At 73.1% G+C, this 57,003-nt stretch carries 54 protein-coding genes and 2 pseudogenes (2 of these 56 cut by a window edge); 43 read left to right on the plus strand and 13 right to left on the minus strand.

The genetic code is table 11. From position 1 onward, the window contains the following. From groL to R2740_RS00650, 17 genes and pseudogenes are all read left to right on the plus strand, one after another. On the plus strand, window positions 1-102 hold the 3' portion of the coding sequence (gene groL / locus R2740_RS00570) for a chaperonin GroEL (protein ID WP_371300719.1). 1,524 nt of this gene lie to the left of the window's left edge; 102 of the gene's 1,626 nt are visible here — the last part of the coding sequence; the start codon falls outside the window, past its left edge; it ends in the stop codon at window positions 100-102. 145 nt (window positions 103-247) lie between these two features. After that, complete coding sequence (locus R2740_RS00575; protein WP_371300720.1) at window positions 248-805, plus strand: RNA polymerase sigma factor; 558 nt, start codon at window positions 248-250, stop codon at window positions 803-805. Beyond that, window positions 805-1,542, plus strand: a complete 738-nt coding sequence (locus tag R2740_RS00580; protein ID WP_371300721.1) for a hypothetical protein — start codon at window positions 805-807, stop codon at window positions 1,540-1,542. The genes R2740_RS00575 and R2740_RS00580 overlap by 1 nt, the downstream gene beginning before the upstream one ends. Window positions 1,543-1,551: 9 nt before the next feature. Continuing rightward, complete coding sequence (locus R2740_RS00585) at window positions 1,552-2,151, plus strand: NTP transferase domain-containing protein (RefSeq protein ID WP_371300722.1); 600 nt, start codon at window positions 1,552-1,554, stop codon at window positions 2,149-2,151. Window positions 2,152-2,210: 59 nt separating this feature from the next. Then, entirely contained in the window at window positions 2,211-3,137 is a 927-nt protein-coding gene (locus R2740_RS00590) for an AAA family ATPase (RefSeq protein ID WP_371300723.1), read from the plus strand. A 141-nt stretch (window positions 3,138-3,278) separates the two neighbouring features. Next, a complete protein-coding gene (locus R2740_RS00595) occupies window positions 3,279-4,328 on the plus strand; it encodes a VWA domain-containing protein (protein WP_371300725.1) in 1,050 nt (349 codons plus the stop codon). Window positions 4,329-4,344: 16 nt separating this feature from the next. Next, window positions 4,345-4,805: pseudogene (locus R2740_RS00600) on the plus strand (XdhC family protein); the annotation flags it as partial. Between the two features lie 87 nt (window positions 4,806-4,892). Next, window positions 4,893-5,453 carry an XdhC family protein gene (locus tag R2740_RS00605; protein ID WP_371301164.1) on the plus strand — a complete coding sequence of 187 codons (561 nt, stop codon included), beginning with the start codon at window positions 4,893-4,895 and terminating at the stop codon, window positions 5,451-5,453. 93 nt (window positions 5,454-5,546) lie between these two features. Continuing rightward, the gene (locus R2740_RS00610) at window positions 5,547-6,785 is read left to right on the plus strand and encodes a transcriptional regulator (protein WP_371300726.1); all 1,239 of its coding nucleotides are present in this window, start codon (window positions 5,547-5,549) and stop codon (window positions 6,783-6,785) included. 117 nt (window positions 6,786-6,902) lie between these two features. Next, window positions 6,903-7,118: a hypothetical protein gene (locus R2740_RS00615; protein ID WP_371300727.1), complete on the plus strand. Its 216-nt coding sequence runs from the start codon at window positions 6,903-6,905 to the stop codon at window positions 7,116-7,118. 293 nt (window positions 7,119-7,411) lie between these two features. After that, window positions 7,412-7,876: a (2Fe-2S)-binding protein gene (locus tag R2740_RS00620; RefSeq protein WP_371300728.1), complete on the plus strand. Its 465-nt coding sequence runs from the start codon at window positions 7,412-7,414 to the stop codon at window positions 7,874-7,876. Next, window positions 7,873-10,263 carry a xanthine dehydrogenase family protein molybdopterin-binding subunit gene (locus tag R2740_RS00625; protein WP_371300730.1) on the plus strand — a complete coding sequence of 797 codons (2,391 nt, stop codon included), beginning with the start codon at window positions 7,873-7,875 and terminating at the stop codon, window positions 10,261-10,263. The genes R2740_RS00620 and R2740_RS00625 overlap by 4 nt, the downstream gene beginning before the upstream one ends. Further along, entirely contained in the window at window positions 10,260-11,114 is an 855-nt protein-coding gene (locus R2740_RS00630) for a xanthine dehydrogenase family protein subunit M (RefSeq protein WP_371300731.1), read from the plus strand. Before R2740_RS00625 ends, R2740_RS00630 begins: the two co-directional genes overlap by 4 nt. A gap of 4 nt (window positions 11,115-11,118) precedes the next feature. Beyond that, entirely contained in the window at window positions 11,119-11,847 is a 729-nt protein-coding gene (locus tag R2740_RS00635) for an SRPBCC family protein (RefSeq protein ID WP_371300732.1), read from the plus strand. Between the two features lie 150 nt (window positions 11,848-11,997). After that, window positions 11,998-13,389 (plus strand): GH1 family beta-glucosidase, encoded by a 1,392-nt coding sequence (locus R2740_RS00640; protein WP_371300733.1) that lies wholly within the window; start codon window positions 11,998-12,000, stop codon window positions 13,387-13,389. 10 nt (window positions 13,390-13,399) lie between these two features. Beyond that, the gene (locus R2740_RS00645; protein WP_371300735.1) at window positions 13,400-15,145 is read left to right on the plus strand and encodes a DUF2207 domain-containing protein; all 1,746 of its coding nucleotides are present in this window, start codon (window positions 13,400-13,402) and stop codon (window positions 15,143-15,145) included. Window positions 15,146-15,222: 77 nt separating this feature from the next. Further along, window positions 15,223-15,786 carry a LemA family protein gene (locus R2740_RS00650; RefSeq protein ID WP_371300737.1) on the plus strand — a complete coding sequence of 188 codons (564 nt, stop codon included), beginning with the start codon at window positions 15,223-15,225 and terminating at the stop codon, window positions 15,784-15,786. Window positions 15,787-15,889: 103 nt separating this feature from the next. Here R2740_RS00650 and R2740_RS00655 read toward each other — a convergent pair whose 3' ends face one another. Next, window positions 15,890-16,513 (minus strand): alpha-ketoglutarate-dependent dioxygenase AlkB, encoded by a 624-nt coding sequence (locus tag R2740_RS00655; RefSeq protein ID WP_371300739.1) that lies wholly within the window; start codon window positions 16,511-16,513, stop codon window positions 15,890-15,892. A 247-nt stretch (window positions 16,514-16,760) separates the two neighbouring features. Here R2740_RS00655 and R2740_RS00660 point away from each other — a divergent pair, with 247 nt between their 5' ends. The 3 genes from R2740_RS00660 to R2740_RS00670 all read left to right on the plus strand — a co-directional run bounded on the left by R2740_RS00660 (window position 16,761) and on the right by R2740_RS00670 (window position 20,887). Continuing rightward, entirely contained in the window at window positions 16,761-17,552 is a 792-nt protein-coding gene (locus R2740_RS00660; protein WP_371300740.1) for an ABC transporter ATP-binding protein, read from the plus strand. Beyond that, window positions 17,552-20,083, plus strand: coding sequence for an ABC transporter permease (locus tag R2740_RS00665; RefSeq protein ID WP_371300741.1), 2,532 nt, complete (start codon window positions 17,552-17,554; stop codon window positions 20,081-20,083). The genes R2740_RS00660 and R2740_RS00665 overlap by 1 nt, the downstream gene beginning before the upstream one ends. Window positions 20,084-20,167: 84 nt before the next feature. Beyond that, a complete protein-coding gene (locus R2740_RS00670) occupies window positions 20,168-20,887 on the plus strand; it encodes a GntR family transcriptional regulator (RefSeq protein ID WP_371300743.1) in 720 nt (239 codons plus the stop codon). Window positions 20,888-20,924: 37 nt separating this feature from the next. Here the strand turns inward: R2740_RS00670 and R2740_RS00675 are convergent, their stop codons facing one another. Further along, the gene (locus tag R2740_RS00675) at window positions 20,925-21,272 is read right to left on the minus strand and encodes a hypothetical protein (RefSeq protein ID WP_371300744.1); all 348 of its coding nucleotides are present in this window, start codon (window positions 21,270-21,272) and stop codon (window positions 20,925-20,927) included. 62 nt (window positions 21,273-21,334) lie between these two features. On the opposite strand from R2740_RS00675, the gene R2740_RS00680 reads away from it, so the two are divergent. The 4 genes from R2740_RS00680 (at window position 21,335) to R2740_RS00695 (ending at window position 26,155) form a co-directional block, all read left to right on the plus strand. Next, window positions 21,335-22,051, plus strand: a complete 717-nt coding sequence (locus R2740_RS00680; RefSeq protein ID WP_371300746.1) for a copper homeostasis protein CutC — start codon at window positions 21,335-21,337, stop codon at window positions 22,049-22,051. Next, the gene (locus tag R2740_RS00685; RefSeq protein ID WP_371300747.1) at window positions 22,048-23,244 is read left to right on the plus strand and encodes a DUF4031 domain-containing protein; all 1,197 of its coding nucleotides are present in this window, start codon (window positions 22,048-22,050) and stop codon (window positions 23,242-23,244) included. Before R2740_RS00680 ends, R2740_RS00685 begins: the two co-directional genes overlap by 4 nt. A gap of 135 nt (window positions 23,245-23,379) precedes the next feature. Then, a complete protein-coding gene (locus R2740_RS00690) occupies window positions 23,380-24,831 on the plus strand; it encodes a DUF1800 domain-containing protein (RefSeq protein WP_371300749.1) in 1,452 nt (483 codons plus the stop codon). 10 nt (window positions 24,832-24,841) lie between these two features. After that, entirely contained in the window at window positions 24,842-26,155 is a 1,314-nt protein-coding gene (locus tag R2740_RS00695; protein WP_371300750.1) for a DUF1501 domain-containing protein, read from the plus strand. 12 nt (window positions 26,156-26,167) lie between these two features. Here R2740_RS00695 and R2740_RS00700 read toward each other — a convergent pair whose 3' ends face one another. Beyond that, window positions 26,168-26,788 carry a hypothetical protein gene (locus R2740_RS00700; RefSeq protein WP_371300751.1) on the minus strand — a complete coding sequence of 207 codons (621 nt, stop codon included), beginning with the start codon at window positions 26,786-26,788 and terminating at the stop codon, window positions 26,168-26,170. Window positions 26,789-26,873: 85 nt separating this feature from the next. Between R2740_RS00700 and R2740_RS00705 the strand changes: the two genes are divergently transcribed. Both R2740_RS00705 and R2740_RS00710 read left to right on the plus strand, forming a co-directional pair. Continuing rightward, complete coding sequence (locus R2740_RS00705) at window positions 26,874-27,728, plus strand: hypothetical protein (RefSeq protein ID WP_371300752.1); 855 nt, start codon at window positions 26,874-26,876, stop codon at window positions 27,726-27,728. A 73-nt stretch (window positions 27,729-27,801) separates the two neighbouring features. Further along, complete coding sequence (locus R2740_RS00710) at window positions 27,802-28,647, plus strand: family 16 glycosylhydrolase (protein WP_371300753.1); 846 nt, start codon at window positions 27,802-27,804, stop codon at window positions 28,645-28,647. A 112-nt stretch (window positions 28,648-28,759) separates the two neighbouring features. Here the strand turns inward: R2740_RS00710 and R2740_RS00715 are convergent, their stop codons facing one another. The 6 genes and pseudogenes from R2740_RS00715 to R2740_RS00740 form a co-directional block, all read right to left on the minus strand. After that, window positions 28,760-29,095, minus strand: coding sequence for an oxygenase MpaB family protein (locus R2740_RS00715; protein WP_371300754.1), 336 nt, complete (start codon window positions 29,093-29,095; stop codon window positions 28,760-28,762). A gap of 22 nt (window positions 29,096-29,117) precedes the next feature. Continuing rightward, window positions 29,118-29,483 (minus strand): annotated as a pseudogene (locus R2740_RS00720) (oxygenase MpaB family protein); the annotation flags it as partial. 181 nt (window positions 29,484-29,664) lie between these two features. After that, the gene (locus R2740_RS00725) at window positions 29,665-30,441 is read right to left on the minus strand and encodes a class I SAM-dependent methyltransferase (protein WP_371300756.1); all 777 of its coding nucleotides are present in this window, start codon (window positions 30,439-30,441) and stop codon (window positions 29,665-29,667) included. Continuing rightward, the gene (locus tag R2740_RS00730) at window positions 30,438-30,830 is read right to left on the minus strand and encodes a hypothetical protein (RefSeq protein WP_371300757.1); all 393 of its coding nucleotides are present in this window, start codon (window positions 30,828-30,830) and stop codon (window positions 30,438-30,440) included. The genes R2740_RS00725 and R2740_RS00730 overlap by 4 nt, the downstream gene beginning before the upstream one ends. A gap of 51 nt (window positions 30,831-30,881) precedes the next feature. Next, window positions 30,882-32,522, minus strand: a complete 1,641-nt coding sequence (locus R2740_RS00735) for a DNA repair helicase XPB (RefSeq protein WP_371300758.1) — start codon at window positions 32,520-32,522, stop codon at window positions 30,882-30,884. A 58-nt stretch (window positions 32,523-32,580) separates the two neighbouring features. After that, window positions 32,581-34,833 carry a helicase C-terminal domain-containing protein gene (locus R2740_RS00740; RefSeq protein WP_371300759.1) on the minus strand — a complete coding sequence of 751 codons (2,253 nt, stop codon included), beginning with the start codon at window positions 34,831-34,833 and terminating at the stop codon, window positions 32,581-32,583. Window positions 34,834-35,403: 570 nt separating this feature from the next. On the opposite strand from R2740_RS00740, the gene R2740_RS00745 reads away from it, so the two are divergent. From R2740_RS00745 to R2740_RS00810, 14 genes are all read left to right on the plus strand, one after another. Next, window positions 35,404-35,871: a PP2C family serine/threonine-protein phosphatase gene (locus R2740_RS00745; protein ID WP_371300760.1), complete on the plus strand. Its 468-nt coding sequence runs from the start codon at window positions 35,404-35,406 to the stop codon at window positions 35,869-35,871. 13 nt (window positions 35,872-35,884) lie between these two features. Beyond that, on the plus strand, window positions 35,885-38,014 hold the full coding sequence (locus R2740_RS00750; RefSeq protein ID WP_371300761.1) for an FHA domain-containing protein: 2,130 nt from the start codon (window positions 35,885-35,887) through the stop codon (window positions 38,012-38,014). Between the two features lie 31 nt (window positions 38,015-38,045). Next, window positions 38,046-38,972 carry an RDD family protein gene (locus R2740_RS00755; protein WP_371300762.1) on the plus strand — a complete coding sequence of 309 codons (927 nt, stop codon included), beginning with the start codon at window positions 38,046-38,048 and terminating at the stop codon, window positions 38,970-38,972. 2 nt (window positions 38,973-38,974) lie between these two features. Further along, on the plus strand, window positions 38,975-39,712 hold the full coding sequence (locus R2740_RS00760) for an IclR family transcriptional regulator (protein WP_371300764.1): 738 nt from the start codon (window positions 38,975-38,977) through the stop codon (window positions 39,710-39,712). Between the two features lie 130 nt (window positions 39,713-39,842). Beyond that, a complete protein-coding gene (locus tag R2740_RS00765; protein WP_371300765.1) occupies window positions 39,843-40,631 on the plus strand; it encodes a 2-keto-4-pentenoate hydratase in 789 nt (262 codons plus the stop codon). 1 nt (window position 40,632) lies between these two features. Beyond that, window positions 40,633-40,848 carry a 2-hydroxymuconate tautomerase gene (locus R2740_RS00770; RefSeq protein WP_371300767.1) on the plus strand — a complete coding sequence of 72 codons (216 nt, stop codon included), beginning with the start codon at window positions 40,633-40,635 and terminating at the stop codon, window positions 40,846-40,848. Then, window positions 40,845-42,302: an aldehyde dehydrogenase gene (locus R2740_RS00775; RefSeq protein WP_371300768.1), complete on the plus strand. Its 1,458-nt coding sequence runs from the start codon at window positions 40,845-40,847 to the stop codon at window positions 42,300-42,302. Before R2740_RS00770 ends, R2740_RS00775 begins: the two co-directional genes overlap by 4 nt. Window positions 42,303-42,304: 2 nt before the next feature. Beyond that, window positions 42,305-42,730, plus strand: a complete 426-nt coding sequence (locus tag R2740_RS00780; RefSeq protein WP_371300769.1) for a heme-binding protein — start codon at window positions 42,305-42,307, stop codon at window positions 42,728-42,730. 221 nt (window positions 42,731-42,951) lie between these two features. Next, a complete protein-coding gene (locus tag R2740_RS00785; protein WP_371300771.1) occupies window positions 42,952-44,106 on the plus strand; it encodes an ROK family protein in 1,155 nt (384 codons plus the stop codon). Between the two features lie 60 nt (window positions 44,107-44,166). Next, window positions 44,167-45,453 (plus strand): extracellular solute-binding protein, encoded by a 1,287-nt coding sequence (locus R2740_RS00790; RefSeq protein WP_371300773.1) that lies wholly within the window; start codon window positions 44,167-44,169, stop codon window positions 45,451-45,453. A gap of 116 nt (window positions 45,454-45,569) precedes the next feature. Beyond that, window positions 45,570-46,532, plus strand: a complete 963-nt coding sequence (locus R2740_RS00795; RefSeq protein ID WP_371300774.1) for a carbohydrate ABC transporter permease — start codon at window positions 45,570-45,572, stop codon at window positions 46,530-46,532. Beyond that, complete coding sequence (locus R2740_RS00800) at window positions 46,529-47,380, plus strand: carbohydrate ABC transporter permease (protein WP_371300776.1); 852 nt, start codon at window positions 46,529-46,531, stop codon at window positions 47,378-47,380. The genes R2740_RS00795 and R2740_RS00800 overlap by 4 nt, the downstream gene beginning before the upstream one ends. Continuing rightward, on the plus strand, window positions 47,377-48,789 hold the full coding sequence (locus tag R2740_RS00805; RefSeq protein ID WP_371300777.1) for a glycoside hydrolase family 3 N-terminal domain-containing protein: 1,413 nt from the start codon (window positions 47,377-47,379) through the stop codon (window positions 48,787-48,789). The genes R2740_RS00800 and R2740_RS00805 overlap by 4 nt, the downstream gene beginning before the upstream one ends. Beyond that, window positions 48,786-49,685, plus strand: a complete 900-nt coding sequence (locus R2740_RS00810; RefSeq protein ID WP_371300779.1) for an ROK family protein — start codon at window positions 48,786-48,788, stop codon at window positions 49,683-49,685. Before R2740_RS00805 ends, R2740_RS00810 begins: the two co-directional genes overlap by 4 nt. Window positions 49,686-49,754: 69 nt before the next feature. Here the strand turns inward: R2740_RS00810 and R2740_RS00815 are convergent, their stop codons facing one another. The 3 genes from R2740_RS00815 to R2740_RS00825 all read right to left on the minus strand — a co-directional run bounded on the left by R2740_RS00815 (window position 49,755) and on the right by R2740_RS00825 (window position 53,937). Then, window positions 49,755-50,726 carry a dihydroorotate dehydrogenase-like protein gene (locus tag R2740_RS00815; protein WP_371300780.1) on the minus strand — a complete coding sequence of 324 codons (972 nt, stop codon included), beginning with the start codon at window positions 50,724-50,726 and terminating at the stop codon, window positions 49,755-49,757. 80 nt (window positions 50,727-50,806) lie between these two features. Further along, on the minus strand, window positions 50,807-51,613 hold the full coding sequence (locus R2740_RS00820; RefSeq protein WP_371300781.1) for an inositol monophosphatase: 807 nt from the start codon (window positions 51,611-51,613) through the stop codon (window positions 50,807-50,809). A 68-nt stretch (window positions 51,614-51,681) separates the two neighbouring features. Continuing rightward, the gene (locus R2740_RS00825) at window positions 51,682-53,937 is read right to left on the minus strand and encodes a hypothetical protein (RefSeq protein ID WP_371300783.1); all 2,256 of its coding nucleotides are present in this window, start codon (window positions 53,935-53,937) and stop codon (window positions 51,682-51,684) included. A 206-nt stretch (window positions 53,938-54,143) separates the two neighbouring features. Here R2740_RS00825 and R2740_RS00830 point away from each other — a divergent pair, with 206 nt between their 5' ends. From R2740_RS00830 to R2740_RS00840, 3 genes are all read left to right on the plus strand, one after another. After that, complete coding sequence (locus R2740_RS00830; RefSeq protein ID WP_371300785.1) at window positions 54,144-55,760, plus strand: AMP-binding protein; 1,617 nt, start codon at window positions 54,144-54,146, stop codon at window positions 55,758-55,760. A 59-nt stretch (window positions 55,761-55,819) separates the two neighbouring features. Beyond that, on the plus strand, window positions 55,820-56,458 hold the full coding sequence (locus R2740_RS00835) for an HAD family hydrolase (protein WP_371300787.1): 639 nt from the start codon (window positions 55,820-55,822) through the stop codon (window positions 56,456-56,458). 116 nt (window positions 56,459-56,574) lie between these two features. Next, complete coding sequence (locus R2740_RS00840; protein WP_371300789.1) at window positions 56,575-56,970, plus strand: cold-shock protein; 396 nt, start codon at window positions 56,575-56,577, stop codon at window positions 56,968-56,970. A gap of 19 nt (window positions 56,971-56,989) precedes the next feature. On the opposite strand, the gene R2740_RS00845 is transcribed toward R2740_RS00840, so the two are convergent. Further along, window positions 56,990-57,003, minus strand: partial view of an MFS transporter gene (locus R2740_RS00845; RefSeq protein ID WP_371300791.1) — the 3' end only. It continues 1,429 nt past the right edge of the window; only the last 14 of its 1,443 coding nucleotides appear in the window; its start codon lies off the right edge, out of view; its stop codon occupies window positions 56,990-56,992.

Here is a 57,003-nt window from a genome sequence, read left to right on the forward strand (position 1 = left end):
GCCGCGCTGTTCCTCACCACCGAGGCCGTGGTGGCGGACAAGCCGGAGAAGGCGCCGGCCATGCCCGGCGGCGACGGCGGCATGGGTGGCATGGACTTCTGAGTCCGTCGCACCGACGCCGACCACAGCATCACCCAGCAGGGCCCCGCTTCGGCGGGGCCCTGCTGCGCTTCCCGGGCGACGTGCCGGGCGCCTCGCCGCCGGGGCCTCCCGGAGCCTCGTGGTTCCGGCCCGTACCCTGGTGCCGGTGAGCGAGCAGCACGACGACGAGCGCGCCGAGGTCGCGGCGCGGTTCGAGCTGTTGGCCCGGGACCTGATCGAGCCGCTGCGGCGCTACCTCGCCCGCCGTACCGACCCCGAGACGGCCGCCGACGTGCTGGCCGAGACGCTGCTCGTGTGCTGGCGGCGCTTCGACGACGTGCCGGCCGGCGACGGCGCACTGCCGTGGGCCTACGGCGTGACCAAGGGCTGTCTCGCCAATGCGCAGCGCAGCGCCCGGCGGCAGCGCCGGGTGGCCGGCAAGGTCGCGGCGCTGGACCCGCCCCGCGAGACGGCGCCGGTCCCCGAGGGCGACCCGGCGCTGCACGAGGCACTCGGCCGGTTGTCGGCCTCCGACGCCGAGCTGCTGCGGCTGTGGGCCTGGGAGCAGCTCAAGCCCGCCGAGATCGCCGTGGTGCTCGACCTGACCCCCAACGCCGTGAGCGCCCGGCTCACCCGGGCCAAGGCCGCGCTGCGCAAGGAGCTGGCCCGATCGCGTCAGGATTCCTCCGGCACCGGACATGAACCAGCAGAAGGGAGACAGTGATGGACGACGACCGCGACCTGCTCGCACGGCTGCGTGCCGTCGATCCCGCTGGCGACCTGGAGCCCGCCTCGACCGAGACGGTGAGCCGAATGCTGGAGGACGTCATGAAGCAGCCCACCGACGTGGCCGAGAAGACCGCTGACCCCCGGACCGCTGACCCCAAGACCGCCGCGACCAAGGGTGCGGCGGCGACGAAGGGGGCCGGCGCCGACGATGCGACCCCGAAGGCCCCCGAGACCAAGCCGGGTGCCACGCCGCTGTGGCGTCGGGTCCGCTGGGCCCCGGTGCTCGCGGGTGCCGCCGCGGCCGCGATGGTGGTGATCGCCGGCATCGGCGTGATGAACCAGCGCACCACCACCACCGAGCAGCCTCCCGCCGCGGCACCCGAGGTCACCTCGACCTCGATCGGCGCCCCGGCACAGGTGCCCGCCCGCTGCGTGCCGCCGTCACCCGAGGTGCTGGCGGGCGTCCAGCTCGCGGTCGACGCGACGGTCACCGACGTCAGCGGCACCGAGGTGACCCTCACCGTCAACGAGTGGTTCGCCGGCACGCCCACCGACGAGGTGGTGCTCACCGCGCCGGCGCCGTCGCTGGCCGAGCTCGTCGGCGCTCCCGACCTCCAGGTCGGCCAGCGCTACCTGCTGGCCGCCAACGACGGGCAGCTGGTCGTCTGCGGCTTCAGCGGACCGTTCGACAGCGATCGCTCCACCCTCTACACCGCCGCCTTCGGAGGTTGACCCGTCTCGATGACCCTCTCCAGCGACACGCGTGGCGGTTCCACGGTCGGGATCCTGTTGGCCGCTGGTGAGGGGCGACGGATGGGGCGCCCCAAGGCGCTGATGAGCGACCCCGACGGCACGTCGTGGCTGCTGCGGGCCTGCGCCGCCCTCGACGTCGGCGGGTGCGACGCCGTCACGGTCGTGCTGGGAGCGGCGGCGGCCGAGGCGCGCGAGCTGTTGGCAGACGTGCCGGTCGATGTCATCGTGGCCCCCGACTGGAGGTCGGGCATGTCCGCGTCGCTGCGGGCGGGCCTCGGGTTCCTGGTCGAGGGCGACGCCGCCCTGCTCCACCTGGTCGACCTCCCCGACGTCGGGTCCGAGGTCGTCGCGCGGGTGCTCACGGCCACGCCGGCCGGCGACCCGCGGGCGGCCCTCGCGCGGGCGGCGTACGCCGGGGTGCCGGGGCACCCGGTGCTCCTCGGCCGGCACCACTGGCCCGGGGTGCTGAGCAGCGCCGCGGGCGACCAGGGAGCTCGTCGCTATCTCGCCGAGCACCCGCCCGAGCTGGTCGAGTGCGGCGATCTCGCCACCGGCGTCGACGTCGACCACCTCCCGGCCTCCTCGTAGCCGCGGCTGCCGTGCCGCGGCCAACCATCGGGCAACCCCGGTCGTCGTACCCTGAGCGCATGTCGGCCGACGAGAGCCCGAGCGCGCCCGAGGACGGGCGGCCCGCGCTGCCCAGCAGCCCCGCCGGGGTGGCCGACCTGCTCGGCTCGACCGGCTACCTCGCGGACCCGGCGCTGTCGACGATCGCCTACCTGGCGCTGGCGATGCAGCGTCCGCTGCTGCTCGAGGGCGAGCCCGGCACCGGCAAGACCTCGCTCGCCGAGGCGCTGGCAGTCGGGCTCGGGTGCCCGCTGATCCGGCTGCAGTGCTACGAGGGCATCGACGCGACGCAGGCGCTCTACGACTGGGACTTCCCGCGGCAGATCCTGCACCTGCGCACGCTGGAGGCCCTCGGCGGGGCGGCAGGCGGCGACGTCGAGGAGACCGAGAAGAGCCTCTACGACGAGCGGTTCCTGCTGGCCCGGCCGGTGCTGCGGGCGCTGCGCGAGGCCCCGGCCGTGCTGCTGATCGACGAGGTCGACCGGGCCGACGACGAGTTCGAGGCGTTCCTGCTGGAGGTGTTGTCGACCTACCAGGTGACGATCCCCGAGCTCGGCACCGTCGCGGCCGCGCGGCCGCCGGTGGTGGTGCTCACCTCCAACCGCACGCGCGAGCTGCACGACGCGCTGAAGCGGCGCTGCCTCTATCACTGGATCGACCACCCCGGGCTCGAGCGCGAGGTGGAGATCGTGCGGTCGCGGGAGCCCTCGGTGTCGGAGACCCTCGCCCGGCAAGTGGTCGAGGTGGCTCAGCGGCTGCGCGCGCGCGACGACCTCCTCAAGCCGCCCGGCGTCGCCGAGACCCTCGACTGGGTGCGCGCGCTGGGGCGGCTCGGCGCCACCGAGCTCGACCTCGAGACCGCGGCCGCCACGCTGGGTGCGGTCGTGAAGTACCGCGAGGACACCGATCGGATCAAGCACGCCCTCGACCGGCTGCTGGCGGTCTGAGGGGTCTCCGGATGGCTGCGATTGTGCGGAAATGACATGGCGGCGGCGCCAGATCATGACGTTTGTGCCGAAACGGCACCAACCCCACACCCCCCCGACGAGCTGCTCCTGGCCTTCGCCCGGGCGCTGCGGGCGGCGGGGGTGCCGGTGACACTGGACCGGTCGCGGGCCTGGCTGGAGGCGGCGGCGCTGGTGGACCTGGGGGACCGCGAGGCGACCTACTGGGCGGGTCGGGCGACGCTGTGCTCCTGTCCCGACGACCTCGACCGCTACGACCAGGTGTTCGAGGCGTTCTTCCTCGCCAGGGAGGGGCTGCCCCGGCAGAAGCCGCGCGATCGGCAGACGGAGCTGGTCAGCTCGCCGCTGCCCGACTCCGAGCAGGAGGGCGGCGCCGGGGCCGAGGACGCCGACACGGTGCAGGCGCTGGCGTCGGCCACCGAGGTGCTGCGCCATCGCGACATCGCGGAGGTGACCGGAGCGCAGAAGGCGCTGCTCGCCGCCATGTTCACCGCGCTGCGGCCGGTGTCGCCGCGGCGTCGCGCGCACCGGCGTACCGCCTTCCGGCGCGGGGAGGTCGACGCCGGGCGGACCCTGCGGCTCACCCTGCGGCGGATGGGTGAGCCCGCAGACATCGCGTGGCGTCGGCGGCGGACCCGTCCCCGCCGCGTGGTGCTGCTCGTCGACGTGTCCGGCTCGATGAGCAAGTACGCCGACGCCCTGCTGCGGCTCGCGCACCGCTACGTGGTGGCGGCCGACCGGGGCGCGGTGGAGGTCTTCACCACCGGCACCCGGCTGACCCGGGTGACCCGGGCGCTCGCCCATCGCGACCCGGAGCGGGCGCTGGTCGCCGCCGGTGAGGCGGTGCCGGACTGGGCGGGCGGCACCCGGCTGGGGGAGAACCTCAAGGCGTTCAACGACCGGTGGGGGCAGCGCGGAATGGCCCGCGGGGCCGTCGTCGTTGTGTTCAGCGACGGGTGGGAGCGCGGCGACCCCGCACTGCTGACCGAGCAGATGGCCCGGCTGCACCGGATGGCGCACCGGGTCGTCTGGGTCAACCCGCACCGCGGCAAGGCGGGCTACCAGCCGATCCAGTCGGGGGTGCTGGCCGCACTCCCGCACATCGACGACTTCGTCGCCGGCCACTCGCTGGCGACCTTCCACGAGCTGACCGAGGTGATCTCCCGTGCGTGACGTGCTTCCCGAGCTGATGGCGTGGTGGCGGGCCGGCGAGACCGTGGGTGTGGGCACGGTGGTGGCGACGTTCCAGTCCGCACCGCGCCCGGCCGGCGCCTCGATGCTGGTCGGCCCCGGGGCGAGGCGGTCGGCTCGGTGTCCGGCGGGTGCGTCGAGGGCGCGGTCTACGAGCTGGGCGAGCAGGTGGTCGCCTCCGGCGCCCCCGTGCTGGAGCGCTACGGCGTCTCCGACGACGACGCCTTCGCCGTCGGGCTGACCTGCGGAGGCATCCTCGACGTGTTCGTCGAGAAGGTCAGCCGGGAGACCTTCCCCGAGCTCGGCGAGATCGCCGACGACGTGGAGACCGGTCGGCCCGTGGCGCTCGCCACCGTGATCGCCCACCCCGACCCCGCCTGGGTCGGCCGCCGGCTGGTCGTCCGCCCGGAGCCCGAGCCCTCGTCGGGGACGCTGGGCTCCGTGCGCGCCGACCAGGCGGTGCGCGACGACGCGCTCGGGCTGCTCTCCCTCGGCCACAACGCGACCGTCACCTACGGCCCCGACGGCGAGCGGCGCGGTGAGGGCATGCAGGTGTTCGTGTGGGCGTTCGCACCGAAGCCGCGGATGCTGGTCTTCGGCGCGATCGACTTCGCCGCGGCGGTGGCTCGGGTCGGGTCCTTCCTCGGCTACCACGTCACCGTCTGCGATGCGCGGCCGGTCTTTGCCACCCACAGCCGCTTCCCCGATGCCGACGAGGTGGTCGTCGACTGGCCGCACCGCTACCTCGGCAAGGAGGTCGAGGCCGGCCAGATCGACGCGCGGACCGTGCTCTGCGTGCTCACCCACGACCCGAAGTTCGACGTGCCCGTCCTCCAGGTGGCGCTGCGGCTGCCGGAGGTCGCCTACATCGGCGCGATGGGCTCGCGTCGTACTCACGAGGACCGGCTGGTCCGACTCCGCGAGGCGGGGATGACCGAGGAGGAGATCGCCCGGCTCTCCTCGCCGATCGGTCTCGACATCGGCGCGCGCACCCCGGAGGAGACCGCCGTGTCGATCGCGGCGGAGATCATCGGGCGGCGGTGGGGCGGCAGCGGGCGCAGTCTGGCGGACACCGAGGGCCGGATCCACCACGACGTGGCTCGGTAGGCCCGTCGGAGGTCGGCAGCCGTCACCTCTCGTGTCGGTTGCCCCGGCGCGCTACCGTGACCACCGTCACTTCCCCGCCGGACCGGGAGACGCATGGCCGCCACACGTCATCAGCTGCAGGAGCGCCGCCTCGCGGCGGTCCAGGCCTGGACGTCGTTCGTCGAGCACGGCGACGACGCCGCCGGTCTGGTGCGCCCCGAGATCCTGCGCTCGTGGGAGGTCTCGTCGGCGGCGATCCGCCCCGACGTGACCCAGGCGCCGCTGGCCGACGAGACCGACACGGCGGAGTTCTGGAAGGAGTCACCGCTCCAGGTCGCGGTGGCGCGGGTCGAGGCCGAGCTGCGGCGTACCGCCGAGGACGGCGACCTGGTGCTCGCGGTCACCGACGAGCAGACGCGGATCCTGTGGACCTACGGCGGCCGGGTGATGCGCCGCAAGGCCGAGACCGTCAACTTCGTCCCCGGCGGGCAGTGGGACGAGGCGTCGGTCGGCACCAACGCGCTGGCCATCGCGGCCCGCACCGGTGAGCCGGCGATGGTCTTCAGCGCCGAGCACTACGCCCCGATCGTGCACAACTGGGTGTGCTGGGCGGCGCCCGTCTGCGACCCCACCACCGGCCAGCGGCTCGGTGTCGTCGACCTGTCGACGACCTGGGACCGCACCCACCCGATCGGCCTGGCGACCGCGCGGGTGCTGGCCCGGCTGATCGAGACCGCGATGCCGGCGTCCACCGCGATGAGCGCCGGCGGCCAGGACGAGGCGACAACGCCGGGGCTCTCGCTCACCCTCCTCGGCAACGCCGAGGCGCGGCTCGACGGTCGACGGCTGCTGCTCAACCGGAGGCAGACCGAGGTGCTCGCGCTGCTCTCCCTGCACCCCGAGGGGCTGGGGCTGGAGCAGCTGCACGCGCTGGTCTACGGCGACCAGTCGGTGACGCTGTCGACGCTGAAGGCGGAGGTGTCCCACCTGCGCTCGGCACTCGGCGGCGCCCTCGCCTCGCGCCCCTATCGGCTGACGCTCCCCGTGGCCACCGATGTCGACGAGGTCCTGGGGCTGCTCAAGCAGGGGCGGGTCGCCGCCGCCGTCGCGGCCTACGGCGGGGACCTCCTGCCCGGCACCAACTCACCGGCGCTCGCGGAGTTCGCCGAGTACGTCGCCGTCGCGGTGCGCGAGGCGCTGCTGGCCGCTCCCGACCCGACCGCCGTGCTCCGCTACACCGAGCTGGCGCCCTACGACACCGAGGTCGTGGAGGTCTGTCTGGCCCGCCTCGGCGGCGCCGGGCACCCCGCCGTACCCCTGCTGAAGGGGAAGCTCGCCGCCGCTCAGCACTGACCGCGAGACGGCGGTCGTGTCCGGCGAGACGGCGCCCCGGGCTGTCGGCTCGGTTTTCGCTCGCCGTTCACCGTGGTTGCCCCCGCTCGTTCACCCGGAGCCGGTGCGCTGGGGCACGTGCGAACACTCACCACCGCCCTGCCTCCGCTGACGGTCGAGTCCGTGGCGACCGTGCTGCGCACCGTCACCGTGACGGTGCTCGCGGTGCTCGCCCTCTCGCTCGCCGACCTGGCCCTGATGCCGCTCGTCGGGACGCACGGCGCGCCCGGTCACGCGGCGGGCGACACCCACCCCGCGGCGTACGCCGACGGCGAGGCCGTCACCCAGCCCTGACCCGACACCCCCGCCACGTGTCGATTCCGGCGGCACGACGTGCGTGATCCGGCGTGCCGAGATGTCGATTCCGGCGGCCCCAGAGACAAGAACGGCATGGGCGGGTTCGGGGCGTGCCTCTTCCGACATGTGGTGGAGCCATTTCCCGCACGTCGGACCACCAAACGGCGCATCTCGCGCCCCAACCGTCCGCCAACCTTGGCCGTCTAGGTTCGCCTGAGACCCACGTCACAGTCGGGTTCCACTGCTTTGTCAGACCACTGCTTGTCGGAGAGGACAGGGGAGCGAAGAGGATGACCAAGATCGAACTCACCGTCGACGGGGCGAAGGTCGCCGACGACGTCGAGCCGCGGATGCTGCTGGTGCAGTACCTGCGCGAGAAGCTCGGGAAGACCGGCACCGTGATCGGCTGCGACACCAGCAACTGCGGTGCCTGCACCGTGCACCTCAACGGTCGCAGCGTGAAGTCCTGCAACGTGCTGGCGGTCCAGGCCGACGGCGCCGAGGTCGTCACCATCGAGGGGCTCGCCGAGGGCGGCCAGCTGCACCAGGTCCAGGAGTCGTTCCGCGAGTGCCACGGCCTGCAGTGCGGCTTCTGCACGCCGGGCATGATCATGCAGTCCGTCGACCTGCTGGCCGAGAACCCCCACCCGACCGAGCAGGAGGTCCGCGAGGGCCTCGAGGGCAACCTGTGCCGCTGCACCGGCTACCACAACATCGTGAAGTCGGTCCTCCACGCCGCAGGAGGTGCCCAGTGACCGCCACCCAGGACGCCCCGGCCGCCGAGATCGGTCAGGCGCGACGTCGCAAGGAGGACCAGCGGCTGATCACCGGCCGGACCCGCTGGACCGACAACCTCAACCTGCCCGGCATGCTGCACCTGGCGATGGTGCGCAGCCCGTTCGCCCACGCGACCATCACCTCCATCGACACCGCCGCGGCCAAGGAGGCGACCAACGTCGTCGCCGTGCTCACCGGCGCCGACTTCGGCGAGGAGATGGGCGTCTGCATCAACGCGTGGCCGATCAGCCCCGACCAGAAGACCCCCGGCCACCCGCCGATGCCGAGTGACCGGGTCACCTTCGCCGGCGAGATCGTCGCCGTCGTCGTGGCCCGCTCGGCCGCCGAGGCCCGCGACGCGGCCGAGCTCGTCGATGTCGAGTACGACGACCTGCCGGCCGCGCTGGACCTCAAGGAAGCGGCCGAGGACACCGTGCTCGCGCACCCCGACCTCGGCACCAACAAGTCCGCCGTCTGGGTGTTCGACTCGGGCGAGGCCGGCACCGGCGGCGACGTCGAGGAGGCCATCGCCCAGGCCCGCGAGGACGGCATCGTCATCGAGCGGGAGTACCGCCAGCAGCGGCTGATCCCCGCCTTCATGGAGCCTCGCTCGGTGGTCGTGGACCCCACCGGTGAGCAGCTGACGATGTGGTCGGCCACCCAGATCCCGCACATCCTGCGCTTCGCGCTGGCCGCGACGACCGGGGTGCCCGAGTCCAAGATCCGGGTGATCGCGCCCGACGTCGGCGGCGGCTTCGGCGGCAAGCTGCAGACCACGCCCGAGGAGTGGATCGTCTGGGCGGTGGCGCGGCGGCTCGGCAAGCCCGCGAAGTACACCGAGACCCGCTCGGAGTCGCTGGTCTCCGGCCACCACGGCCGCGACCAGTGGCAGCGGCTCACGCTGTCGGCCACCAAGGACGGCACCGTGACCGGCCTCAAGGTCGACCTGCTGGCCGACCTCGGCGCCTACATCTCGCTCGTGGGCGGTGGTGTGCCGGTGCTCGGTGCGTTCATGTTCAACTCGATCTACAAGTTCCCGGCCTACCACTGGCGGGTGCAGACGGTCCTGACCAACAAGACCTGGACCGACGCCTACCGTGGCGCCGGCCGCCCGGAGGCGACGTACGCCATCGAGCGGCTGATGGACGAGCTCGCCGCCGAGGTGGGCGTCGACCCGCTGGAGATCCGCGAGAAGAACTGGATCAAGCACGAGGAGTTCCCGTTCACCACGGTGGCCGGGCTGACCTACGACTCCGGCAACTACGAGGCCGCGACCGCGCGCGCCAAGGAGATGTTCGGCTACGACGCTCTCCGGGCCGAGCAGGCCGAGCGCCGCGCCAACGGCGACAAGGTGCAGCTGGGTCTGGGCATCTCGACGTTCACCGAGATGTGCGGCCTGGCCCCGAGCCGGGTGCTGGGCAGCCTCGACTACGGCGCCGGCGGGTGGGAGTCCGCCACGGTGCGGATGACCCCGCTCGGCAAGGTCGAGGTGATCACCGGTGCGAGCGCCCACGGCCAGGGTCACGAGACGGCGTTCAGCCAGATCGTCGCCGACCGGCTCGGCGTGCCGTTCGAGGACGTCGAGGTGCTGCACGGCGACACCCAGGTGTCGCCCCGCGGTCTCGACACCTACGGCTCGCGGTCGCTGGTCGTCGGCGGTGAGGCGCTGGTCCGCGCGGCCGACAAGGTGATCGAGAAGGCCAAGCCGCTGGCGGCCCACCTGCTCGAGGCCTCGGCCGACGACCTGGAGTTCGGCGGCGGCCGGTTCACCGTCAAGGGCACCGACCAGGGGATCGGGATCGGCGAGCTGGCGACCGCCACGTTCACGGGTCACAACTACCCCGAGGGCATGGAGCTCGGGCTCGACTCCGATGCGACCTTCGACCCGGAGAACTTCAACTACCCCCATGGCACCCACCTGTGCGCCATGGAGGTCGACACCGAGACGGGCGCCGTGACGATGCGGTCCTACGTCTGCTGCGACGACATCGGCAACATCATCAACCCGATGATCGTGGAGGGCCAGGTCCACGGCGGACTGGTGCAGGGCATCGCCCAGGCCCTCTGGGAGGACGCGGTGTACGACGACTCCGGGACGCTGGTCTCGGGCTCGTTCGTGGACTACCTGCTGCCGACCGCGGCCGACACGATCTCCTTCCAGGTCGACCACACCACCTCGCCGTGCACCAGCAACACGCTCGGCACCAAGGGCGTCGGCGAGGCGGGCACCATCGCCTCCACGCCGGCGGTCATCAACGCGATCGTCGACGCGCTGCGCCCGATGGGCATCAACGACATCACGATGCCGGCCACCCCCGAACGGGTGTGGAAGGCGATCAACAGCTCGAAGGGAGCAGCCCAGTGATCCCCGCCAAGTTCGACTACGTCGCCCCGGCCTCGGTCGAGGACGCCCTCGCCGCGCTCGCCGAGCACGGTGACGACGCCAAGATCATCGCCGGCGGGCAGAGCCTGCTGCCGGTGCTGCGGATGCGGCTGAACGCGCCGGAGATGGTGATCGACCTGGGTCGCATCGACTCGCTGCGCGGGATCCGCGACGACGGCGACTCGCTGGTGATCGGTGCGATGACCACCCACCACGAGGTCCGTGACAGCGACCTGGTCAGGGAGCACGCGCTGCTGCTGTCCAAGGCCGCCGCGGAGGTGGCCGACCCGCAGATCCGGCACCGCGGCACCTTCGGCGGCGCCCTCGCGCACGCCGACCCGGCGGGCGACCTGGGCGCCCCGGCGCTCGCGCTCGGCGCGGAGTTCGTGATCGCCGGCTCCGGGGGCACCCGGACGGTGGCGGCCGACGACTTCTTCGTCGACCTCTTCGAGACCGCGATCGGCGAGGACGAGATCCTCACCGAGGTCCGGGTGCCGAAGCACACCGGCTGGGGCGCGCACTACGAGAAGTTCGTCCGGGTCGCCCACCAGTGGCCGATCGTGGCCGTCGGCGCCGCCTGCCGAACGGACGGCGGGAGCATCGCGGAGGCCCGGATCGCGCTGACCAACATGGGCTCGACCCCGCTGCGTGCGCGCGGTGTCGAGGAGGCGCTGGCCGGAGCGGCGGCGACCGAGGACGGGGTGGCGGCCGCGGCCGCCCGCGCCGCCGAGGGCACCAACCCGCCCTCGGACCTCAACGGCGACGCCGACTATCGGCGCCACCTGGCCGGGATCCTCACCCGGCGGGCCGTGCTCGCGGCGGCGGGGGCCTGACCGCATGGACCTGACCCACCGGTTCACCGTCCCCACCTCGGTCGAGGACACCTGGGCGCACTTCAACGACATCGCGTCGGTGGCGGAGTGCTTCCCCGGGGCCCAGGTGACCTCCGTCGAGGACGACTCCTTCCAGGGCTCGGTCAAGGTCAAGCTGGGCCCGATCGCCCTGCAGTACAACGGCTCGGGAACCTTCGTGGAGAAGGACGAGGCGGCGCACCGCTTCGTCGTCGACGCCAAGGGGAAGGACAAGCGGGGCAACGGCACCGCCGGCGCCACGGTGACGCTCAGCATGGAGGGCAACGGCTCGGCGACCGACGTCGAGGTCGTCACCGACCTGGCGATCACCGGCAAGCCGGCGCAGTTCGGCCGGGGCGTCATGCAGGACGTGTCGGACAAGCTGCTCGGGCAGTTCGTGTCCTGCCTGGAGCAGCGGCTGGCCGCCGACGCCACGCCGGCCGAGGCGGCCGAGCCGCCGGAGCCGGCGCCGGCTGCGGTGTCCGAGGCCGCGGTCGCCGACGGACCGGCCCCGACCGCTGCGTCGGAGCCGGCCGCCCCCAAGCACGCGGCACCGCCGCCCGCGGCGGCTGCCCGGCCAGCGCCCGACCACGACGACGCCCTCGACCTCGGTTCCGCGGTGCTGCCGGTGCTGGTGAAGAGCTACTGGAAGCAGGCCGCCGGGCTGGTGGTCGCGCTGGTCGTCCTCCGGTGGCTGGTCCGCCGGCTCTTCTGACGCGAGACGCACCCCCCCGCCCCGGACCCGGGTCTGCAGACCCGGGTCCGGTGGCGTCTTCGGGCCCGGAGCGGGGTCGGCCCGGCGAGCGGTCTTGACCGCCCGGTCACCCGCCCCGGAGGATCGAGGCCCGACCCGAGAAGGAGCCCGATGACGCCCCTCGAGAACCCCGCCGGCCGCACCGCCCTGGGACTCCCCGACGACTTCTGGCTGGGCGCCGCCACCGCGGCGTACCAGATCGAGGGGGCGGTCGACGAGGACGGCCGCGGCACCTCCATCTGGGACACCTTCAGCCACACCCCGGGCGCCGTCGAGCGCGGCGAGACCGGTGACGTGGCCTGCGACCACTACCACCGGATGCCGCAGGACGTCGCGATGATGAAGGACCTCGGGCTCGACGCCTACCGCTTCTCGGTGGCGTGGCCACGGATCCAGCCCACCGGCTCCGGCGCCGTCGAGCAGCGTGGCCTCGACTTCTACTCCCGGCTCGTCGACGAGCTGCTGGCGGCGGGGATCACGCCGTGGCTGACGCTCTACCACTGGGACCTGCCGCAGCCGCTCGAGGACGCCGGCGGCTGGCCCGAGCGCGACACCGCCCTCCGTTTCGCCGACTATGCGCAGACCGTCCACGCCGCACTCGGCGACCGGGTCCGGCACTGGACCACCCACAACGAGCCATGGGTGTCGGCCTTCCTGGGCTACGCGGCCGGCATCCACGCCCCCGGGCGTCGTGACGCGGCCGCCTCGCTGCGTGCGGTTCGCCACCTGCTCGTCGGGCACGGCCTGGCGACCCGGGCGCTCCGTGAGGCGGGTGCGGAGTCACTGGGCATCACCGTCAACCTCTACGCCGTCAGCGCCGCGAGCGACGATCCCGCCGATGTGGACGCCCGACGCCGGATGGACGGCATGTCCAACCGGATCTTCCTCGAGCCGCTGCTGCTGGGTCGGTGGCCCGACGACGTGCTCGCCGACCTCGACGCGGTGGGCCTCGGCGACGAGCTGCGGGGGCCGACGCCCGAGGAGGACCTCGCGCTGGCGTCGACCCCGCTCGACGCGCTCGGCATCAACTACTACTCCCGTCACACGGTCGCTGCCGGGGGCGAGCCCGGCTCCGAGCCGGCCTACCCCGGCAGCGCGGACGTGCGGTTCGTCAACCCGGGCTACCCCGTCACCGACATGGGCTGGCCGGTCGACCCGACCGGCCTGTCGGAGGTGCTCGAGTCGGTGCACGCCCTGGCGCCCGACCTGTCCCTCTACGTCACCGAGAACGGCGCGGCCTACCCCGACGACGTGGTCGTCGACGGGCGCGTCCAGGACGACGACCGGACGGCGTACCTCGACAGCCACCTGCGCGCCTGCGCGACCTCGATCGCGCGGGGCGTGCCGCTGCGGGGCTACTTCGCCTGGTCGCTGATGGACAACTTCGAGTGGGCGCTCGGCTACGGCAAGCGGTTCGGCCTGGTGCGGGTCGACTACGACACGTTGGAGCGGACACCGAAGCGGTCCGCCGAGTGGTATGCCGCGCTGACCCGCCGGCAGTAGAGTCCCCCGCATGCTGGGGTGGCTGCTGCGGTTGGCGGGCCTTGTCCTGCTCGCGATCGGGGTGCTGGCCCGGGTCGCGCCCACCCCCGATCGGGCGCAGACCCCGGAGTACGACGAGACCACGATCTCCGACTACCGCGCCGACTTCACGGTCGACGACCAGGGCAACCTCAGCGTGGTCGAGCGGCTGTCCGTGGACTTCCCGTTCAGTGGCAAGCACGGCATCTTCCGGTTCTTCGACACCCGTGACGAGAACGACCTGCATGCGCGACGGGTGCCCGAGGACATCTCCGTCACCCGGGACGGCTCGATCGAGCCGGTCGACCTGTCTCGGCGCAGCAGCGGCCGCTACGTGGTGGCCAGGATCGGCTCGCCCGACCGGACGGTCCTGCCGGGCACCCACGTCTACGAGATCCGCTACCGCATCGACGGCGTCCTGCTCCCCGGTCCGAGCGAGGGTGTCAGCACCTTCAACTGGAACCTGATCCCCGGGGGCTGGCAGCAGCCGATCACCTCCGCACGCCTCCAGGTGCGGCTGCCGGTGCCGGGGGACGACGTCCGCTGCGCCGTTGGCTGGGGCGCCACCGACGGGTGCCGGGCCCGGGGAGCCGGCACCGACACCCTGGTCGTCCGCACCGGCCCGCTGCCCCCGATGACTCCGGTCACCCTCGCCACCGACCTGACGCTCGCCACGCCACCCGCCGGGCACACGCTGCCGTGGACCCAGCGGCTCGACCCCCTGCTGGGGCGGTCGGTGCCGCTCGCGGTCGTCGTCCTGCTGGCCGCACTCGGCGCGCTGGTGGCCGGCGCGGTGGCCAGCCTGCGCGCCCGGGAGCCGCAGCCGCCGTTCCCGCTGCAGTACGCGCCCCCCGACGGCGTCGGTCCCGCCCAGGGGGTCTATGTGCTGACCGAGCGGGTCGGCAAGCGGTCGTTCGTGGCGTCGCTGTTGCAGGCGGCCGAGCACGGCGCCGTGTCGCTGGAGCGGAGCGGGAAGAGCTGGACCATCGCCGACGCCCGCGGCAACGAGGGCTGGCGCGGCCTGGACTCCTCGACGATGACCGTTGCCGGGCTGATCCCCGGACCGGGCGCGGCGTTCGTGGCGAGCAAGAAGGACGTCACCTCGGGCGAGGCCCTCCAGAAGCAGCTGGAGAAGCTCAAGGGCACCACCACGAGCTGGGGTGCGCGGCAGGGGCTCGTGGTGCCGAGCGGCCCGGGCGCTCTCGGCGGGCTGCTGGTGCTCGTCGCGGCGGTGCTGGCCGCCGTCCTGTGCAGCTGGGACCCGTTCTCGATGACCGCGATGGCCCTGGTGCCCGGACTCTTCGCGATCGGCGCCGCCAGCCTGGTGCTGCCCGGCGCCGGCACCATCCGCACCCGCGCGGGTCGCGAGATGTGGTCGCGGCTCGGTGGCTTCCGCCGGGTGCTGTCGACGCCGTCGAGCGTCGAGCGCTTCGGGTTCTCCGGCCGCGAGGAGCTCTACACCGCCTACCTCCCCTGGGCGGTGGCCTTCGACTGCGCCGACGAGTGGGCGGAGAAGTTCCGCATCGAGACCGGCAGCGAGCCGCCGGCGCCGGCGTACCTCGGGGGGTACGCCGGAGGCTGGGGCGGGAGCTCGGTCGACTCCATGGTCGGCGACTTCTCCTCGACGCTGAGCTCGGCGATCTCGTCCTACGAGTCCAGCCAGTCGTCCTCGGGAGGCGGTGGCGGCGGGTTCTCCGGAGGCGGTGGGGGCGGCGGCGGAGGTGGCGGCTCGTGGTGACCCGGCTCGCGGTCGCGCCCGTCGACCGGGCACGATGACCATCACCGGGAGCACCTGGTGACAGAAAGGGAGAGTCCATGCTGATCGCACTCGGCGTCGTGGGGGCGCTGGTCCTCGCACTCATCGCCTTCGCCATCACCGGCTTCAACAAGCTGCGCACGGCCGACATCTCGGCCCAGGAGGCGCTGGGCGGGATCGACGTCCAGCTGACCCGACGGGCCGACCTGATCCCCAACCTGGTCGAGACGGTCAAGGGCTACGCCGCCCACGAGAAGGACGTCTTCGAGGCGGTCACCGCGGCGCGCGCCGGCCTGCAGCACGCGGCCGCCTCCGGTGACGTGGCCGAGAAGGCCGCTGCCGACGCCGCCATGCAGCAGGCACTGGTCCGGGTCAACGCGGTGGCCGAGGCCTATCCGGACCTCAAGGCGAGCGCCAACTTCCAGGACCTGCAGAAGCAGCTCGCCGACACCGAGAACCAGCTGTCCTTCGCCCGGCAGTACTACAACGACGCCGTGGCCACGCTCAACAAGCTGGTGCAGACGATCCCCTGGATGTTCTTCTCCGCCATGGCCGGCGTGACCGCCCGGAAGTTCTACGACGCTCCCACGGGGCACGAGGAGGCCCCGAAGGTGCAGTTCTGAGGGTCGTCGCCCAGGGCTGCCGTTTTGGCACAAACGTCACGAATTCGCGACGCGGGCCTGCAGATTCAGCACAATCGTGGACCCCGGGTGGCGCCTGACCGCGTCAGAACACGTGTCGTGGCCGGAACTGCACCGACACCCGCGGCCCGGCGTGGGCGACCTTGGGGACGGCGTGGTCCCAGGTGCGCTGGCAGCTGCCACCCATCACCAGCAGGTCGCCGTGGCCCATCGTGAAGCTGCGTGACTCGCCGCCGCCGCGCGGACGCAGCGCCAGGCGACGCGGGTCGCCGAGCGAGACGATCGCGACCATCGTGTCGGCGGAGCGGCCGCGGCCGATCCGGTCGCCGTGCCAGGCGACCGAGTCGCGGCCGTCGCGGTAGTAGCAGCAGCCGGCCGTCACGAAGCCCTCGCCGAGCTCGGGGCGGTAGTGCTCCGACAGCGCGTCGCGGGCAGCGGCGAGCGTGGCGTGGGGGAGTGGCTGACCCTCGGCGTACGTCGACACCAGGCGCGGCACGTCGACGACCCGGTCGTACATCGGTCGCTGCTCGGCCCTCCACGGGACCTCCCCGAGCATCGTGGCCAGGACCTCGTCGGCGTCCAGGACCCAGCCGGGTCGCAGGTCGACCCACGCGCCGTGCGGCAGCCGGACCCGCTCCACTGCCCCGGTGAGCGGGGCCAACGGCCCGAGCGCTGCGTCCGGCTCGAAGAGCGTTGCCTGGAAGTCCATGGGCAGAGGGTACCTCGGATCGAACACATGTTCGACATCTCGGGGGACGACGATTGGGCACAAACGACGGGATTTCGCGCCCAGGTCATGTCGTTGTGGGCCAAACGTCGACCTCGACGACGGCAGGACGTGGGCGGCAGGCGCCGACCCGGGGCCACCCCTCGGGGACCAGTCAGGGTGGCCCCAGGGGTGAAGGTCTGGTGAACCCGCTGGCCCTCGGCCGCTTCGGCTTGCCAGAGTGGGGCCCATGACGCACTCCGCCCTCGAGGCCTCCGGGCCGCCGCCGGGCGCGGCTCCCGCCGCCCGGGTCGCCAACCTCACCAAGACCTACGGCACCGGCGACGCTCGCGTGGTCGCGCTCGACGACGTCTCCCTGGACATCCGGGCCGGCGAGTTCACGGCCGTGATGGGGCCGAGTGGCTCGGGGAAGTCGACGCTGATGCACTGCTGCGCCGCCCTCGACCGCGCCGACCGCGGCCAGGTGTACGTCGGCGAGGCCGAGCTCACCAGCCTCAAGGACAAGGCGCTCACCCAGCTGCGGCGAGACCAGATCGGCTTCGTCTTCCAGGCGTTCAACCTGGTGCCGACGCTCACCGCCCACGAGAACATCACGCTGCCCCTCGCCCTCGCCGGCCGCAAGCCCGACCAGGAGTGGTACGACACCGTCGTCGGCGCCGTCGGCCTCGGTGACCGGCTCTCCCACAAGCCGAACGAGCTCTCCGGCGGCCAGCAGCAGCGGGTAGCGGTGGCCCGGGCGCTGGTCAGCCGGCCGATGATCGTGTTCGCCGACGAGCCGACCGGCAACCTCGACTCCCACTCGGGCGCCGAGGTGCTGCAGCTGCTGCGCCGGTCGGTCGACGAGTTCGGGCAGACCGTGGTGATGGTGACCCACGACCCGGTGGCGGCGGCCTACACCGACCGCGTCGTGTTCCTCGCCGACGGCAGAGTCGTCGACGAGGTACGCCGACCGACCCGCGAGGTCGTGCTCGACGTGATGACCCGGATGACCGCGCCGAGCCCGGACCGGGCGGCCGACTGATGTTCCGCGTGGCGCTCAAGAGCCTCCTCGACCGCAAGCTCCGGCTGCTGCTCAGCACCTCGGCGATCATCCTGGGCGTCGGCTTCGTGGCCGGCTCGCTGGTGTTCACGGACATGCTCGAGTCGGGCTTCGACAAGATCTTCAGCCGCGCCGTCGGCGACGTGGTGGTCCGCGACAAGGCCGGTGTCGGCGAGTTCGGGACCACGACCGACAAGACGGTGCCGGCCTCGCTCGTCGCCGACCTGGCGGCGCTGCCGGGGGTGGCCCGGGCCGATGGCAACGTCAGCAACCAGAGCACCTTCGTCATCGGCAGGGACGGCAAGGCGATCGGCGGCCAGGGGGCGCCCGGCCTCGGCCTCAACTGGAACGACGCGCCCGGCCAGGGCGGCCAGCCGGTGGTCAGCGTGGTGGACGGCCGGCCCCCGGAGCGCGCGGGTGAGGTCGCACTCGACACCCGCACCGCGGAGCGAGCGGGCTACGACGTCGGCGACCAGCTCAAGCTGGTCACCTCCTCCAGCACCGAGGACCAGCTCGAGGCCACGCTGGTCGGCACCTTCGAGTTCGCCGACGGCGGCACCCTCGCCGGGGCCTCGCTCACGGCGTTCGACACCAAGACCGCGCAGCAGCTCTTCCTCGGCGGCCGCGACGAGTTCAACGACATCTGGGTCTCCGCCGAGCCCGGCGTCAGCCAGGACCAGCTGCGCGACACCGTCGCGGCCGCGCTCCCGGCCGGCGACGTCGCCGTCACCGGCGAGCAGGAGGCCGCGGACAACGCGGAGGGCCTGGGCCAGGCGCTCAGCTTCATCCGCACCTTCCTGCTGGTGTTCGCCGCCATCTCGCTGTTCGTCGGCGCCTTCCTGATCGTCAACACCTTCGCGATGCTGCTCGCGCAGCGCAGCCGAGAGCTGGCGCTGCTGCGCGCACTGGGCGCCTCGACAAGGCAGGTGTTCGCCTCGGTGGTCGCCGAGGCCGTCGTGGTCGGCCTGATCGGGTCGACCCTGGGGCTGGCCTTCGGGCTGTTGCTCGCCAAGGGGCTCCAGGCGCTGTTCGGCCTGGTCGGTCTCGACCTCGCCGGCCAGTCCCTCGTGGTCTCGCCGGCGACCATCGTGGCGTCCTACGTCATCGGCGTCCTCGTCACCGTCCTGGCCGCGGTCATGCCGGCCTGGCGGACCCGCCGGATCGCGCCGGTCCAGGCCCTCGGCGACACCGTGGCCCTGCCCGAGTCGTCGCTGCTGCGCCGGTTCGTGGGCGGGCTGGTGCTGCTGGCGGGAGGCGTGGCGTTGATGGCGCTGGGACTGCTGGGAGACGTGCCGCGCGCGGGGTGGATCACGCTCGCCGGCGCCGTCGCGGTGCTCCTCGGCGCCGCGATCGCCTCGCCCGTGCTCGGCCGACCGCTCCTGGACGGCGTACGCCGGCTCTTCAGCGCCGGCTTCGGCACCGTGGGCCAGCTGGCCGGGGAGAACACCAGGCGCAACCCGCGGCGTACCGCCTCGACGGCTTCGGCGCTGATGATCGGCCTGGCCCTCGCCGGTGCGGTCGCGATCCTCGCGACCTCCGGCAAGGCGACGACGGCGACGGTGATCGAAGACACCTTTGCGGGCGACTTCGTGATCGGCAACGTCAGCAACCAGCCGTTCTCGTCGGCCGTGGCCGATCGGGTGGCCGAGGTCGACGGCGTGACGCAGGTGATGCGTCAGCGCTTCGGCATCGGCTCGATCGACGGCGACTTCGCGGTGCTCGGCGGCCTGGACCCGGCGGGTCTCGGACCGGTGGTGAAGGTCGATGTCGTCGAGGGTGACCTCGCCGATCTCGGACCCGGCAGCGTGGTGATCGACTCCTCCTTCGCCGACAGTCATCACCTGCATGTGGGTGATCCGGTGACCTACACCCTCGCCCAGGGCGAGGAGGACCTCGAGGTCGCCGCCGTCATCGAGCCGGCGCCGCTGCTCGCGCTCCCGGCCACCACGCTCGACGGGCTCGCCCGGCTCGGCTTCCCGCAGGAGGACGCCACGGTCTTCGTGGCCGGCCCGACCGCGAGCGTCGACGACCTGGAGGCGGCGGTGGGCGACAACCCCTTCGTCACCGTCAACGACCGCGCCGGCCTCGTCCAGCAGCAGAACGACCAGGCCGACCAGGGGTTGCTGATGATCTACGGACTGCTCGCGCTGGCCCTGATCATCGCCGTGCTGGGCATCGTCAACACCCTGGCGCTCTCCATCATCGAGCGCACCCGGGAGATCGGGCTGCTGCGGGCCGTCGGCATGACCCGGGGGCAGCTGAGGCGCCTGGTCACGCTGGAGTCGGTCGCGATGTCGCTGCTCGGCACCGCGATGGGGTTGGTGCTGGCGCTGTTCTTCGGGGTGGCGGTGTGGCGGGCGTTCCGCGACGACGGGCTCACCGAGCTGGCCATCCCCGTGCTGCAGCTGAGCCTGTTCGCGGTGGCGGCGGTGGTCGTCGGCGTCCTGGCGGCGGTGTTCCCGGCGCGCCGGGCGGCCAAGCTGGACGTCCTGGACGCGATCGCGACCGAGTGAGCCGGCTCACCGGCGGCCTCGATTAGGTAAAGGGTTCTCCGATTCCGCGTACACGGGCCCGCCCGGCCACCTATCGTTCCCGCCGTGGACGATGTGCTGACTTCGCGAGGCCGCGAGCTCAAGCACGTCCAGGTGCGCGAGTACGTCCGGTCGCTGGTCGACGGGCTCCAGCCTGGTGACCCGGCCCCCTCGGAGAGGGAGCTGGTGACCCGGTTCGGGGTGGCCCGGATGACGGTGCGGCAGGCGATGGACGCCCTGGTCGGCGAGGGCTTGCTGGAGAGGATGCCCGGCAAGGGCACCTTCGTCGCACGCCCGCGCCGTCGTGCCGACCGTCCGCTGAGCTACTCCGAGGAGATGCACCGGCGCGGGCTGCAGCCCGAGTCGCAGACGCTGCTCTCCCGGCTGGAGCAGGCGGGTCCGGGGGTCGCCCGGGCGCTCGGCATCACCGAGGGCGACGCCGTGCTGCACTGGCGTCGGCTGCGCCGGGCCGACGGCGCCCCGATGTGCATCCAGGACGCCTACCTCAACGAGGTGCTGCTCCCCGGCTTCCTCGAGAAGCACATGCCCACCGGACTCTTCGACGCTCTCGCCCGACGTGGCCTGCGACCCACCTGGGCCGAGGACTCCGTCAACGCCGACGTCGCCAGCGAGGCCGAGGCCGAGCTGCTCGAGGTCGACCCGGGGGCCTCGGTCCTGCGGGTGGCTCGCCGGTCGCTGTCCGGCGACGTCGCGGTCGAGGTGTCCCGCACCGTCTATCGCGCGGACCGCTACACCATGTGGCTCCAGGTCGGCTGCGAGGACTGACCGACCCTGTCGGGTCGTCGTACCCGCGCGGACCGGGTCAGCCGAGCTCGCCCAGCGCCGCCACCTCGGCGCCGGCCTCCTCGCACACCCACACCGGGTCCGGACCGCCCAGGTCGGGCTCGATCGCCAGCGTGTGCAGCGGGCCGTCGGCGTCGCACAGCCGGCACTCGGGCCAGCGCCGGCCCGCGTCCAGCAGCGCGTCCTGCACGTCCTGGGCGACCAGCCCGGCGGCGTAGGTCAGCCCGTCGGGCCACTGTCCGACCCACCAGCGGCGCTGGGACATCGCCTCCTCCAGCATCGAGACGGCCTCCGCGTCCGCCAGTCCTCGCGCCCGGAGGTCGGCAAGGATCGCGGCCCGGGCGGCAAGCAGCGTGGCGTCGTCCATGCCCCCATGGTGCGTCGCGCCGGCGGCGCCGGACAACCTCGAGCGGCACTAGGCTGCTCGGCATGAACCGGGCCGTCCTGGAGGTCGCCGTCCTCTCCGACCGCGACGTCGCCGGGGCCGTCGAGGGCGGTGCCGACCGGCTGCTGCTCGCGGTCCCCCAGCCAGACGACGTGGTCGGCACCTCGCCCGACCTGGCCGTCGCGTCGCCGGTGCTGCGTGAGAGCCCGGTGCCGGTGCGTGTGGTGCTGCGGCTGAACGACGGCTACACGACCACCGGCGGGGAGTTCACCCGGCTGGTCGGGCTCGCCGAGGAGTACCTCGCGCTCGGGGCCGAGGGCGTCTGCTTCGGCTTCCTCGACGCCGACCTCGAGGTCGACACCGGCATCTGTCGCGCGCTCGCGGAGGCGCTGCCCGGCGTGCCGTGGACCTTCAGCCGGGCCGTCGACGCGACGCTCGACGCCCGCCGCTCCTGGCGTCGGCTGCTCGACCTGCCGGGTCTCAGCGCCGTCAGCTCGGGCGGCTCCCCGCGCGGCCTCACCCAGGGGTACGACGACCTGCTGGCGCTCGCCGAGGCCAGCCCGTCGGTCGCCGCGCTGCTGATGCCCAGCGGCGGCCTGGTCGCCGAGCAGGTGCCGTGGCTGGCCCGCGCCGGCGTCCGCCAGCTGCAGATCGACGAGCAGGCCCGGCCGGGCGGCTCGGCCAAGGCCTACGTCGACGCCGCGCTGGTGCGCTCCTGGCGGACCCTGGTCGACAGCGCGGTCGACCGCCTGGTCCGATGATCCTGATCGACCCGCCCCAGGTGGCCCGGCACGGGCGGGTCTGGTCACACCTCGCCAGCGACACGTCGTACGACGAGCTGCACGCCTTCGCCCGGGCCGCGGGCATCCCGGCCCGCGGCTTCGACCGCGACCACTACGACGCGCCGCAGGAGCTCTACGACCGGTTGGTCGCGGCCGGCGCGGTCCCCGTCAGCACCCGCGAGCTGATCCGTCGGCTCGGCGCGGCCGGGCTGCGCCGTCCCAAGCGCGACCTGATGCGCCCGCGCAGCCCGGGGCGGACGCTGCTGCTGCCGCCGCGGCTGCGGCCCGGTGACCGGGTGGCCGTGGTGGCGCCCGCCGGTCCGGCCGACGTCGACCGACTCGACGCGGGGCTGGCGCTGCTCCGCGGCTGGGGCCTCGACGTGCCACCGCCGGCCGCGCTGGCGACGGCGGGCCAGCCGTGGCTCGCGGGCAGCGACGAGGCGCGGGCGGCCGCCCTCACCGAGGCCTGGCTGGACCCCACCGTGCGGGCGGTGGTCGCCACCCGCGGGGGCTTCGGCTCCCAGCGCCTGCTCGACCTGGTCGACTGGCGGCGCCTGGCTCGGGAGCGCGAGGGGCCGCCCGCCTGGCTGGTGGGCTACTCCGACGTCACCGCCCTGCACCAGGCGTTCGCCGCCGCGCTCGGGGTCGCCACCATGCACGGACCCGGCGTCGCCACCCTGCCGCAGCTCACCGACGACGCCCGCCAGGCGTGGCACGCGCTCCTCTTCGAGGGTCGGGTCCTGCCGCTGGAGGGCGAGGGTCTGGCGCCGGGGGAGGCCACCGGCCCCCTCGTCGGCGGCAACCTCACGGTGCTCGCCGCCGCGGCCGGCACCCGGGGAGTGCACCCGGCACGCGACTCGATCGCCCTGTTGGAGGACGTCAACGAGGCGCCCTACCGCCTGGACCGCCTGCTCACCCAGCTGCTCCGCAGCGGCTGGTTCGAGGGTGTCCGCGGTGTGGCCCTGGGCGGCTTCACCGACTGCGGCGCCCCCGACCACGACGTACGCCGGCTGCTCCTCGACCGGCTCGGACCGCTCGGCGTCCCGATCGTCGGGGGGCTGCCCGTCGGCCACCTCGACGCCACCCGGAGCGTCGTGCTGGGTCGGCGGGCCCGGCTCGACGGGCGGTCTGGACGGGTGACCCAGGATCTGGCCGTTTCGCCGACAGCCTGACCCGGGGTCCGCCACGATCGAGGGCACCCGGACGAACGGCGGCTCGCCCAGTCGTCGGCGACCGGGTTGTGACCCTTTCGTGATCTTCGCTAGGGTCGCGCGCGTTCTTTACCCTCGCCGAGGAGGCAACCCCCCGTGTCAGCCACGCCACTCGGAGCCCGCGACCGGCTGTTCCTCAACCGGTTCAGCTTCGGCCACACCAACCAGCTCGCCAAGCAGGTGCACAGCGCCGGCGGCGGGCGGGCCTGGTTCGAGAAGCAGCTCCACCCCGGCTCGATCAAGGACACGAAGGGCAACCAGGTCAAGGCCTGGTTCCCCGACGTGTGGTACTCCCCGTCGAAGCTCTACGAGCGCAACGAGTCGGGCGTCGCCAACTGGTGGGAGGTGATGCCCGACCTGGCGCGCTGGACGATGATGCGGCGGGTCTACTCCAGCCATCAGCTGCACGAGGTGATGGTGGACTTCTGGTCCAACCTGCTGCACGTCCCGCTGGGTGACGACTACGCCTGGGTGGGCCGCGTCGACTACGACAAGCTGATCCGCAAGCACGCCCTCGGCAAGTTCGACGACATGCTGGTCAAGGCGATCACGCACCCGGCGATGGGGCTGTCGCTCGACAACGCGTTCTCCACCAAGGACGCGCCCAACGAGAACCTCGGCCGCGAGCTGCTCGAGCTCCACACCGTCGGCGTCGACGGCGGCTACACCGAGCGTGACGTCAAGAACTCCAGCCGGATGCTCACCGGCTACCGCGTCGACATGTGGCCGACGTACAAGAAGCACTACGAGCCCGACGACCACTGGACCGGCACCATCAAGGTGTTGGGGTTCAAGTCCACCAACCGCAGCAAGGACGGGCGCAAGGCCACGGAGAAGTACCTCCGCTACCTCGCCCACCACCCCAAGACCGCCAAGCGGATCGCCCAGCGGCTGTGCGTGAAGTTCGTCCACGACAACCCCTCGTCCGGCCTGGTCAAGCACGTCGCCGCCGCGTGGACCCACAGCGGCACCGACATCAAGGCGACGCTGCGGGCGATGGTGAGCCACCCGGAGTTCCTCGGCTCGGCCAACCAGAAGGTGCGCTCGCCGCTCGAGGAGACGCTCGCGACGATCCGCGCCCTCGGGATCAAGCCGCACAAGCCGACCGACGACAACGCCTTCGCCAGGGCGCTCTACTGGTCGGTCAGCGGCCAGGGCATGACGCCCTACGGCTGGCCGGCGCCCAACGGCTTCCCCGAGGTCAACGTCGCCTGGTCCAGCCCCGGCCGGGCGCTCGACTCGCTCAACGCCCAGCTGCGCTACGCCTCGCTGGCCTCGTGGGGCACGGGCGGCTGGCTCACCACCGACGTGGGCTTCAAGAGCTACCACAGCTTCCTGCCGCCGCTGCCCGCGCGCTTCGGCTCGGTGATCAACCACGTGAGCATCACGCTGCTCGGGGAGCCCGCCACGCCGCGGATGAAGGACGGCATCGCGCTGCGCACCGGCATCGGCCTGAACCGCAGGGTCGGCCGCTCCGCCATGGACGACAACCGCGTCAAGCAGATCCTGATCGCGCTGCTCGGCACCCCGGCCCACCTGACCCGTTGAGGACCCCGCGATGACCGAGACTGCCACGACCCAGACGACGACCGGTGCCGACCCGCGACGGTGCGGCTGCCCCGACTTCACGATGAGCCGTCGGCGACTGCTGGCCGGCGCCGCGGCCGGCACCGGCACGCTCGCCGCCGGACAGCTGTTCGGCGACGCCTTCCGCCAGGTGTCCTACGGCGCCGCGCCCGACGGCAACGTCGTCGTGGTGCTGTCCTTCCGCGGCGGCTCCGACGGCCTGTCCATCGTCGTCCCCAAGGACGACCTGACCTTCCTGACCAAGGTCCGTCCCGACCTGGTGGTGCCCAACGCCGCCCTGGTCGGCGGCAACGCCAGCTGGGGCCTGCACCCGGCGCTCGCCCCGCTCGTCCCGATGTGGAACGCCGGCACCTTCGGGGCCGTGCACGGCGCCGGCCTGCCGCAGCCCAACCGCAGCCACTTCGAGGCCATGGAGGTCGTGGAGGAGGCCAACCCCGGCTCCAACGCCCGGGTCGGCTGGATCAACCGGATGATCGGGCTCGACACCAACGCGCTGCCCGAGGAGCAGATCCAGCTCGGCAACAGCATGCTGCCCACCGCGTTGGCCGGTCCCGCCGCCGCGCTCGGCGCCCGCGTGGTCGACGACTTCCAGATCCCGAGCATCGGCAGCTGGATGGAGTCCAGCAGCCAGGTGAAGAAGTCGCAGAAGAAGATCTGGGGCGGCAAGGGCACCGCCATGAACCGCGGCTTCCAGACCGCGCTCGCCTCCGTGAGCCGGCTGGCGCCGGCGGTCGACCTGGCCAACAACGACGCGGGCTACCCCGACGGGCCGCTCAAGGGCGTGCTGTCCAACACCGCCCGGCTGATCAAGGCGAAGGTCGGCGCCAAGATGGTGGCCGTCGACTACGGCGACTGGGACATGCACACCGGCCTCGGGAAGCCGCAGGCCGGCGGCTGGATGTATGACCACCTCGACCACTTCGCCAAGGCCGTCAAGGCGTTCTTCGACGACCTGGGCGCCGACGCCGATCGGGTCACCGTGGTGACGATCAGCGAGTTCGGTCGCCGGGTGGCCCAGAACGGCTCCGGTGGCGAGGCCGGCGTCGACCACGGATACGGCAACGCGATGCTGGTGCTCGGCGCCGGCGTCAACGGCGGCGACGTGCGCGGTGGACCGTGGCTCCCGCTCTCCGACACCTCGCTCAACCAGGGCGACGTCCCGCTGGTCAACGACTACCGGCACGTGCTGTGGGAGGTCATCATGAAGCGCCAGGCGCTCGGCAACGCCGACCGCCAGAAGGTCTTCCCGGGCCTCACCCAGAAGGCCGTCGGAGTGATGGTCTGACCCGCGCCGAGATCAGGGGCGTCGGGCCAGCCGCTCCAGCTCGGCGGTGACGTTGGCGCGGGCGACCGGCTCCCACCGCTCGCGGGCGTACGCCGTGTGGAACAGCGTCGGCTTGGCCAGCAGCGACCCCAGGATCTCGGCGCGGCCGGCGGCGAACGCCTCGTCGGGCACCTGGGCGTACTCCCGGCGCACCCCGGCGGCATAGTCGGCATAGCGGGCGGCCCCGCTGGCCAGGATCGCCAGGTCGGCGTCGGTGAGCGCCTCGCCCGCCGCGTCACCCGGCCGGGGCCGGTGGTCGGCGGTCAGCCGCACCAGCCGGGCCGTCTCGGCCGCCACGTCGTCGGGCACGAGACCGACCAGCGCCCGCTCGGCCCAGCGGGCGGAGCGCTCCTCGTCGTCGTGCGCCCCGGCGTACACCGCGTCGTGGAACCAGGCCGCCAACCGGGTCGACAGGGGGGGGAACCCGACCTCGGCGGCGGCCAGCTCGTCGAGCCGGTCGAGCACCTCGGACAGGTGTCGCAGGTCGTGGTAGCCCCGGTCGGCGGCGCCCCACGCGGCCAGCAGCGCGTCGCGCAGCGAGTTCCCCTCCACGGACGGGGACAGCGGCCACCGGGAAGCCAGCACCTCGGGCATGGGGCCATTCAACTCGATGCGCCGAGCGAACCGAGTTTCGCCGTTCTGCCACGCAACCGCGCCGATCGCTTTACTCTGCGGAGGCATGACCTTCCCCTTGCGTCGTGGCGCCGTGGCGAGCCTGCTCGGCGGCGTCCTGGCGGCGGCCGCGATGGCCGCCCCCGTCGTGTCCGGCGGCTCGGCCGCACCGACCCCCGTGACCGCCTCCCCCCGGCTGGCTTCGGGCGGCTACACCTGCACCGGCTACTGCAAGCACCCCACCAACGCCGCCAAGGTGTTCAAGTGGGGCTCCCCGAAGTGGGGAGACGAGTTCGAGGTGTCCAAGCTCAACCGCAAGAAGTGGCGATCGGACCACCCGAAGCGGATCCTGAGCAAGGGCGGGATGCTGACCATCAAGGCCAAGGGCTACCAGCAGCAGATCACCACCTGGGGCAACCAGTCCGCCCGCTACGGCCGCTGGGAGGCCCGGGTCCGGATCCACGAGCGGCCCGGTGCCACGGGCGAGCACTACGTCGCCAGCTGGATGCTGGAGCCCACCGGCGGCGACCACTGCGGGGCCAGCGAGGTGACCCTGGCGCAGTACGCCGTCGACGACGCGCGGGTGTCCGGGTGGGTGCGCACCCTCGACGACAACGAGTTCCGCTACTCGCGGGCCACGAGGCTGAGCAACCTCGCCTGGCACACCTACGCCATCGAGATCACGCCGAAGCGGATCTCCTGGTTCAGCGACACCAAGGTGCTGCGCACCGAGAAGCGCCCGGCCGCGCTGTCCGGGGTCAAGCTGCGGCCGCAGTTCGTGCTCGCCGGCCTGCCGGACACCGAGATGCGTGAGACCTGGCTGCAGATGGACTGGGTGCGCTTCTACTCCCTCGAGCGCAAGAACGCGAAGTCGACCAAGGCGACGCAGATGACCTCGAAGACCTACGCCGACGGTTGTTGAGCCAGGTGGCGCCCGGTCGGCCAATTCTCCGGTTTCGCCACGGGGCGCCCGGCCGTCGCCCTAGCCTGCCGGGGTGACCAGCCCCCGTCGTCGCCCCCTGCTGCCGAGCCTGCTCGGCGGTGTCCTGCTGACCGGCGCCGCGCTCGCCGCCGCGGGGCTCTCCGCTCCCGACGCGCCGACCGCCGAGCCCGACGTACGCCCGGCCTTCGCGGACACCTGCATCGGCTACTGCAAGCACCCCACCAACGCCGCCAAGGTGTTCAAGTGGGGCCTGGAGGCCTGGCGCGACGAGTTCGAGGTCGACCCCTTCAGCAGCCGCTGGCAGTCGGACAAGCCCAAGCAGATCGGCCAGCAGAACGGCATGCTCACCATCAAGGCCTACGCCGACACGGGCTCGATCACGGTGTGGCCCGACGACCAGGCGGCCAAGTACGGGCGCTGGGAGGCCCGGGTCCGGGCGGTCGAGAAGAAGACCAACGGCCAGCCCTACCGCTTCACCTGGCAGCTGGTGCCGGTCGACGGCGACCACTGCGGGGCCAGCCAGGTCACCCTCGCCAGCTACGTGCCCGGTGACGCCCGGGCGCGCGGCTCGGTGCGCACCCTCGACAACAACGACTTCCGCTTCTCGCGCAAGCGCGACCTGCGCTCCCGCGCCTGGCACACCTACGCCGTCGAGATCACCAAGGACCACATCTCGTGGTTCGTCGACACCAAGGTGATGCGCACCGAGACCCGCACGGACGCGCTGTCCGGTGCCAAGCTCCGGCCGCAGTTCGTCATCGAGGGTGACCCCGACGCCACGATGAACGAGTCGTGGATGCAGATGGACTGGGTCCGCTACTACACGCTCAAGCGGCCCAACGCGAAGTCGATCGACGCCAAGCAGATGTGGCAGCAGACCTACGACGGCGGCTGCTGACCCCACCGCGAGGTGCGGGAAACGGCCCCGCGAGATGCGGGAAATGGTCCCGCGAGGTGCGGGAAACGGCCCCGCGAGATGCGGGAAACGGCCCCGCGAGATGCGGAGCAGCTCAGGACTCCCAGACGCCGGTGACCTGCTCGAGCCGGCGGGTGCGGCGCTGACCGGGTGTCAGCGCCCAGCGGACGGCACGGGTGGCGGCGTGGCCCGCCCGGCGCGCCAGCCAGGGGTGGTCGCGGAGCCTCAGCTCCGCGCGCGCCCACGCCGGCAGCAGGTCGATGGCAGCGAGCCAGAGCGCGGCGTACGCCGGCCGGCCGGGCAGTGGCAGCGGCGCCTCGTGGCGCAGGTGTCGCAGCGCCTCGTGGGCGGCGGGGACGGCGCGCAGCTCGGGACGGAACGCCGCCAGGTCGGCGGCCAGCGCGGCCTCGGTCCGCGGCGGCTCGAGCACTCCCGAGCCGAGCCCCCACCAGGCCCGCCTCGGCGACGTAGGCGTCGCGTCCGGCCGCGTCGAGCGGCCGCAGCCCATAGACCTGATGGGCCAGCAGGAAGCTCTCCACCTCGGCGACGTGGACCCAGCGGAGCAGGTGCGGGTCGTCGGCGGCGTACGGCGTCCCGTCGGGGAGCGTGCCGACGACCCGGCGGTGCACGGCGCGGACCACGTCGATCGCGCGTTGTGCGTGTTCGTCGGGACCGAAGGTGGTCGTGGCGATGAAGGTGCTGGTGCGGGCGAGGCGACCCCAGAGGTCCCCCTGGTAGCCGGAGTGCTCGGCCACCGCCGTCATCGCGGCCGGGTGCAGGGTCTGCAGCAGCACCGCGCGCAGACCGCCGACGAACATCGACGCATCACCGTGGACGCGGGCGATGGCGCTGTCCTGGGTGAACCAACGGGGGCCGGGAGTGCCATGGATCCGGGCCCGCTCCGCCTCGCCGTCGGCACCGGCCACCCGACGGAACACCGCGTCGCCGAGGCGCTCTCGCAGCGATCCGGGGGTCACGTCGTCGAGCCTAGGATGCCGCTCAACCCGGTCGCCCGGCCGCGAGCACGGCCGTCTCGCGCAGCACCATGAGCCCGCGGTCGTCGACCAGCCCGGAGGCCGCGTCGTGGAACGCCGCCGTCAGCGCCGCGCGCACCTCGGGCGGCTGCCGGAGCAGCACCCGGCCGCGGACCCCGAGGCCCGCCTCGGTCCCGCGCCACAGGTCGGCCGGCGAGACCTCCCAGGTCCAGGTGACCTCGCGACAGTCGACGCCGCGGAGCCCCGCCTCCTCCGCCACAGCGCCCAGCCCGTCGACGGAGCGCGGGAAGTCGAGGTGGGCGGGCAGTCGCTCCCCGGCCGGCACGGGTACGCCGACCCGGTCGAACGCCGCCGCCACCAGGGCGTTGCTCGCCCGGTCTCCAGGGGGCCAGATCGTCACCGCGACCCGTCGTCGGGTGACCCTCGCCAGCTCGCGCATCCCGGCCCGCGGGTCCGGCAGGTGGTTGACGACGAAGTTCGCGACCACGACGTCGACGGCGGCATCGCCCAGCGGGAGATGCGGCAGCGCCGCTCGGGCCACGGCGAGACCGCGGCCGCGTGCCGCGGCGGCCATGTCGGGCGCCGGGTCGGTCGCGACGACCCACGCGGTCCGATCGCGAAGTGCGACGGCGGCCGACCCGGTGCCGCAGCCGATGTCGAGGGCACGGTCGTCGGGTGCCGGCCCGAGCGCCTCGATCAGCGCCGGCACCGCTCCCGCGCACAGACGCCCGAAGGTGTCGGCGTAGGCGTCGGCCTGGCCGACCCAGCCCGGTCCGGTCACCGGCAGCCGCGAGACAGGTCCTCGGGCGCCGGGCACTCCGTGACCCGCATGTCGCGGCCGGCGAACCTCTCGCGATAGACCCGAAGCGTGCCGTCCTCGGTGATGCGGTAGTAGTCCACGGACTGTTGGCGGACGACCGTCACCTGGGCGGCCGTGCCCGCGTCGCGGTGCTCGGCCAGGCAACCCCAGGGGTCGTCGGTGCCGGGGACCGACGTCTCGCCCGTCGGCGCCACGCCGCAGTCGTCGGGCCAGGAGCTGTAGAACTCCTCCGCGACCGAGCCGCCGGGGACGACGGTGGCCTCGGCGGATGCGGCTGGAACCGAGGGCGCGATGGCACCCGACCCGAAGCCGAAGAGCATCAGGACCAGCAGGCCGAGGATGTCGAGCATGCGCGCAGCCTACGTGCCCTGGGACCGGCCGGAGGGCTTTCCGGGCGGACGTCAGGCGAGCAGCTCGTCGGCGTCGGTGATGGTGTAGGCGTAGCCCTGCTCGGCCAGGAACCGCTGGCGGTGCTGGGCGAACTCCGCGTCGACGGTGTCTCGGGCGACCACGGCGTAGAACCTCGCTGCCCGTCCGTCGGCCTTGGGGCGCAGCAGGCGGCCGAGCCGCTGGGCCTCCTCCTGGCGGGAGCCGAACGACCCCGACACCTGGATCGCCACCGCCGCCTCGGGCAGGTCGATCGAGAAGTTGGCGACCTTGGAGACCACCAGCAGCGAGATCTCGCCGGCCCGGAAGGCGTCGAAGAGCCGCTGCCGCTCCCTGACCGTGGTGTCGCCCTTGATGACGGGCGCGTCGAGGTCGGCGCCGATCTCGTCGAGCTGGTCGAGGTACTGGCCGATCACCAGCGTCGGCTCGCCGCGATGTCGCTCCACGAGGGCCTCGGCCACGGCCGTCTTGGCGGGCGTGCACGACGCGAGGCGGTAGCGCTCCTCGGGCTCGGCGGTGGCGTAGGCGATCCGCTCGCCCTCGTCGAGGGTGACCCGGACCTCGATGCAGTCCGCCGGCGCGATCCAGCCCTGGGCCTCGATGTCCTTCCAGGGAGCGTCGTAGCGCTTGGGGCCGATCAGGGAGAAGACGTCGCCCTCGCGGCCGTCCTCGCGCACCAGGGTGGCGGTCAGCCCCAGCCGCCGGCGGGCCTGCAGGTCGGCGGTCATCCGGAAGATCGGCGCAGGGAGCAGGTGGACCTCGTCGTAGATGATGAGCCCCCAGTCGCGGGCGTCGAACAGCTCCAGGTGGCTGTAGGTGCCCTTCCGGCGGGTGGTCATCACCTGGTAGGTCGCGATGGTGACCGGACGGATCTGCTTGACGGCGCCGGAGTACTCCCCGATCTCGTCCTCGGTCAGGGAGGTACGCCGGACCAGCTCGTCCTTCCACTGACGGGCCGAGACCGTGTTGGTCACCAGGATCAGCGTGGTCGCCTGCGCGGTCGCCATCGCGGCCGCGCCGACGATCGTCTTGCCGGCACCACAGGGCAGCACCACCACGCCCGAGCCACCGTGCCAGAAGCCCTCGGCCGCCTCGCGCTGGTAGTCGCGCAGCAACCAGCCGTCCTCGCGCAGCGCGATCGGGTGGGCCTCGCCGTCGACGTAGCCGGCCAGGTCCTCGGCCGGCCAACCCAGCTTGAGCAGTGCCTGCTTGAGGTTGCCGCGCTCGCTGCCGTGGACGACGACGGTGTCGGCGTCGATCCGGTTGCCGAGCATGCCGGCGACCCGCTTCGCGCGGAGCACCTCCTCGAGCACCGGTCGGTCGGCGGAGACCAGGACCAGCCCGTGGGTGGGGTGCTTCTCCAGCCGCAGCCTCCCGAAGCGCGCCATCGTCTCGGCGACGTCGACCAGCAGCGCGTGGGGCACGGCGTAGCGGCTGTAGGTCAGCAGCGCGTCGATGACCTGCTCGGCGTCGTGGCCGGCGGCGCGAGCGTTCCACAGGCCGAGGTTGGTCAGCCGGTAGGTGTGGATGTGCTCGGGGCTGCGCTCGAGCTCCGCGAACGGGGCGATCGCCTTGCGGCAGTCCTGCGCCTGGGGGTGGTCGACCTCCAGCAGCAGGGTCTTGTCGCTCTGCACGATCAGCGGGCCGGTGCTCACCCGGCGAGTCTACGGAGGGGCGCCGACAGGGTGGTTCGTGTGGCGGGGGAGCCCCGCCTCACCCCGCCGCCACACCCCGCACCGCGGTGATCCGGTGGACGGCGTAGACGCGCTCGTCGTCGGTGCGGTGGTCGAAGGCGACCAGCTGACCGCCCTCCACGGACACCGGGTCGATGATCCGCTCGACGGTGGTGCCGGCGTTGTCGACGTAGCCGATCCAGACCGTACGACGTGCCTCGACGGCCTCGCGCAACCGGGCCAGGACCTCCGCCGGGTTGGCCGTCGTCGGCCGCGAGGGCCGGGCCGCCGCGGCCTTGTCACCGGCGCGGATCGCGGTGACCACCGCGGTGAGCCGAGCGGCGGTCTTGGCGTCGGACAGCCCGGTGGGCCGGGAGCGCGGCAGCCGGGCACGCTGCCGGTCGGGGCGCGCGATGTGCACCGACCCGTCGGGGGCCTCGACAACCGGCGCCGCCCCCAGCTCGCGGAGCCGGGGGAGCAGCAGGTCGACCGGCAGCGTGGTGACCAGCACGGTGGGTGCCAGGCGTCGCAGCTGCAGCGAGGCCGCCTTGGGGTGGTGCATCAGCTCGGTGAGCGCGGTCTCGTCGTCGGATCGCAGGAACGCCTCGACCGCGCCCACCCGGAGTGTGCCGAACCGCCGGGCGACGTCGTCGACGAGATAGGTCAGCGGCTGTGGCACGGGGGTTCGCGACACCGACCCGACGAAGTCGTGCAGCTCCGCGCTGGTCCATCCGAGATCGAGCGCCCTGCGCACCGAGTCGGGCGTGAACCGATAGACCGTCGCGCCGCCGCGCGAGTCGACGTCGGCGACCGCGTGCAGCCGCTGGGCGAGGCTCGACTCCAGCGGTCCCGGAGCGACCGCGGTGAGGTCGGCCTGGAGCAGCACGTGGTCGACCGGCTCGGGCAGCAGCGCGGTCAGCGCGGCGGCGGGGTCGCCGCCGCCGAGCAGCGCCCGGGCGTACGCCGGCAGTCCGCCGAGGCCGGTGACCCCGAGCATCGCGGCCTCGTCCAGCGCCCAGGTGACGAGCTCTCCGCGCGAGGCGGGCCGCCGCGGGCGCAGCCAGGCCAGCCGAGCGACCACCGACGGCACGCCGGTGCCGGCCGCCAGCACCTCGCCGTCGGGCAAGGCGGCCAGCTCGTCCAGGGCCATCCGCCGGGTCTCGGCGGCGTAGATCGACGACAGCTCGGGGGTCAGGGCGTTCAGCCCCTTCCCGGAGCGCCGGTCCTTGCTGCCGACCAGCGCGGGCAGCCGGGAGGTGTCGAGCCAGGCAACGGCGAGGGCGGCCCACCGCTCGGCCGTGGGTCGGGCGGCCCAGGCGTCGTAGCCGTCCGTGGGTAGCCAGGCCAGGTCGCCCTCGAGGTCGGCGCCGGTGGCCAGCAGGCCCGCGGCGGCCGCCACCTCGACCAGCAGCCCGGCCTCGCGCTCGTCGACGTGGAGCAGCGTCGCCGCGGCCTTGAGGTCGCGCACCCCCAGGCCCCCGCTGCGCAACGCCGTGGGTGGTGCCGTCGACCAATGGTCGAGCAGCAGCTCGGTGCGGCGTACCGCCTCGAAGGCTGCGCCCGCCGCAGCCTTCGCGACGACCGCGGCGTCACGGGCCGAGGCGGCCAGGCCGGGGAGGTCGTCCACCGGCTCGCGGGTCGTGGTGCCACCCCGCAGCGCGAGCGAGACCTCGCCGGGCACGACCACGACCCCGCCCGGGCGGGCCACCACCAGGCGCCGGGCGAGGAGCTCCTCGGCGGGCGTCGCGGCCTCGTCGGGACTGACCGGGGTGCGGGCCGCGGAGGTGCCCTCGCCGCCCGCCTCGTCGAGGTGCTCCAGAAGCGCCCTCGCCGGTGCGGAAGCGGCCTCCAGCCGGGTCGTGGCGGCGGTGGCGTCGGCCTCGGGCGAGCAGGGGCGCAGCCGCCCGATCGCTCCGGTGCCGGTCAGCCCGTCGGCCACGCCGGTCAGCGCCCGCAGGCCCTCGGGCGACTCCCATGCCAGCGCGAGGCGGGTCAGCCGGTCGAGTGCCTCGGCCGTCGCGTCGGGCGCTGCCCGCACGACGTGCTCCAGCTCGGTCGCCGAGCAGGGCCCGGTGATCACCAGGGCCTCGAGGACGGCGAGCTCCAGGCGGGTCAGGCCGTCCATGGCGCGCAGCAGCGAGGAGCGTACGGCGGCCCGCGAGGCCAGCTGTGCGGAGTCCTGCGGCGTCGGCGAGACCAGGTCGGGGCGGGACCTGAGCAGCGAGGCCACCAGCTCGTCGGGCCAGCGGCGCAGCTGGTCGGCGAGCGTCCTCGGCGGGGTGGGGGTGGCCATCCCTCCCACGCTACCGAGCCCCCGGTGGCCCGCGGTTCGGCGAGCCGCTTGCCCCCCGGTGCCTCGGGGCCCCAGGGTGGACCCATCCGGCGGCGCGCCGGGTGTCTGGTTTGCTCCTCCGAGGAGCGAGATGAACGTTTTCGGTTCGAGTTTCTGCGTTGTCGCTCCTCGGAGGAGCAACCCCCACCCCTCCAGGCCCGAGCGAAGGACGAGGATGAGCCATCCCGAGGTGGACTACGGTGCGGCCACCGACGTGGGACTGGTGCGCACGGTCAACGAGGACTCCCTGCTGGCGGCGCCGCCGGTCTTCGTCGTCGCCGACGGGATGGGCGGGCACTCCGGCGGCGACGTGGCCAGCCGGCTGGTGGTCGAGGAGTTCGCGCGCCTCGGCGGGTCGTCGTACACCACCGACGAGGCGCGGTCCGCGGTCTACGACGCCCTGGTGGCGGCCCAACAGCGGATCAACGCCTACGCCGAGGACCATCGCCGCGCGGGTTCCCCGGGTGGTTCGCCGGCACCACCGCCGTCGCGGGCGTCCTCGTCGACGCCGACGGGGGACCGCGATGGCTGGTGGCCAACCTCGGGGACTCGCGGGCCTACCGGCTGCTCGACGGACGGCTCGAGCAGGTCAGCGTCGACCATTCGGTCGTCCAGGAGCTGGTCGACGCCGGCGCCATCACGGTGGCTGAGATGGCGACCCACCCGGAGCGGCACGTGGTGACGCGGGCCCTCGGCGGGCCCGACGCCGCCGAGCCCGACTTCTTCCTCCTGGACCGCAGCGATCGCCTGCTCCTCTGCTCCGACGGGATCACCGGAATGCTCGAGGACGACCAGATCGCCGCGGTGCTGGGCGCCGAGAAGGACCCGCGCGCCGCGGCGGACAGGCTGGTCGCGGACGCCGTCCGGGCCGGAGGTCTCGACAACGCCACCGCCGTGGTCGTCGATGTGGTGGGATGGGAAGCAGCCGCTGGCGGCGAGGTGCCGCAGCAGGTCAGTCTCGAGGAGAAGCTGGGAGCCCTCCCCGACTCCCAGCCGTGAAAGGTGACCCCCCATGACCAACGTTGACCGGCGCCGGTCCTATCGCCCAGGTGGCTGGTTCGGCATCTTCGGCGACCACGCCTCCGTGCTGCTGCCGCCCTCGGAGAAGCACCGGGTCACGTCGTTGTGGGAGCTCATCGACGACGGTGCCGGCTTCGACGAGGTGCTCGACGGGCTGCTGGCCAACGGGTTGCGCGACCTGCCCGGCTTCGTGCTGGTGAGCGACACTCCCGGGCTGACCAAGGTGGTACTGCGCGGTGCCGCGGTCGCGGCGTTCGTGGTCGACGGCGACATGGTCGAGCTGGCCGGCTCCACTGACACGACCTGGGTCGAGCGGTCCCTGACCGGCGTCACGCAGATGTTCGTGCAGGTCGAGGCGACCGACGAGGACGAGGGCGAGGACCTGCTCATCGAGAACGGGCTGGTCCGGCTCGGCCGGGTCGACCAGCCGCCGTTCCGGCTCGACGACGCCGACGAGGCGGATCTGCCGGCGGCCGGGGCGTCGATCGACGAGGCCGGCTCCGGCAGCGGCGGCTCCGACGCCGACCCCCTGGGTCTCGGTGTCGCGGCCGGCGTCGGCGCCATGGGTGGGTTCGCGGGCGGCAAGCTGCTCGGGCCCGGTCCGGACGACGAGGCGGGCCTGCCCGACGAGCCGGGTCCCGCCGGTGAGGCGGAGGCCGAGGCCGCTGACGAGGCCGCCGGCGAGGCGACGGAGGAGGCCGCCGACGAGCCTCAGGACGTCGACGAGACCGAGGACGGCGACACCGAGGACGGCGACACCGAGGACGCCGTCGGCCAGGACGCGTCGACGAGGGCGCGGTCGAGGGCGAGGCGGCCGAGGGGACGACGCGGCTGCCGAGGAGCTGCCCGACGACCACGACGACCTCGCCGGCGAGCCCGACGAGCGGCCGGAGGACTCGGACGTCGAGAGGCTGACGGCGAGGAGGCTGACGGCGAGGAGGCTGACGGCGACGCCGAGGATGCCGGCGCCGAGGGCATGGACGAGCCCGGCGACGAGCCGGGCGACGAGCCGGGCGACCAGGCGGGTGAGGAGCCGACTGACGACGGCGCCGACGAGCCGGCCACGGAGCAGGAGCAGGCCGCGCCGATCTCCTGGGCCTCCCCGCCGGAGCCCGAGCCCGCCGCCTCGGAGCACGACGAGCCGCTCGCCGCTGAGGAGCCGGTCGGTGTCGACGAGACGCCGACCGAGGACGCCGTCGAGCCTCCGCCGTGGGCGCCCCGCGAGCAGGTCCAGCCCGAGGAACCGGTCCAGCCCGACGAGGTCGCCGCCTTCGAGGAGCCGGTCGAGGAGCTGCCCGACGAGGAGCCGGAGGCCGCCGAGCCCGCGCCCTGGGAGCGTGCGGCCGAGGCGGCCGGCGCGCCGGCCGAGCCGTCCGTGGCCGACCTCGGTCACGACGAGGCCGACGACACGGTGGTCGACGCCCCGAAGATCGACGCCCCGATGATCGACGCGCCGTCGGTCGACGTGGCGGGAGACGAGGAGTCGTCGGCCGATCAGTCGGCAGACGTGCGGGAGACGCTGACCGACATGCCGGCCGCGCCGTCCGACGAGGAGGTCCCCGACGAGCAGGTCGGGGAGCAGCTCCCGCCGCCGTGGCAGCCCGCGGCCAGCAACTTCGGCGCCCCGGCGCCGGCCTACCCCGTCGCGGGCGCCGACCCGCTGGGCGCCTCCGCGCCGGCCGACGACGACCACGACGGACTGACTCGTGGCGGCTGGGAGGCCGACCCGGCCCCGGCAGCCCCGGCGGCGAGCACGCCGGCGTCCGCGGGTCCGGTGGCCAGGCTGGTGTTCTCCAGCGGCGAGTCCGTCGACGTGGACCGCCCGGTCCTGGTCGGCCGGGCCCCCGAGGTGCGCCGCTTCGGGGCCCAGGACCAGCCCCGGCTGGTGCCGGTCCCGAGCCCGCACCAGGAGATCTCCGCGACCCACCTCGAGGTGCGCCCCGGCGTCGGCGCCGACCACGGCTCCGCGGTGGTCACGGACCTCGGCTCCACCAACGGCACCGTCCTGGTCCAGCCCGGCCTGCCTCCGGAGGACCTGCAGCCCGGCATCGCCGTGCAGCTGGTCCCGGGCGCGATCATCGACCTCGGCGACGGGGTGACCATCCAGGTCACTCGGGTCTGAGAGGCGTCTGCAACCGACGGTGGATGCACGGATGGGGGCCTTGCCGCCGGTGGCCGACCTGGACCGCCGGTTCTATGCGCAGGTCGTCGACCAGCTGCTCGGGGCCGCCGTGCTCGCGATCGCCGCCTTGGGAGCGTCGTTCCTCGACAGCTGGGTGTGGCGGCTGGCCGTGATGCTGGGGGCGACGGTCGCCGTCGTCACGGCGTACGCCGTCGCGCTCGGCACCACGGGCCGCACCCCTGGCAAGGCCGCGCTGGGCCTGGGCGCGCTGGGCGAGCAGGACGCCGCGCCGATCGGCGTCGGCCACGCGCTGCTCCGCACCGTCGTGGTGGCACTGGCCGGGGTTCCGACGTTCGGCTTCGGGATGGCCACCCTGGCGATGACCGCCGTGGCCGACCCCGAGGGTCGCCGGCGCGGGTGGCACGACCGGTTGGCCGGCACCGTCGTCTACGACATCCGCCCGGAGCCCGCCGCCCCGGAGTCCCTCGACCCACCGAGACCGCCCCCGATGGTCAACCTGACGGCCGCGCGGCTGGTGCCGGCCACCGAGAGTCACACCCCCGCCGGCCCACCGCCGCCGGCCCCGGTCGTGCCCGACCGGACGGCGCTGCGCGCCTCGCGGCCGCAGCAGCGGTGGCGGCTGACCCTCGACAGCGGCGAGTCCGTGGTCGTGGAGGGGCTGGCGCTGCTCGGCCGGTCTCCCGCGGCGCGGCCGGGTGAGCAGGTCCGCCACCTGCTGCCGCTGGAGTCGCGGGACATGAGCATCTCCAAGACCCACGCCGCGATCGACCTCGTCGACGGCGGCCTGGTGGTGACCGACCGCGGCTCCACCAACGGGTCGGTGCTGGTCCGCCAGGGAGTGTCGCGCGACCTCGCCGACGGCCGGCCGACGACTCTGCTCCACGGAGACCGGGTGCGCCTCGGCGACCGGGAGCTCTCCGTCGCGCGCGAGGCGTGACCGTGGCCGGCACGGTGCGGTCCGTCGGCGCCGCCCTGGAGGCGCTGGAGGTGCTGGCCCGCCACGAGGAGCTCGGCGTCTCCGCGCTGGCCCGTGAGCTCGGCGTGGCCAAGAGCACCTCCCACCGGCTGCTCACCACGTTGCGCCATCACGGCCTGGTCGAGCAGAGCCCCGAGACCGGTCGCTACCGCCTCGGCATGCGGCTCTACGAGCTCGGTCATCAGGCGATGACCGGCAACCGGCTGCGGTCCGTGGCGCTGCCGGTGCTGGCCGAGCTGCGGCGGAGGTCCGGGCTGACCGTCCAGCTCGCCGTGCCCGACGGCGCCGACGTGCTCTACACCGAGCGACTGGAGACCACGCTCGGGGTCACCCTGATGCAGCAGACCGGGCTGCGGCTGCCGGCTCATACGACGAGCTCGGGCAAGGCGATCGCGGCCTACAACCCGGCGTTCGCCGACGCCCGGCGGCGGCTCGGCTTCCCGGCGCGGACGGCGGCCACGCTGACGACGGTCGAGGAGTTCGACCGGGTGCTCGACGAGACCCGTCGCCAGCACGGCGCGTTGTCCTACGACGAGGCGCGGATCGGGATCTCCTCGTGCGCCGCACCGCTGCACGGTCCCGCCGGCGAGGCCATCGCGGCGGTCTCGCTGGTCGGGCCCACCGAGGCGTTCCGCCAGCAGGGGAGCCACTACCTCCAGCTGGTGGTGGCCGCCGCGCGCACGCTGTCCGGGCCGCTGTGAGGAGCCGTCTGGCGAGACCCCCGCGGACGTTCCGTCAAGGAGAACGCTCGGCTCGTGGTCGTGGCGCGACGGCCTAGCCTGAGTCCCGCTGCTCCCGTGCCGGGGAGCCCTCGACGTGTCAGGAGAGCCCGTGCCCGTTTGGACCGAGGATGCGGTCGCCACCGAGCTGCTGGCCTGCGAGGCCGACCGGCGCGACCGGGTGAAGTTCACCGACGAGTGGCCCGAGCTCGACCTCGACACGGGCTACCGCATCCAGGACGAGACGCTGCGCCGCCGGCTCGCCCGGGGGGAGACCGTGACCGGGGTGAAGCTCGGCCTCACCAGCGTCGCCAAGCAGCAGCGGATGGGCGTCGACACGCCCCTCGTGGCGTGGTTGACCGACGCGATGGTGCTCCAGCCGGGCGACCCGGTGCCTCAGGACGCGCTGATCCACCCCCGTGTCGAGCCCGAGATCGTGTTCGTGATGGGGGAGCGGTTGGCGGGCCCCGGCGTGACCGCCGAGCAGGCGCTGGCGGCGGTGGCGACCGTGTCCGCCGGCGCCGAGGTGATCGACAGCCGCTACCGCGACTTCAAGTTCACGGCCGGCGACGTGGTCGCCGACAACGCCTCCTCCGGCGCCTACGTCGTCTCTCCCAACGGCGTCGCCCCGGGCGAGGTCGACCTGGCCGGCGAGGCGGTCCGGGTCGAGGTCGACGGCGAGCTGGTCTACGAAGGCACCGGCGCCGACGTCCTCGGCCACCCTGCCGAGGCGCTGGCGCTCGCGGTCAACGAGCTGTCCCGTCGCGGCCACGCCATCGAGGCGGGCTGGACGGTGTTGACCGGCGGCATCACCGACGCGGTGTTCGCCACGCCCGGGTCCACGGTGGTCTGCCGGTTCTCGACGCTGGGCGACGTCGAGCTCTCCTGTGGGGAGGCCTGAGGTGCCGCTGGTCGAGATCACCCTGGCCGAGGGCCGCAGCCCCGAGCAGCTCCGCTCGTTGATGGCCGCGGTGACGCAGGCCTGCCATGACAGCATCGGTGCCCCGGTGCCGAGCATCCGCGTGGTGCTGCGCGAGGTGCCCAAGACCCACTGGTCCGCCGGCGGCGTGACCATCGCCGAACGAGAAGCCGCTTCCCAGCAAGGAGACCCCTCATGACCGCCGTACCCTTCTTCGGCCACGTGATCGGCGGCAAGGAGGTCGAGTCCGCAGACGGCGCCCGCTTCGCCAGCGTCAACCCGTGGACCCGTGAGCCGTGGGCCGACATCGCGCTGGGCTCGGCCGCCGACGCCGAGGCAGCGGTCGGCGCCGCCCGCGCCGCCTTCGACGAGGGCCCCTGGCCGCGGATGGGGTACGCCGAGCGCCAGAAGCTGCTCCACCGGTTCGCCGACCTGATCGAGGCGCACGGCGACGAGCTCGGCGAGGCCGACACCCACGACATGGGCAAGCCGGCCGCGCAGGTGCGGCACGACGTCGCGCGCACCGCGTGGAACTTCCGCTTCTTCGCCGACCACGCCGTGATGGCGATGGCCGAGACGCTGCCGATGGACTCCGGTCACCACGCCTACACCCGCTACGAGCCGGCCGGCGTCGTCGTCGCGATCGCGCCGTGGAACTTCCCGATGATGCTCGAGTCGTGGAAGGTCGCCCCGGCGCTGGCGTGGGGCAACACGGTGGTGCTCAAGCCGGCCGAGGACACTCCGGTGTCCGCGACGATCATGGCCCGGCTGGCACTCGAGGCGGGCATCCCCGAGGGGGTCTTCAACGTCGTCCACGGCTATGGCCCCGACTCGGTCGGCGAGGCGCTGACCCGTGACCCGCGGGTCGACCGGATCACCTTCACCGGCGAGTCGCGCACCGGCTCGATCATCAGCACGGCGGCCGCCGAGAACCTGGTGCCGGTCTCGCTCGAGATGGGCGGCAAGAACTCCAACCTGGTCTTCGCCGACGCCGACCTCGACAACGCCGTGTCCTGGTCGATCCAGTCGATCTTCCGCAACGCCGGCCAGATCTGCCTGTCCGGCAGTCGGGTGCTGGTCGAGCGCTCGGTCTACGACGAGTTCCTGAAGCGCTTCGTCGCCGCGGCCGAGGCGATGTGCTTCGGCGACCCGATGGACCCCGCCACCGAGTTCGGGCCGTTGGCCAGCGAGGAGCACTTCACCAAGGTGAAGGGCTACGTCGACTCCGCCGAGGAGGTCGGCGGCCGGATCCTCACCGGTGGGATCGGGGAGGGCTGGTCGATCCGGCCGACGGTCCTCGTCGACATGCCGGCCGACTCCCCGCACCTGTGCGAGGAGATCTTCGGGCCGGTGGCGATCGTGGAGCCCTTCGACACCGAGGACCAGGCGGTCGCGATGGCCAACGACACGCCGTACGGCCTCGATGCCCAGCTGTTCACCGAGGACCTCCACAAGGCGCACCGGGTCTCCGCGCGGCTGCGGGTCGGCACGGTCTGGGTCAACTGCTTCTTCATCCGCGACCTGCGCGCGCCGTTCGGCGGCGTCGGCCACTCCGGTGTCGGCCGCGAGGGCGGCACCTTCAGCCGGGAGTTCTTCACCGAGCCGAAGGCCGTCGTGATGCAGATCAACGCCACCCCCGCCGACCGGACCTGACGATGAGCGACTACGTCGCCGCCTCCGCGTCGCTCACCCTCGCCGGCGCCCGGCGGGTCCTCGACGCGGCGCTCGCCCACGCCGGCGAGCTCGGCGTCGCGGTCAACGTCTCGGTCTGCGACGTGGCAGGGCACGAGATCGCCTTCGTCCGGATGGACGGCGCGGCGTTGTTGTCGGCCGACGTGGCCCGCGACAAGGCCTACACCGTCGCCGCCTTCCTCGGCATCCCCACCGAGCGCTGGTTCTCGATGATCGAGCAGGAGCCCGCGGTGCGCGAGGGCATCGTCCACCGCGACCGGCTGGTGATCTTCGCCGGCGGCGTGCCGGTCCTCGCCGATGGCGCGACCGTGGGCGCGGTCGGCGTGTCCGGCGGCACCGCCGAGCAGGACCAGGCGGTCGCCGCGGCCGGCGCCGCCGCCATCTCCTGACCCGCCCCGCGGCCGCCAGGCCGACCTGCGGGAGATGGCCCCGCGACGTGCGGGACTTGGCGTCCGCTGGGCTGTCGGGCGGCCATGTCCCGCATCTGGCGTGACCATGTCCCGCATGTGGCGTGACCATGTCCCGCATCTCGCGGGGACGGAGGTCACGAGTTGGTCACAGAGCCGGGCGAGCCTTGCCCTGAGTTAGTTCGTATAGTCTACTAACAAACGTGTCGACCACTCCTACCGCGCCGCGTCCCTCGCTGGGGCGGGCGCTGCGGCCCCGGGCCAAGGTGCTGCCGGAGGACGCGCGGCGGCACAACCGGTCGCTGGTGCTGCAGACGCTCTACGCCGGCGAGCAGCAGAGTCGAGCCGACCTGGCGCGGAGCACCGGGCTGACCCGGGTGACCGTGAGCGACCTGGTCGCCGGGCTGCTCGGAGAGGGGCTGGTCGTCGAGACCGGCCCGAGCTCCGACGCCCGCCCGGGCAAGCCGGCCACGATGCTGGTCTTCGACGACGCGGCCCGGCAGGTCGTCGGCCTGGACCTCTCGGGCGCCACCAGCTTCCGAGGAGCCCTGCTCGACCTGCGGGGCCGGGTGCTGGAGCGGCGCGAGGTCCCGCTCGACGGGGCCACAGGCCACGATGCCCTGGCGTTGGTGCTCGACCTCGCCGGTCAGCTGGCGGCGCTCGCCGGCCGGCCCTTGCTGGGCGTCGGCATCGGCAGCCCCGGCGTCGTGGACCTGTCCGGTGTCGTGCGCAGCGCCCCCAACCTCGGGTGGCGCGACCTCGACCTGCGGGGCGAGGTGAGCTCGGCCCTCGGCGGCGTCCCCACCCGGGTCGCCAACGACGCCAACGCCGCCGCGCTCGCCGAGCACAGCTTCGGTGCCGGCGAGGGTGACCTGATGGTGGTGCGCATCGGTCACGGTGTCGGCGCCGGCCTCCTCGTGGGAGGCACTCCGCTTTTCGGCAGCCACTTCGCTGCCGGTGAGATCGGCCATGTCGTCGTCGGGACCGACGGCGGCCGGCTGTGTGCGTGCGGCAAGCACGGGTGCCTGGAGACCTGGCTCTCCACACCCAACCTGCACGCACAGATGGACCAGGACGGCTCCGGTGACCCTGGGGCCGTGCTGCGAGAGGCGGGGCGACGACTGGGAGTCGCCCTCGCCCCGATCGTCGGCGCTCTCGACCTGGCCGAGATCGTCCTGAGCGGGCCGCCGGACCTGCTCGAGGGCGACTTGGCCGGGGCCGCGATCCAGACCCTGCACGAGCGCACCATGCCCGACTTCCACGGCCACCTGACCGTGCGGATGAGCGGGCTCGGCGACGACATCGTCGTCCAGGGGGCGGCCGTCATGGTCCTGTCCGGCCAGCTGGGGGTCTCCTAGCAACCGCCCGGTGCCGGCTCCCGCCGACACCGACGCCTGAGGAAAGGAACCAGAAGAACGATGAGGACACGCACCTGGGTCGTCGCCCTGGCGGCCGCCGGTCTCGCGCTGTCGGCCTGCGGGTCGGACGGCGGCGACGACGGCAGCAGCAGCGGTGACGACGGCAGCAGCACCGCCGAGATCCGCGTCTGGCTCAACGGCACCGACACGCCCGACGAGGCCCGCGACTACCTCAAGACCACCTTCGAGTCCGAGCACCCCGGCTCGACGCTGGTCATCGAGGAGCAGTCGTGGACCGGCCTGGTCGACAAGCTGACGACCAGCCTGTCGGGCAGCGACAGCCCCGACATCGTGGAGGTCGGCAACACGCAGGCTCCCGCCTTCACCTCGGCCGGCGCCTTCATGGACCTGACCGACAAGTACGACGACCTCGGCGGCGACGACCTGCTGCCCGGCTTCGTCGCCATCGGGAGCTATGACGGCAAGTTCTACGCGGCGCCGTACTACTCGGGCTCGAGGCTGGTGTTCTATCGCACCGACATGTACCAGAAGGCCGGCCTGTCGGTGCCCACGACGCTCGACGAGTACGTCGCCAACGGCAAGGCCCTCGCGAAGAAGTTCCCCGGCACCAGCGGGATCTACTTCCCCGGCCAGGACTGGTACAACGCACTTCCCTACCTCTGGGAGAACGGCGGCGACATCGCCGTCCAGGGCGACGACGGCAGCTGGGCCGGCGCGCTGTCCACGCCCGGGTCGATCGCCGGGCTGGAGCAGATCCAGGACGTGATGACCAACGCCTCGGTCGCTCCCAAGGACGGCAACGAGGCCGACGCCCAGGTGCCGTTCTGTGAGAACAAGATCGGCCAGCTCTCCGCGCCGTCGTGGGTGAAGTGGTCGATCCTCGCGCCCGCCGACGCCGACGCGCCGGGCTGCCCGAAGATGGAGAAGAACCTCGGGGTCTTCGCCCTTCCGGGCAAGAACGGCGGCGCCGCGCAGGTGTTCGCCGGCGGCTCCAACATCGCGATCTCGGCCAACTCCGCGCATCAGGACCTCGCCTACGACGCCTTCCAGATCATGCTGAGCGACGACTACCAGACGATGCTCGGCAAGATCGGGCTGGTGCCGGCCAAGCTGTCCCTGGCCGACACGATCGGCACGGACGACGCGGCGAAGGCGGCGATCGCGGCGGCGAGCAATGCCAAGCTCACCCCGGCCTCGCCCCACTGGGCCGATGTCGAGGCCCAGGGCATCCTGCAGGACCTGTTCGTGCAGATCGCCCAGGGTGGTGACGTCAAGGAGCTGGCGGCCGCGGCCGACGAGAAGATCTCGTCGATCCTCAACGGCTGACCTGAGCCAGGAACCGCGAGAGGGTGGTGGCCCGTTCTGGGCGGGCCACCACCCTCTCCTCGCCCGACGCCTGAGGACGCCCGGGCTGACCGTCACTCTACCGGGAGGAGCGCACCATGAGCGCTGGCACGAGCACCGCGGACGCGGCGCCCACCAGGCCGGCGGCGACCCCTCCGGCGCCGTACGTCCCCTGGTCGCGACGCCTCGGCCCGCCGCTGATGCTGGTCCCCGCCCTGGTCGTGCTCGGGGTGCTGATCGGCTACCCGCTGGTGCGTCTGGTGTGGACGTCGTTCCAGGAGTACGGCCGCGCCCAGGTCTTCGGCAGACCACCGGTGTTCGTCGGCCTCGACAACTACCGCGCGATCCTTCAGGACCCGCAGTTCTGGCGGGTGTTCTGGCGCTCGCTCGTCTTCTGCGCGGTCAACGTGGTGGCGACCATGGGCCTTGGGATCGCGGTCGCGGTGCTGCTCACCAAGCTGCACAAGGCGATGCGCTTCGTCACCTCGATCGGGCTGCTGGTCGCCTGGGCGATGCCACCCTTGACCGCGGTCATCATCTGGGGCTGGATGTTCGACACCCAGTTCGGCGTCGTCAACTACGTCGTCACCGCCCTGACCCCTGCCGACTACACCGGCCACTCCTGGCTGATCGACCCGCTGTCGTTCTTCTTCGTCGCCAGCGTGGTGATCGTCTGGCAGTCCACGCCGTTCGTCGCCTTCAGCGTGTACGCCGGCCTCACCCAGGTCCCGAGCGACCTGATCGAGGCGGCCCAGCTCGACGGGGCGGGGCGGTGGCAGCGCGCCCGCTACGTCGTCACGCCGTTCCTCCGCCCGGTGCTGGTGATCCTCACCATGCTCCAGATCATCTGGGACCTGCGGGTCTTCACCCAGATCTATGCGCTCCAGGGCATCGGAGGAATCCGGGAGAAGACCTCGACGCTCGGCGTCTACATCTACCAGGTGTCCGTCGGCTCCGGTGACTTCGGCCGCGGCGGCGCGATCGCCGTCCTGCTGGTCGTGATGATGCTCGGCCTGGCGATCGGCTACGTGCGCTCGACGCTGCGGGAGGAGGAGCTGTGAGGCGCGGCTTCCGACAGCGGATCGGCTCGGTCACCCTGCACCTGCTGGCGGGGCTGTTGTTCCTGTGGTGCGTCTTCCCGGTCTACTGGATGGTCAACACCTCGCTGTTGCCCAACAACGAGACGCGAGGCGTCACCCCGCACTTCTACCCCAGCGACCCGACCCTCTCGAACTACCACACGGTCCTCTTCGACGAGTCCAAGGCGCCGTTCCTGCCCGCGCTGCGCAACTCGCTGATGGTCACCGGGTTCACGGTGCTGGTGGCCGTGGTGCTCGCCTTCGTCGCCGCGCTGGCGCTGACCCGCTTCCGCTTCCGGGGGCGGCGCTCCTTCATCCTGTTGATCCTCGTCGTCCAGATGATCCCGGGCGAGGCGATGATCGTGTCGACCTACCAGATCCTCGACGGCTGGCACCTCCTCAACACCATCGCCGGCCTCACGATGGTCTACATCGCGACGGTGCTGCCCTTCACCATCTGGATGCTCCGCGGCTTCGTCCACGGCGTGCCGATCGAGCTCGAGGAGGCGGCGATGATCGACGGCTGCAGCCGGGCCGGCGCGTTCTGGCGGGTCACCTTCCCGCTGCTCGCGCCCGGGTTGGTGGCGACCGGGGTGTTCGCGTTCATCCAGGCGTGGAACGAGTTCCTGCTGGCCCTGGTGGTCAACTCGCGACCGGAGATGATGACGCTGCCGGTCTGGCTGCGCACCTTCCAACAGGCGACCCAGGCGACCAACTGGGCCGCGATCATGGCCGGCTCCACCCTGATGACCATCCCGGTCATCGTGTTCTTCGCGTTCGTGCAGGGGCGGATGACGACCGGGCTGGTGGCCGGGGCGGTGAAGGGATGACCGCCTCCCCGCTGGCCGTGCTGCTCCCCGGGTTCGCCGGCCCGACCCTGCCGGGCTGGGTGGCCGGCCGACTCGACGACGGGCTGGCCGGGGTGTGCCTGTTCGGCGAGAACATCGAGTCGCCCGAGCAACTGGGGCTCCTCACCGCCGAGATCCGCTCACACCGGCCCAGCGCCGTGATCGCCACCGACGAGGAGGGCGGCGACGTCACCCGCCTGTACGCCCGCTCCGGCGCGCCCGACCCCGGCAACGGGTGGCTGGGCCACCACGACGACGAGGCGGTCACCGCCGTCGTCGCCGCCGGCATCGCCGCTGAGCTCGCCGCCGGCGGAGTGACCCTCAACCTGGCCCCGACCGCCGACGTCAACGCCGACCCGGACAACCCGGTGATCGGGACGCGCAGCTTCGGCGGCGACCCCGCCCTGGTCGCCCGGCACACCGCCGCCTGGGTGCGCGCCCACGAGGCGGCCGGGGTCGCGACCTGTCTCAAGCACTTCCCGGGGCACGGGGACACCGACCAGGACTCCCACCTCGCGCTTCCGGTCGTCGACGCGTCGGTCGAGACCCTCGAGGAGCGGGACCTGCCGCCGTTCGCGGCCGGCATCGCGGCCGGAGCGACCACCGTGATGACCTCGCACCTGAGGGTCCCGGCGCTCGATGACGACCGGCCGGCGACGTTCTCGCCGACCATCCTCGGCGGCCTGCTCCGGGAGCGGCTGGGCTTCGCCGGCGTCGTGGTGTCCGACGCCCTCGACATGGCGGGCGCCAGCGCCGACACCGGCATCCCGTCCGCAGCGGTCCGGGCGCTGGCCGCGGGATGCGACCTGCTCTGCCTCGGCACCCGGATCACCGAGGGCCTCCTGGACGAGGTCGTCGCGGCCATCGAGACGGCCGTGGCCGACGGGCGGCTGCCGAGGGCCCGGCTGGAGGATGCCGCCGCCCGGGTGGCCCGGCTCGTCCCGCGCGATGTCGACGCCACGCCGGCGCGGCGGCGTCGCGTCGACGCGGTGGCGGCCGCCGCCGGGTTCGTGGTCACGCCCGCGGCCCGGCACCTGCTGTCGCTCCACGCGGGAGGCTGGCGGGTCGTCCAGCTCGAGGACCGGCCCAACATCGCCGTCGGCTCGGTGCCGTGGGGGCCGGGGGCGGTCGCCGACGTCGCCCACGTCGACGAGCTGACCGACCCGGCAACGCTGCCGCGAGGCCCCCTCGTCCTGGTCGGGCGGGACCTCCACCGACACGGCTGGATGGCCGCGCTCGTCGGGCGGCTGCGCGCCGAGCGAGACGACTGCCTGGTCGTGGAGATGGGGACGCCACACCCGGGAGCGCTGCTCCCCGACGTGACGACGTACGGCGGCTCGGCGCTGCTGGGCGCCGCCCTGCTCCGGCTGCTCGCGGGGGAGGGGTCGTGATCCGGCTCGGCGTCGACATCGGGGGCACCAAGACCCACGCGGTCGCGCTCGACGGGGAGAGCCGGATCCTGGCCGAGCACGTGCTCGAGACCGGCCAGGGGGCGGCCCAGGTCGTGGCGGCCGCCGAGGCCGCCGTCCGCGCGGTCGCGGCCGCCGTCGACCGTGAGCCCGACGCCGCGCTCACCCTCGGGGTCGGCGTGCCTGGCTCGGTGGACCCGGTCACCGGCCGGGTCACCCATGCGGTCAACCTCGGGGTCGAGGAGCTGCGGCTCGGTGAGGACCTGGCGCGGCGGCTGGGCCGGTCCGTCGTCGTCGAGAACGACGTCAAGGCGGCCGCCCTCGGCGCCTACCACCTCGGTGGGCGACGCGGGTCGATGGCCTATCTCAACCTCGGCACCGGCCTGGCGGCGGGGCTGGTGCTCGACGGGCTCCTCTGGCGCGGGGCCGCTGGCCTGGCCGGCGAGATCGGCCACGTTCCGGTCGACCCGGCCGGGAGGTCCTGCCCGTGCGGACAGCGCGGCTGCCTCGAGACCGTCGCGTCCGGCTCGGGCCTCGCCCGGCGCTGGCCCGCCGGCGTGGCACCCGGCGTGGCGGCGTTGTTCGGGGCGGCCGACGACGGCGACGGGCAGGCGGCTGCGCTCCGCGACGAGCTGGTGGCGGGCGTCGCGGCGGCGGTGCGGCTGCTCGTGCTCACCACCGGCGTGGACGTGGTGGTCCTCGGCGGCGGGGTCAGCTCGCTGGGCGACCGGCTCCGCGACGCCGTGGCCGGACAGCTCGACCGGTGGGCCGCAGGCTCGCCGTTCCTCGCGTCGGCCGGGCTGGCCGACCGGGTCGAGCTGGCGCCGGACCGGGCGGTGCTGGGGGCGCTCGGTGCGGCCCTGGTGCCCGTGCTCTGAGCCGCCTCCAGCGATCCCCGCGCCGAGGGAGAGCCGGGGAGCCGGTGGGTCGGGGCCCGGCCGGTGGCGTCACTTCCACCAGTAGGTGCGCCGGGCGATCTGGAGCGCGCTGACGTAGCCGTCGCGCTGGTAGTCCTCGCTCGGCACCCGCCATGGCACCGCCAGCAGCCCGCGGGCGTCGGCGACCGAGGCGAACCCCTGCGCGTCACCCCAGGCCTCCAGCCCGTCGAGGAGCACCCGGGCGTGGTCGCGACCGTGCCGGAGGAACACCGACGCGCACTGCACCACGTCGGCGCCGGCGAGCAGATAGGCCGCCACGTCGTCGGCCGTCTCGACGCCGCCGGTGCCGGCCAGCGAGCACTCCACCTGCTCGCGCAGCACCGCGATCCAGGTCTGTGGCAGCCGCGCGTCGCTGCGGGAGGACAGCTCGATCTCGGGCTGCACGGTGCGCTCGCCGACGTCGATGTGTGGCTGCAGGAAGCGGTTGAACAGCACCAGCCCGTCGGCGCCCTTCTCCACCAGCCGGACCGCCAGGTCGTTGAGCGAGGAGAAGTACGGCGGCAGCTTCACCGCGACCGGGACCGTGACCACGTCGCGGACCGCCGAGAGCAGGTCGAGCACGGCGTCCTCGACGGCCTCGCCGTGCCCGCGGAACTGCCCGGGGACGACGTAGAAGTTGAGCTCGACCGCCGCGGCACCGGCGTCCTGCGCCCGCCCGGCGAAGGCGGTCCACTCGCCGCTGCCGGTGCCGTTCAGGCTGGCGATGACCGGGACGTCGACGCTGCTCGCCGCCTGCTCGATCAGGTCGAGGTAGCGGTCGGGCGCTCCCGGGCCGGCGGGGTTGCTGAACCAGTGGTCCCGCTCGAAGTCGGGGTCGAGGTCGCGGCGTACCTGCTCCTCGAAGAGCGAGTGCAGGACCACGGCGCCGACGCCCGCGTCGACCAGGGTCAGCACGCCGCCAGGCGTCTGCTGCAGCGGCGACGGCGCCGCCACCAGCGGATTGCGCAGCGACAGACCGAGGTAGGTGGTGGTGAGGTCCATCGGGCCCCCTTCTCCCGCGCTTGGACCTCACGCTAGTCCCGAGCCGGGCCGGTGCGCAGGCCTGGGCGGTGCCCGGTTGGTCACATCGGGTCGGCGGCGGAGACCTCGCTGCCGAGCAGCTGGGTGACCGTGTCGTAGACCTCGCGGCGGGCGGCAGCCACCAGGCCGCCGCCGGCGGAGCGGCGCCGCGGGTCGTAGGGCTGGCCGTCGACGGTGCCGACGAACCCTCCGGCCTCGGTCAGCAGCAGCGAGCCGGGCGCGTGGTCCCAGGCCTGCGTCCGGGCATAGATGACGACATCGGCGTAGCCACGCACCAGCTGCGGGTAGTCGACGCCGCAGCACACCCAGGTGAGCTCGAGAGGGCGCAGCCCGGGCAGCTCGCGGCCGACCCACGCGCGCCGCGAGGTGACGCCGCGCCACTCGCGCGGCACCGGCGACGGCGTCGGCCGGAAGATCTGCATGCCGTCGCGGAAGGCGCCCCGACCGCGCTCGGCGACGTACGCCGTCAGGTGCTGCGGCTGCCAGATCCAGCTGCGCTGGACGACGCCGTGGAGCAGCTCGGCCACCATCACCGCATGGTCGGGGCTGCCGTGGACGAAGTTCTTGGTGCCGTCGACGGGGTCGACGGTGAACGCATGGTCGGCGGCGACGAAGCGGTCGTGCAGTGTGGGGTCCGCGGCGGACGCCTCCTCGCCGAGCACCACGGCGCCGGGATAGGCCGCCAGCAGTGCCTCGGTGATCCGCTCCTCTGCCTCGTGGTCGGCCACGGTGACCAGGTCGCCGGGGTTCTTCTCGTGCACCTGCCCGCTGCGCAGCGACCTGAACCGGGGCGTGATGACCTCCGCGGCGACGTCCTGCAGCAGGCGCAGCACCTCGGCGGTCTCCACGGTGCCCAATCTAACGGTGATCGAGGGGTCGTGGACGGATCGCCCACCGGCTCACCGGACCTGCCCGCTCAGCTCCCGGCGGGTGGCCGCGACGCGGGGGGCGGGCCGGTCGGGCCAGGGTCGGCCGGAAGGGCGCCGGGAGGTGGCGGCGGGCCGTCCTGGGCTCCCGGCACCCAGGGGGCGCCCGAGGACGGCGTCGAGGCGTAGACCTCACCACCGCTCGCGTCCACGGCCGGCGCGACCCCCACGTCCACGGTCGCGGCGCCGTCGTCGACGGCCGGGGGCGGCCCGGTCGCGGCCGCTGTCTCGGCTGCGGCGGCCTCCGCCCGGAGGAGCCGGCGTCGGCGCCGTCGCCGCGTCAGCCACCGCCCCAGGAGGGCGAGCGCGGCAAGCAGCAGCAGGCCACCGACGACGATGGCGAGACCGACCCAGGTGCTCCACCGCGCGGCCGCGCTGGCGGACTCGCCGGCCGTCGTCGCCGCGTCGAGGTCGGCGTCCGCGAGCAGCTGGTCGGCCTGCGCCGCCTTGCCGTCCACGTCGAGCACCGTCGCGCCGAGGGCCGCCAGCGGGTTGCGGCCCGCCGCGGCCTCGTCGGCCGCCCCGACCGCGTCGACGGCGGTCGCGGCCCGGGGCAGCAGGTCGGCGAGCTCGTCGTAGGCCGCCTGGTCGTCGGCGCTCTGGTAGAGCGCGGTGACCTTCTCCGGGACGTCCATGTCGTGGCGCTGCGCCGCCTCCTGCACCGCCACCGCGGCCGGGCCGAGCCCGGCGACGTCGTCGACGACCTGGGTGGCGGTGTCGAACTCCCAGGCGGTCATCGCCCGGCGCAGCCCCAGCGGCGGGGCGAAGGTGCCGTCCGCCGCGTCGACCGCTTGGTACTTCCGCAGCGCCTTGCGCCGGTCCTTCAGCTGGCTGCGCTCGTCACGGGTGACCACCCAGGTCTTGAAGGTCTTGACCGCCTTGTCGTTGCCTCCGACGATCTGGTCGAGGTCCAAGAACCGCTGCCAGCCGCTGTGACCGACCGTCAGCCGCGGCTCCCCGGGAGCGGCGTACGCGCTCTCGCCGGCGATGGCCGCGGCCAGCACTGTGCTCCGGGCGTCGGCCGCGGTGTCGTCCATCAGCGTCTTCATCACCACGTACGACGCCGGGTAGCCGTAGCCGTCGTCCGGCTGGGCGCGACCGCCCGCGTCGGCGGTCCACGAGTTGAGCGGGATGGCCCGCTTGCCCTGGGCCGAGACCGGCCGCATCTTGCGCGGCTTGCCTCCGAGCTCGGCGACCGCCCGAGCGGCAAGGTCCTGGGCGACCCCTTCGTACAGCCAGCGCTCGTCGAGGGAGCCGGAGGAGGCCCAGGCGTGCGTGAGCTCGTGGTAGAGCAGCTCCTGGTCGAGCTCCTCGCCGATCACGATCTCGTCGGCCCGCCAGTCGAACCACCCGTCGTAGCCGCGCACGTTGACCGCACGGTCCTCGCGGACCGTCGTCAGGCCCCCCGGCCACGGTGTGCCGAGCAGCTCCTCGAGCGCGGGCACCCCCTTCTTCATCCGGCGGACCACGAAGCGCAGCCACCGCGGGTCGTCCCGATAGGCCATCACGTCGACCTGCTGGTCACCCACGTCGACCGTCTTCGTGCGGGCGATCTCCGGGTCGCGGGCCGAGATCACCGCCCAGAAGCCGGAGCTGTCGGTGTTCTGGGTGAAGGTGTAGGTCGTCGTGCCGTCCGCGTCCTGCTCGGTGAAGTCGTCGGTCGTGGCGTCGAAGGTCATCGTCTCCGGCAGCACCACCTCGACGGTGTTCTGACCGGCGTCACCGGGGCCGAAGGCCGCGAACGTCGCGTAGCCGGGGCCGACGCGGGTCTGGTCCTCCGAGCGCGGTGCCTCGCCCTCGAGCACGAAGCGGATGTCGATGGTGCGGCTCTGGCCGTAGAGCAGGTTGGAGGGGAACTGGACGGTGGCGATCGCCGTGCTCGGGTCCTCGGTCGCCTTGCGCGAGACCGAGAGGGCCGCGCCGTTGGAGGTGGCGGTCAGCTCCTGGGCGTCGGCCGGCACCGGGATCGTGATGTAGGGCAGGTAGAAGTACTGGATGTAGTTGCCGCTGCGCACGCTGGGTCGCTCGTTGCGCACCGTGATCGTCATCGAGGCGGCCACGACCTCCTTCTTGGCCTGCAGCTCGTAGCGGCTCGTGGAGGCGATGTCGATCCCGCCGTCGGCGTGGGCGACGGGCGCGGCGAGCAGCAGCCCGGCGACGGCCAGGACGGTGCCGCGGCGCCCGCGCGCGGCGTACGTCAGCCACCGGGCCCGGGCGCGGCCGACGGTGGCGCGACTGGCGTGCATGGGATCCCCGATCTTCATCTCCCTGGGCGTCCTGTCGGCCCGGACGTTGTCATTGTCCGGGCCCGTGGGCAAGCCATACCGGGCGAGAGCGAGGACCGTGACCAGACTGTGATCCGGCGCCCCACCCCTCGGGGTGGGTACGCCGCCCGCCCAGGGACGGTCTCACCTCTGGTGAGGCGCGGTCCCGAGGGCTAGCGTCGCTGGACATGGAGTCCTACGCCGCCGGTGAGACCAGCCCGCCGCTTCTGGAGGAGACCATCGGTGCCAACTTCGTGCGCACCGTGGCCGCCCACGCCGACCGCGAGGCGCTCGTGGAGTGCGCCACCGGCCGACGCTGGACCTACGCCGAGCTCGACCGCGACGTCGACGCGCTGGCGCGCGGGCTGATCGGCGCCGGCATCGCCGTGGGGGACCGGGTCGGCATCTGGGCGCCCAACTGCGCCGAGTGGGTCCTGGTCCAGCTGGCCACCGCCAAGATCGGGGCGATCCTGGTCAACGTCAACCCGGCCTACCGCACCCACGAGTTCTCCTACGCCGTCAACCAGTCGGGGCTGCGGCTGCTGGTCGCGGCGAGCAGCTTCAAGACCAGCGACTACCGGGCGATGGTGGAGGAGACCCGCGACCAGTGCCGGACCCTGGAGCGGGTGGTCTATCTCGACACCGACGACTGGGCCGGCCTGGTGGCCGACGGGGCGGGCGTCCCCGCCGAGGCGGTGGCGGAGCGGATGGCCGGGCTCGCCCCGACCGACCCGATCAACATCCAGTACACCTCGGGCACCACCGGCTATCCCAAGGGCGCGACGCTCTCGCACCGCAACATCCTCAACAACGGCTACTTCACCACCGAGCTGATCGGCTTCTCCGAGGTGGACCGGCTGGCGATCCCGGTGCCCTTCTACCACTGCTTCGGGATGGTGATGGGCAATCTGGGCTGCACCACCCACGGCGCCACCATCGTGATCCCCGCCCCCGGGTTCGACCCCGCCACGACGTTGCGGGCGGTCCAGGACGAGCGCTGCACCGGTGTCTACGGCGTCCCGACGATGTTCATCGCGATGCAGCACGCACCCGACTTCGCGTCGTACGACCTGTCCACGCTGCGCACCGGCGTGATGGCCGGCGCGATCTGCCCGGTCGAGGTGATGAAGCGCTGCATCGACGACATGCACATGAGCGAGGTCGCCATCGCCTACGGCATGACCGAGACCTCGCCGGTGTCCACCCAGACCCGCGGAGACGACGACCTCGACCGGCGCACCTCGACCATCGGCCGCGTGCACCCGCACGTGGAGATCAAGATCATCGACCCGCTGACCGGCGAGACCGTGGAGCGCGGCGCGACCGGTGAGTTCTGCACCCGCGGCTACTCCGTGATGCTGGGCTACTGGGACGACCCCGAGAAGACCGCCGAGGCCGTCGACGCCGACGGCTGGATGCACACCGGCGACCTGGCCGTGATGCGTGAGGACGGCTACTGCCAGATCGTCGGCCGGATCAAGGACATGGTGATCCGGGGCGGTGAGAACATCTACCCCAAGGAGATCGAGGAGTTCCTCTACACCCACCCCGACATCGAGGACGTCCAGGTGATCGGCGTCCCCGACGAGAAGTACGGCGAGGAGCTGTGCGCCTGGGTCAAGATGCGCGCCGACCGCGAGCCGCTGGACGCCGAGGCCGTGCGCGACTTCGCCTCCGGCCGGCTGGCGCACTACAAGATCCCGCGCTACGTGATGGTCGTCGAGGAGTTCCCGATGACCGTCACCGGCAAGATCCGCAAGGTGCAGATGCGCGAGGAGACGGCCCGGGCACTCGGGCTCGCCTGACCGAGACCCCACCGGGTCGCCCGGCGCCAGCGTCGGCGGGCCGACGTACGCTTCACGCCGTGACCTCGCCTGCGCCGCAGCTCGTCGTCGGCTTCGACCTCGACATGACCCTGATCGACACCGTCCCGGGGTTCGTGGCGGTGCTGGCGGCGCTGGGCGCCGAGCTCGACGTCGACTTCCCCGTCGACGAGATGACCGACCGGCTCGGTCCGCCGCTCGACATGATGCTCGCCGACCACCTCGCCCCGGAGGAGATCGCGCCGGCCGGCGACCGGTTCCGAGAGCTCTACCCCGACCACGCCGTGCACCCCGTCCCGCTGCTCCCGGGCGCTCGCGAGGCGGTCGACGCCGTGCGTCGGCAGGGAGGCCGGGTGGTCGTCGTCACCGGCAAGTTCACCCGCAACGCCCAGCTGCATCTCGACCATCTGGGGCTCGACGTCGACCACCTCGAGGGCTGGGTCTGGGGCGTGGGCAAGGCCGACGTGCTGCGCCGCGAGGGCGCCCAGCTCTACGTCGGAGACCACGTCCACGACGTCGAGGGCGCGCTGGCCGCCGGGGTGCTCAGCGTGTCGGTGCTCACCGGAGGCTGCACCCGCGAGGAGCTGGTCGCCGCGGGCACCCACGTGGTCCTCGACGACCTGGCCGCCTTCCCGGCGTGGCTCGAGGGCTACCTCACCCGCTCCGGTGTGACCGCCTGAGCCGGCCACCAGGCCGGAATGAGTTGGCAGCACCTCGGTGTTGGTCCCTAGGCTTGAGTCCCGGTCGGCGTACGCCCACCGGTCCCCATGATCGAGAACGCAAGGAAGGTCCAGCCGTGCCCAGTGGCAAGGTGAAGTGGTTCGACGCCGAGAAGGGCTTCGGGTTCCTCTCCCAGGAGAGCGGGCCCGACGTCTACGTGCACGCGGACGCGCTTCCCGAGGGGATGACCTCGCTCAAGCCCGGCACCCGCGTCGAGTTCGGGATCGCCCAGGGCCGCCGGGGCGACCAGGCCCTGTCCCTGCGGGTGCTCGACTCGCCGGCCTCGGTGCAGCGCAACCGCGCCCACGCCAAGCGCAAGAAGCCCGAGGAGATGGTCCCGATCGTGGAGGACCTGATCCGGCTGCTCGACAACGTCGGCGAGACCTACCGGCACGGCCGGCACCCCGAGGCCAAGACGGCCCGGCCCACCGCCAAGCTGCTGCGGGCGCTCGCCGACGAGCTCGAGCTCTGAGCCTCGACCCGGCCCGGGCTCAGATGTCGGAGG

The organism is Nocardioides sp. (genome assembly GCF_041393715.1).
Classification (GTDB): Bacteria; Actinomycetota; Actinomycetes; order Propionibacteriales; family Nocardioidaceae; genus Nocardioides.

Excerpts from the sequence above, each read along its gene's own strand:
- R2740_RS00620 (WP_371300728.1), top strand. The coding sequence starts at position 7,412 with ATGACCAAGATCGAACTCACCGTCGACGGGGCGAAGGTCGCCGACGAC.
- R2740_RS00700 (WP_371300751.1), bottom strand. The coding sequence starts at position 26,788 with ATGCCCGAGGTGCTGGCTTCCCGGTGGCCGCTGTCCCCGTCCGTGGAG.
- R2740_RS00605 (WP_371301164.1), top strand. The coding sequence starts at position 4,893 with ATGCAGGTGTTCGTGTGGGCGTTCGCACCGAAGCCGCGGATGCTGGTC.
- R2740_RS00675 (WP_371300744.1), bottom strand. The coding sequence starts at position 21,272 with ATGGACGACGCCACGCTGCTTGCCGCCCGGGCCGCGATCCTTGCCGAC.
- R2740_RS00585 (WP_371300722.1), top strand. The coding sequence starts at position 1,552 with ATGACCCTCTCCAGCGACACGCGTGGCGGTTCCACGGTCGGGATCCTG.
- R2740_RS00750 (WP_371300761.1), top strand. The coding sequence starts at position 35,885 with ATGACCAACGTTGACCGGCGCCGGTCCTATCGCCCAGGTGGCTGGTTC.
- R2740_RS00695 (WP_371300750.1), top strand. The coding sequence starts at position 24,842 with ATGACCGAGACTGCCACGACCCAGACGACGACCGGTGCCGACCCGCGA.
- R2740_RS00660 (WP_371300740.1), top strand. The coding sequence starts at position 16,761 with ATGACGCACTCCGCCCTCGAGGCCTCCGGGCCGCCGCCGGGCGCGGCT.
- R2740_RS00685 (WP_371300747.1), top strand. The coding sequence starts at position 22,048 with ATGATCCTGATCGACCCGCCCCAGGTGGCCCGGCACGGGCGGGTCTGG.
- R2740_RS00780 (WP_371300769.1), top strand. The coding sequence starts at position 42,305 with ATGAGCGACTACGTCGCCGCCTCCGCGTCGCTCACCCTCGCCGGCGCC.
- R2740_RS00815 (WP_371300780.1), bottom strand. The coding sequence starts at position 50,726 with ATGGACCTCACCACCACCTACCTCGGTCTGTCGCTGCGCAATCCGCTG.
- R2740_RS00830 (WP_371300785.1), top strand. The coding sequence starts at position 54,144 with ATGGAGTCCTACGCCGCCGGTGAGACCAGCCCGCCGCTTCTGGAGGAG.
- R2740_RS00740 (WP_371300759.1), bottom strand. The coding sequence starts at position 34,833 with ATGGCCACCCCCACCCCGCCGAGGACGCTCGCCGACCAGCTGCGCCGC.
- R2740_RS00775 (WP_371300768.1), top strand. The coding sequence starts at position 40,845 with ATGACCGCCGTACCCTTCTTCGGCCACGTGATCGGCGGCAAGGAGGTC.
- R2740_RS00805 (WP_371300777.1), top strand. The coding sequence starts at position 47,377 with ATGACCGCCTCCCCGCTGGCCGTGCTGCTCCCCGGGTTCGCCGGCCCG.
- R2740_RS00795 (WP_371300774.1), top strand. The coding sequence starts at position 45,570 with ATGAGCGCTGGCACGAGCACCGCGGACGCGGCGCCCACCAGGCCGGCG.
- R2740_RS00655 (WP_371300739.1), bottom strand. The coding sequence starts at position 16,513 with ATGGACTTCCAGGCAACGCTCTTCGAGCCGGACGCAGCGCTCGGGCCG.
- R2740_RS00665 (WP_371300741.1), top strand. The coding sequence starts at position 17,552 with ATGTTCCGCGTGGCGCTCAAGAGCCTCCTCGACCGCAAGCTCCGGCTG.
- R2740_RS00635 (WP_371300732.1), top strand. The coding sequence starts at position 11,119 with ATGGACCTGACCCACCGGTTCACCGTCCCCACCTCGGTCGAGGACACC.
- R2740_RS00650 (WP_371300737.1), top strand. The coding sequence starts at position 15,223 with ATGCTGATCGCACTCGGCGTCGTGGGGGCGCTGGTCCTCGCACTCATC.
- R2740_RS00705 (WP_371300752.1), top strand. The coding sequence starts at position 26,874 with ATGACCTTCCCCTTGCGTCGTGGCGCCGTGGCGAGCCTGCTCGGCGGC.
- R2740_RS00580 (WP_371300721.1), top strand. The coding sequence starts at position 805 with ATGGACGACGACCGCGACCTGCTCGCACGGCTGCGTGCCGTCGATCCC.
- R2740_RS00640 (WP_371300733.1), top strand. The coding sequence starts at position 11,998 with ATGACGCCCCTCGAGAACCCCGCCGGCCGCACCGCCCTGGGACTCCCC.
- R2740_RS00730 (WP_371300757.1), bottom strand. The coding sequence starts at position 30,830 with ATGCTCGACATCCTCGGCCTGCTGGTCCTGATGCTCTTCGGCTTCGGG.
- R2740_RS00825 (WP_371300783.1), bottom strand. The coding sequence starts at position 53,937 with ATGCACGCCAGTCGCGCCACCGTCGGCCGCGCCCGGGCCCGGTGGCTG.
- R2740_RS00790 (WP_371300773.1), top strand. The coding sequence starts at position 44,167 with ATGAGGACACGCACCTGGGTCGTCGCCCTGGCGGCCGCCGGTCTCGCG.
- R2740_RS00645 (WP_371300735.1), top strand. The coding sequence starts at position 13,400 with ATGCTGGGGTGGCTGCTGCGGTTGGCGGGCCTTGTCCTGCTCGCGATC.
- R2740_RS00680 (WP_371300746.1), top strand. The coding sequence starts at position 21,335 with ATGAACCGGGCCGTCCTGGAGGTCGCCGTCCTCTCCGACCGCGACGTC.
- R2740_RS00590 (WP_371300723.1), top strand. The coding sequence starts at position 2,211 with ATGTCGGCCGACGAGAGCCCGAGCGCGCCCGAGGACGGGCGGCCCGCG.
- R2740_RS00610 (WP_371300726.1), top strand. The coding sequence starts at position 5,547 with ATGGCCGCCACACGTCATCAGCTGCAGGAGCGCCGCCTCGCGGCGGTC.
- R2740_RS00755 (WP_371300762.1), top strand. The coding sequence starts at position 38,046 with ATGGGGGCCTTGCCGCCGGTGGCCGACCTGGACCGCCGGTTCTATGCG.